Here is a 57,671-nt window from a genome sequence, read left to right on the forward strand (position 1 = left end):
AGAATTGGCACAAGCGGAAGGTTATAAAAATGGCCGTATTAATATCATTTTACACGAGAATACACAGCAGCCCGGCAGAGAGGTCCGTGTAAAAAAGCAAAAACATTCGCCACTTGAAATAATAGATAAAGAATTTGCATCTTTTGTCGGCTTAGATGATTTAAAAACGTCTATTAAAGAAATCTACGCAAATATTCTTATAAATGAAAAGAGGAAGGAGCAAGGTTTAAAAAGTTCAAAACAGGTTCTTCATATGCTGTTTAAAGGGAATCCTGGAACAGGAAAGACAACGGTTGCCCGAAAATTAGCAAAGCTCTATCATAATATAAATATTCTCTCCAAGGGCCATTTTATCGAGGCAGAACGTGCGGATTTAGTAGGGGAATACATTGGGCAGACAGCACAAAAAACAAGAGCCGTCATACAGAAGGCGATGGGCGGTGTTTTATTTATTGATGAAGCATATTCCTTATCACGAGGCGGGGAAAAGGATTTTGGCAAAGAGGCAATTGACCTGCTGGTAAAACATATGGAAGACTCAAGAGAGGATATAGTATTGATTCTTGCAGGTTATCCTCGGGAAATGGATCGTTTCCTTACAATGAATCCTGGTCTTGAATCCAGATTTCCATTTATTTTAGATTTCGATGATTACTCTGTTGATGAATTATTAAATATTGGTAGCCGAATGCTTACGGAAAGACAATATCAACTATCTAAGCCGGCAGAATGGAAGCTTCGCAATCATTTAACAAGAAAACTCCGGGAGGATACAATTAATTTTTCTAACGCAAGATATGTAAGAAACGTAATTGAAAAAGCAATACGTATGCAGGCAGTTCGATTACTGACCTCAGAACAGATTGTATCCAGGGATTTAATTATTTTAACAGAGCAGGATTTGTTGCTAGAATAGAAATAGTGGGTATGATATATATAGGGCATTTTTTTCGCATCAGGAAAGCAAAAAAATTATGTACCAAAGCTATAAGAAAGAGGTAGGCTATGACATTAGAAAATGTATTAGTAATTTCGGTTAACCAATCCCAAAAACCAGAACGTCAATTTCAATCTTCTTTAGATGAATTGATCTCTTTGTGTAAAACTGCCGGGGGTCGGGTACAGCATGTGATTACGCAAAATCGGGACCGTGTCCATCCAGCCACTTATATCGGTGAGGGGAAGCTTCAAGAGGTTGCCCGGATTGTAGAGACGGAGGAAATTGATTTAGTTGTAGCTAATAATGAGTTATCGGCTGGTCAAGTCCGCAATTTAGCAGATGTACTGGATGTTCGTGTTCTTGACCGGAGTCAATTAATATTGGATATTTTTGCAATGCGTGCACAAACAAAGGAAGGGAAGCTCCAAGTAGAATTGGCTCAATTGGAGTATCTGCTTCCCCGTTTGCATGGACAAGGGGCAAATTTATCAAGACTGGGCGGTGGAATCGGGACAAGAGGTCCGGGAGAAACAAAATTAGAAACAGACCGCCGGCATATTGAAAGAAGAATCTATGATATAAAACGTCGTTTTCAATTAGTAGTGAAGCAGCGCGATCAGTATAGAAAGCGGAGGAGAGCAAACGATGTCTTTCAAATTGCCATTGTGGGTTATACAAATGCCGGAAAATCGACTATTTTTAATCGTTTGACAAATAGCCAGTCGTTAGAAGAAGATCAATTATTTGCGACTTTGGATCCGCTTACCCGTCGCATTCAATTGCCCAGCGGATTGAAAAGTTTAATCACGGACACGGTAGGCTTTATTCAAGATCTCCCTACTGCACTTATTGCAGCGTTTAAATCAACTCTGGAGGAAGTGAGGGAAGCAGACTTTCTATTGCATATAGTGGATATTTCTGATCCTGATTTATCACAGCAGCAGGAAACAGTCCGTAAACTTTTAACTGAATTAGATGCTGGCCATATCCCTGTATTGACTGTTTATAATAAAAAGGACCAGCTGAAAGCAGATTTCTTTTTAGCTAATCAATTCCCTAATATTCAAATCAGTGCATTGAAAGAAGAAGATTTACAAACATTATTAGCAAAAATAGAAGAGGTATTAAAGGAAGAATGGGATTTATTTGACATTGTATTAGATTCGAGTGAAGGAGATTTAATATATCAGCTGCAATCTGCTGCGTTAGTAGTTAAAAAAGAGCTGCTGGAAGAAACAAATCAATTTCATGTTCAGGGTTATGTCAGAAAAGATCATCCATTTCACCGTTTTGTAGAGGAGAAGTAAATAAATGCATGCAGAATCACTAGTTATAGAAGCAGAAAAAGATTGTTTGGAAGGTCATCAGTATATTCAAGAAATTGTAGAGAAAAATCAAAGACGTGTCCTGGAGGCCTTCAGGAATCATCGGATCAGCGATACACACCTGCAGGGAACAACAGGCTATGGATACGATGATTTGGGCAGAGAAGGATTAGAAGCAGTATATGCCGAAGTATTTGGCGGAGAAGATGCCGTTGTACGTCCGCAAATAGTTTCCGGGACACATGCTATTACAACCGCTTTATTCGGTGTACTGCGCCCGCAGGACGAGCTGGTTTACATTACAGGACATCCATACGATACATTGGAGGAAGTAATCGGAAAGCCGGGAAAAGAAGAAGGATCACTCGCCGATTTTCAAATTGGCTATCGCGAGGTTGCTTTAAAAAACACAGGAGAAGTTGATTTTGAAGAGATAAAAAGAAGCTGGACAAAAGAGACAAAAGTAATTGCTATTCAGCGCTCAAAAGGTTATGGTACAAGACCTTCCTTTACAATTGATGAAATAAAAGAAATGATTGCTTTCGTAAAAGAAATAGACTCCTCTGTTATTGTATTTGTGGACAACTGTTACGGGGAGTTTACAGAAATAAAGGAGCCCTTGCATGTCGGCGCCGATTTAATTGCGGGATCTCTTATTAAAAATCCTGGGGGAGGACTGGTACGGGCTGGGGGCTATATTGCGGGTCGCAAAGACCTCATCCATTTATGTGCTAACAGACTGACAGCCCCTGGTCTCGGCAAAGAAACAGGAGCTTCTCTTTGTATGCTTCAGGAAATGTATCAGGGCTTCTTCATGGCTCCGCATACAGTAGGAGAGGCTTTAAAAGGGGCTTTATTTACAGCGCGATTTTTAGAGCTTTCAGGCTTTAAAACATCCCCTTCATATCAGGAAAAAAGAACAGATCTGATACAAACAGTTACATTTAACAGAGACGAGGAAATGATTGCTTTCTGTCAGGCAATTCAAGAGAATTCACCAATAAATTCATATGTAAAACCCTATCCCAGTGAAATGCCGGGTTATGAGGATCAGGTTATTATGGCTGCAGGTACATTTATTCAAGGAGCAAGTATCGAATTATCGGCAGACGGACCAATTCGTCCTCCTTATACAGCCTATGTTCAAGGAGGATTAACCTATACACATGTGAAAATTGCTATTGTCGAAGCTGTGAAAACATTGGAAAATAAAGGTTTAATTTCTTAGCCAACGGGAAAAAGAAAGTAAAGCACGATTTGTATGTTAAAGAACCTAACACTTAATTGACATTAAATCTGACATATTATATACTGAACACATTAACAAAGAAGGGGGTCATCTTTTGAATGATATGGATCGTCGTTCAATGCCCTTATTCTCTATAGGAATAGTAATGAAATTAACCGAACTGACTGCAAGACAAATTCGTTATTATGAAGCAAATGATTTAATCGCTCCAGAGCGGACAAAAGGAAATCAGCGTCTATTTTCATTTAATGATGTAGACAGGCTGCTTCAAATCAAAGATCTCTTAGACAAAGGATTAAATATGGCTGGAATTAAGCTTCTGCTGGATGAAGAGAAAAAAGAAATTCTGGAGGCAGTCCCGGAGAAAAAGAAAAAAACTCCAGCTAATCTGACCGATGAAGAGCTTAGAGGAATTTTAAAGAACGAATTAAATGAAGCAGGCAGATACGGAAAAGCAAGTATGAGACAAGGGGAATTAGCACGTTTTTTTGTGAAACGCTAGTATCAGGTTAAAAAGATTTCTGACTGCACATCCAATGTAGTGAAGACTTTCTTTTCATATTATCAAAGATTTTTAGGAGGAGAACAAATGGCTAAGAAATTGACCAAAGAAGAAATTATAAGTCAGATTAAGAAGGAGAATGTACGTTTTATCCGTCTGCAGTTTACAGATATGCTCGGGACGATTAAAAATGTTGAAATTCCTTTAAGCCAATTAAACAAAGCCTTAGATAATAAAATGGCTTTTGATGGATCCAGTATTGAAGGGTTTGTACGTATTGAGGAGTCAGATATGCTCCTGCACCCTGATTTGGATACATTCATCGTATTTCCTTGGACTTCCGAAAAAGGAAAAGTGGCGCGCTTTATCTGTGACATCTATAATCCGGATGGTACTCCATTCGCAGGCTGCCCGCGTTATAACCTGAAGCGCAACCTGGAAAAAATGGAGGAATTAGGGTTTGATGCGTTTAATATTGGTGCAGAACCGGAGTTCTTCTTATTTAAACTGGATGAGAATAGAGAACCTACATTGGAATTAAATGACCATGGCGGCTATTTTGATTTAGCCCCAACCGACTTAGGCGAAAATTGCCGTCGTGATATTGTTTTAGAGCTTGAAGAAATGGGCTTCGAGATTGAAGCATCCCATCATGAGGTTGCACCTGGACAGCATGAAATTGATTTTAAATATTCTGATGCAATAAAGCATGCGGATGATATTCAAACCTTTAAATTAGTAGTAAAAACAATTGCCAGAAAGCATAATCTGCATGCAACATTTATGCCGAAGCCTTTATTTGGAGTGAATGGCTCTGGAATGCATGTGAACATGTCTCTTTTCAATGGCAAAGAAAATAAATTCTACGATACAAAAGGTGAATTAGAGTTAAGTAAAACGGCTTATCAGTTTATCGCCGGAATTATTGAACACGCAACAAACTTCACTGCAGTAACAAACCCGACAGTGAACTCATATAAACGATTAGTACCGGGCTATGAAGCGCCTTGTTATGTAGCATGGTCAGCTTCAAACCGCAGTCCGCTTGTGCGTATTCCAAGCTCCCGCGGATTAAGTACACGAGTAGAAGTCCGCAGTGTAGATCCGACAGCAAACCCATATATGGCATTGTCTGTTCTATTGGCTTCGGGCTTGGATGGTATTAAGAGAGAGTTAGAAGTTCCAGAGTCTGTTGACCGCAATATCTATGTAATGAATAAAAAAGAACGTGAAGAAAATGGTGTAAAAGATTTACCGTCTACGTTGAAGGAAGCAATGAACCTGCTTGAACAGGATGAAGTGCTTGTAGATTCTTTAGGTGAGCATTTATTTGAACACTTTATTGAGGCGAAGGATATAGAGTGGGATATGTTTAGAACTACTGTGCATCCATGGGAGCGCGAGCAGTATTTGACCAACTATTAACTCGTGTTGCTTAGAACGTTGATTTAAGCAAAGTTAATCTGTCTCGTTCTATAAAAATGACTGTAAATTTAATATTTATTATAAGATACTGTGCAAGTACTATTCGTACTTGCACAGTATCTTTTTTTGCACAATATAGAAGTATAAGAAAAAGGATGACTCTAAAGCGTGTTCCGAGACAGAGTTTGCGCACATCGTTCACCTGTCGGACAATGCTGGTGAAGGCGTACAAATAAACGTTATTTCATCTCGCTAACGAAGAACTAACGCTTACTCCTTCGATATAGAATAAAATAGATTCCGGCTAAAATAGGTGTAGCTATAGAGATGGAGATGATAAAACGATTTTTTATTTGATCAAAAAAGTGATAGGTAATATAAATGAATTCTAAACCACCGCCTCGGTATTATATGCGGTTAAATATAGTGTTTTCATTACCGTCGTTAGTAAAGAGATACGTTACTCCCAATTTTTGATGGTTGTTTTCGTATTTTTTAGATTCTATAGGGAGTTCTTCATTTTCTTTTGGGTAACACAGTACACTTCACTAATATTTTCCGAGGGAGGATATACCCAAATTTCAGCAGTTTTGCTACAATGATGGGCTGGTAAGGACGATTCGTTTACTTCTATTTCATTTTTTGCTAATTATCCAGGAAAAGCTGCTTTTGATAAATGATTCATATAGTCAGCGGTCCAACAATGATAAAAAGCATGCAAGATATTGCAAATAAAGAGGTGCCTTATAAGCATTTTTCAAGTATTCAACAACCTTCCTGTCAGTAGATAAGTATTATATGTTTGAAGCGATATTTTTTGTTTCATAAATCAGGGGGAATCAGCAAGGTTGTTCAGAGATAGAAAAAACACCGCTTTAAACAGACAATCTGCTCAAAACGGTGTTTAAAAGTTATTAATGACCTTTTGCTGACACAGAAGGAAACTTTAAATTAGATTCATCCTCAGTAAAAAATTCTTTATACAATGATTGAATTGCTCTCTCCAAATCAACAGCATGAACACCGAACATCATAGATACTTCAGAAGATCCTTGGTTAATCATATCGATATTAATACCTGCCTTGGCAAAGGAGGCAGTTGCTTTGGCTGCAACACCAACTGTATTTACTAATCCTTCTCCAACAACCATAATCACAGCTAAATCACGATGAATACTTACGGTATCTACATGTAATTCATTACGGATCCTGTCGATAACCACCTGTTCTTTATCCGGTGTAAACCGGTGGTCTCTAAAAATAACAGACATATCATCAATTCCTGAAGGAGCATGCTCAAAGGAGATTCCTTCGTCCTCAAAAATGTTCAGAAGCTTTCTGCCAAAACCGACTTCACGGTTCATTAAAAATTTACTTACATATAAACTGCAGAAGCCGACATCACTTGCAATTCCGACAACACATTGGTCTGTAGCATCTCTTTCAGCAACGACCATAGTGCCGGGCGCATCTGGATTATTTGTGTTTTTAATACAAACTGGGATTTGCTCTTTAAACGCAGGTATAAGTGCTTCATCATGAAAAACAGAAAAACCTGCATAAGAAAGCTCACGCATTTCCTTATAGGTTAATACGGTAATATCCTTTGGATTTTCCACGAAATTCGGGTTTACCGCAAAAACAGAATCTACATCTGTGAAATTTTCATATAAACTTGCTTTGGTACCGGCAGCAAGAATAGCTCCTGTAATATCTGACCCGCCACGCGAGAAGGTAACTAAATCATTTTCTTTAGAATAACCAAAGAATCCTGGAACTACTGAAACGCCATCACGTTCACGGAGCTGATAAATAATAGAAAAGCTTTCGGGTAACAGCTGAGCCTGCCCGGGCTCATTACTTACAAAAATTCCTGCTTCTTTCGGATTAACATAACTTGCATTTAAGCCTAACCGTTGTAAATAAGCACTTACTATTTTAGCGGAGCTGTCTTCTCCAATAGATTTTAAAGCATCCAGCTGTCCTAATGGCGATGTATCGAATTGCAGATATTTTTCAATCGTTTGCTGGATATCTTCTAAAATATCATTACCCAGCTCTAAATCATTTATAATTTCTTGAAATCTTTCCAAGATTCTTTGTAAATGCTGCTCATAATCTTGATTATTTTGTTTTGCATAGCAAAGGTCTATTAGCAAATCCGTCACTTTTACATCATCGGAGAAACGTTTTCCTGGCGCAGATACAACAATAACCTTTCGGGAGGGATCTGACTTAATGATGTTCGCTACCTTTTTAATTTGTGTTGCATTTGCTACAGAACTTCCTCCAAATTTTGCTACTTTCATTTGATGATCCCCCATTTCAAAATTTCCTCCATAAACTACTAAAATAATATGAAGATTTAATACTTGGTATTTTTTATTTTTATTAATATAACATATTTTCTGTTAAATTAAAGTGGAAAACGAAAAAAAGAAAGAAAAACGACGAAAATAACGCTTTCATTCCGCTAAATTAATTTTAAAATTACAATTTCAGTTAATCTGGAATAAAAAACAAGTTTTAATAATGGATTATTAAAGATGATCTGAGATGTTTTCAGAGTATGAATTCAAAGTTGCATTACATATAAATGAAACTTGAGTCAGCAGTGCTTTTACTGATGATTTGCCGCAATAAAATAAAAAATTCTGTCTCTATATAGAACAGAATTTTTCAGCTTTGCGTTTTCTTTTCCTGGTTACGTTTCTTCCTGTCTCTATAAATGATAAAGCCGCCGAGAAAAACCAATCCGCCTGCAAATAATATCAGACCGACAATAAATTGAATACTTCCGTAAATAAAAATAGGATAGAACTCATTAAAAAGCGTATCACGCATTAATTTAATGCCAAAAGCTGCAATCAGCCCGGGAATAAACAGGATGATTAGAGCGAGGTTTCTTTGCATAAAACTCGAACTCCTTTATAAATACTTCCAATGACTTCTTCTATTGAGCACTTTTAAACTGATATGTACTTCCATTATATTTTTAACATCGACATAAGTATATCAAAATAAGTCGAAAAATAGAAATAGAATTCGTTTGCTAAATTATGCATGGTATCGTATGATGAAAGTGTGCAAATAAATTCAAGGTGGATGAAAAGTATGAAGAAAATCCTGATAGTCGGCGCTGGAAAAGGTGGTACAGCATTATTTCGCCTATTTAAAGAAACAAAACGAATGAAAATTTGTGCAATTGTTGACAAGGATCCGAATGCTCCTGCCATGAAGTTAGCTGAAGAGATGAACGTTCATACAAGCACAGAATGGAAAGAGTGGATTCACCATAATATTGATATAGTCGTTAATGTAACAGGCGAGGAAGATTTATTTGAAAAAATGATAGAGCTCTTTCCTAGAAAAACAATCATTATTCCCGGATCTGTAGCAAATATTATTTATGAATTAATTCATGAAAAGACAATATTAACGAATGAAGTAAAGGTACAGGCAAACCGCCTGGAATTAATTTTAAATCATATGAATGACGGTATGATTGTTGTTAATAAAGACGAGCAGGTCCAGCTGCTAAATCGGCGGGCAGAACAGATTCTTGGCAAAAAGGAAAGAGACTACATAGGGAAGCATGTAAAAGAACTGTTGAAAACCAGCCGTTTGTCACATGTTTTAAGAAGTCAGAGAAAAGAATTAAACCAAAAAACAATTTTAGATAACGGCAAGAAAGTAATTGCATCACGTATACCAATTATTAATAAAACTGGTGATTTGGTTGGAGCTTTTGCTGTTTTCAAGGATATTACAGAAGTAGTCCAACTAGCAGAAGAAAATACAGATTTAAATGAAATAAAAACAATGCTGGAGGCAATTATTAAATCTTCTGATGAAGCTATCAGTGTTGTTGATGAAAATGGAAATGGCTTAATTATTAATCCTGCTTATACACGTTTAACCGGGTTAACAGAAAATGAAGTAATTGGTAAACCGGCAACAGTGGATATATCTGAAGGAGACAGTGTTCATCTGAAGGTTTTAAAAACCCGCCGTGCTGTTCGCGGAGTACATATGAAGGTTGGCCCTGCAAGGAAAGAAGTCATTGTAAATGTTGCACCGGTTATTGTTCAAGGGAAAATGAAAGGCAGTGTCGGTGTACTTCATGATGTCAGTGAATTACAATCTGTGACAAAAGAGTTAAAAAGAGCTAGGCAGATTATCCGTAATTTGGAGGCAAGGTATACGTTTGATGATATTATCGGCAATTCACCAGAAATGAAACTTGCTTTAGAACAGGCAAAAGTAGGTGCAAAGACGCCGGCAATTGTTCTTTTAAGAGGAGAAACAGGTACTGGTAAAGAGCTGTTCGCTCATGCTATACATCATGAAAGTGACCGCAAATATAATAAATTCCTCCGCGTTAATTGTTCAACATTGTCTGAATCAATGCTTGAGAAAGAATTGTTTGGTTCAGCAGATGAGAAATTAATAGGCAGAAAAGGCTTGTTTGAGCAGGCTAATAATGGGAGCATCTTTCTTGATGAGATTGGTAATCTCTCCTTAACTATTCAGGAAAAATTACTGCGTGTGCTAAAAGAGAACCAGGTGATTCCTGTTGGAGCAACAAAGCCTATTTCTGTTGATGTCCGTGTTATTGCCGGGACGAATATTAATTTAGAGAAGGCTGTTATGAATAAGAAGTTTCGGGAGGATCTTTATTATCAGATTAATAAACTGCCAATATCCATTCCATCATTAAAGGAGCGGAAAGAGGATATACCTGTACTGGTCGAACATATTATTTATCAGCTTAATGAAGAATATGGGAAAAATGTTCAGGGGATATCTGATGAAGCTCTGGATAAGCTGATGCAATATCATTGGCCGGGTAATATAAGAGAAATGGCTAATGTGATAAGTCATTCCATGATATTTATTGGTAATACAGAGGAACAGATTGAAGTATCTCATTTACCGGAACTTCAAACAAAGCAAAGTACATTTTCAGAAGGCAGTGTGGAAACAGAGAAACCGCTAAAATTACAAGAAGCACTGGACCATTATGAAAAAATGTATTTGCAGGAAGTTTATCAGAAATGTAATAAAAATAAGACTAAAACAGCAAAAGTTCTACAAATATCTGTTCGCAATCTCTATTATAAGCTTGAAAAATATCGGATTGAGTAATATATTCTGCAATATTTTGCAGATTTATATAAATAGAGGATGAAGATAATCATCCGACTTAAAGCATATTTAAAATTTTATAGATAAATATAAGTTAGATAATAATTTATCGTGATTTATTCAGGAGGGGTAAATATGGAAATCTTTAATTACTTGGAGAAATATGATTATGAACAACTGCTTTTTTGTCAGGATAAACAATCAGGACTGAAAGCTATTATTGCAATACATGATACTACGTTAGGGCCGGCACTGGGAGGAACCAGAATGTGGACTTATGCTTCAGAGGAAGAAGCAATTGAGGATGCACTGCGGCTGGCAAAAGGAATGACATATAAAAATGCTGCTGCCGGTTTAGATCTTGGCGGCGGAAAAACAGTCATTATAGGAGATCCTAAAAGGGATAAGAATCCGGAAATGTTCCGTGCATTTGGACGCTATATCCAAAGCTTAAGCGGCAGATATATTACCGCTGAAGATGTAGGCACTAATGAATCGGATATGGATCAAATTGCGCTGGAAACAGAATATGTTACAGGAGTGACTTCTTATAGCGGAGCAGCAGGAAATCCTTCACCGGTTACTGCACTTGGAATTTATCAAGGAATGAAGGCAACAGCTAAAGAAGCTTTTGGAACAGAATCCTTAGAGGGTAAAGTCATTGCTGTTCAAGGAGTCGGAAATGTTGCTTACAGCTTATGTAAATTATTGCATGAAGAAGGTGCCGAGTTAATAGTAACAGATATCAATAAGAATGCAGTTCAGCGCGCGCAGAATGATTTTAACGCAAAAGCAGTAGATCCAGATGATATTTACGATGTGGATTGTGATATCTATGCACCTTGTGCACTTGGTGCGACCATTAATGATAATACAATTCCGAGACTAAAAGCCAAGGTAGTTGCAGGATCTGCTAATAATCAGCTGAAAAGCCATGAGCATGGTGATATCCTGCATCAAAGAGGAATCTTATATGCACCGGATTATGTAATTAATGCTGGTGGAGTAATAAATGTTGCTGATGAATTAATTGGTTACAATCGTGAGCGTGCATTACATAATGTACAGCGCATATACAAAAATCTGGAGCAGGTATTTGCGATTTCGAACCGCGATCAAATACCAACATATATCGCAGCTGACCGTCTTGCGGAAGAAAGAATTCAGGCAAAGAAGAATTCCCGCAGCCAGTTTATTATAAATGAACGAAATATTTTAGATCATAGACAATAAAATTGTGCCTCTTGTTATGAGGTACTGAAATATGAAAAGGGCAATGATGGAGGTTGTATTGTGAGTCAGAGTGGACGTGTTTTAGTTATCTACCCCGACATGTATATCACCAAAATTGGTGTATTTGAAGGAAATCATCATTTATATCAGCAGACGATTATTCACGATGAAGATGAGTTAAATCGTTTTGACCAGCTTATCGATCAGGTTGCTTACAGAAAACAGGCCATTTTTGAACAGCTGGATTTGGATGGAATGAATACATCGCGTTTAATAAGTGTATGCGGCCGGGGCGGGCTATTACGTCCAATCGGTGGGGGAACTTATCAAGTAAATGATGCGATGCTCTATGATTTAAAAACAAACGCGTATGGGGAGCATGTATCTAATTTGGGAGCAATCCTTGCTTATGATATTGCTGAGAATTTAAATATACATGCATATATTGTTGACCCGCCAGTAGTGGATGAAATGCAGAAAATAGCTAAATATACTGGTATTCCTGAAATAGAAAGAGCCAGTATATTTCATTCTCTTAATCATCGGCATGCCGGAAGAATTGCAGCTAAACAAATTGGGGCTGCATATAATTCTTTAAAACTTATCTCCATTCATATTGCGAGAGGAATTACCATTGCTTCGCATCAATCAGGCAAAATTATAGATGTAACGAATGGTGTTGATGGAGAGGGTCCCTTTACAATTGATCGTTCAGGAAGTATTCCATTAAAGGGGTTCCTGGCCTATATATCTGAACAATATTCTAATGTGGAGGATTTTGATTGGAATCATCTACAGCAGGATGGAGGATTAAAGGCTTATTTGCACACAGAAGATCCTTCTATAATCCATTCCAGACTGATGCAGGGAGATCGTCACACAAAAAACGTCATCGAAGCGCAGGCATACCAGATTGCCAAAGAAGTTGGAGCAATGAGTACAGTGTTACACGGAGAAGTGGACGGGATTGTTTTTACTGGAAAGATCAGTGAGAATGATTTTGTTATTGATGCGATTATCCCAAGAATAAACTGGATTGCTGATGTAATGGTGTTTCCAGGTAAAAATGATTTAGAGGCAATGAATGAAGGGGTTTTAGAAGTTTTAAATAATCCCGGGGAAGTAAAGATATACGTAGCAGAGGAGGCTAATTAGATGGCTGCAGAGTATGATTTAGTCATTTTAGGCGGCGGAACAGGCGGTTATGTTGCTGCTATCCGTGCGAGTCAGTTAAAAATGAAAGTAGCAATCGTTGAAAAGGCTGAATTAGGGGGAACGTGTTTACATAGAGGCTGCATTCCTTCTAAAGCATTGCTCCGCAGTGCAGAAATTTATCAGCAAACCAGAAATGCTGATAAATTTGGCGTTGAGGTGAATAAGCCAGTCTTAAACTTTATCAAGGTACAGCAAAGAAAAAAAGCAATTGTTGATCAACTGCACAAAGGCGTCCAGGGGCTGATGAAAAAAGGAAAGGTAGATGTCTATCAGGGATTTGGCCGTATCTTAGGACCAAGTATTTTTTCACCAATGCCTGGTACTATCTCTGTTGAATATGAGAATGGCAATGAAAACGATATGTTAATTCCCAAAAACGTTTTGATTGCAACCGGTTCGGAGCCAAATACCTTGCCTGGACTGGATTTTGATGGTGAACTTGTTATCAGCTCCAATGAAGCGCTGGAAATGGAAAAACTTCCAGAATCTATGCTCATTGTAGGCGGTGGAGTTATCGGCATAGAGTGGGCATCCATGCTGAATGATTTCGGAGTAGATGTAACTGTATTGGAATACCAAAAGCAAATTCTGCCGACTGAGGATAAAGATGTGGCAAAAGAGATGGAGAAGCAATTGAAAAAAAGAGGCGTGAAAATTGTAACGGGTGCTAATGTTCAGGCAGATACATTAGAAAAAAATAATAATATATCAATAAAAGCATTGATTAATGATAAGACAGAACAATTTAACGCTGACAAAATGCTTGTATCTGTTGGAAGAAAAGCAAATATCGAAAATATCGGGATTGAAAATACGGATATCCAAATCTCGAATCATGTCATCGATACAAATGATTTTTACCAGACAAAGGAATCACATATCTATGCTATTGGTGATGTAATCGGTGGTATGCAGCTTGCCCATGTGGCTTCTCATGAAGGCATTATTGCTGTCGAGCATATTGCAGATGAAAACCCACAAAAAATAGATTATAATACAGTATCAAGTTGTATTTATGCAAACCCGGAAGCAGCAAGGGTCGGCCTGACAGAAAAACAGGCAAAAGAAGAAGGTTATGAGCTTGTTATCGGAAAATTTCCTTTTAAAGCTGTTGGTAAAGCGCTGGTTTATGGTGAAACAGACGGCTTTGTAAAAATAATTACAGATAAAAAAACACAGGATTTATTGGGAGTTCATATGATTGGTCCGCATGTAACAGATATGATATCTGAAGCGGGATTGGCAAAAGTATTAGACGCAACTGCATGGGAAATCAGCCAGACAATTCATCCGCATCCATCCTTATCAGAGGTTATCGGTGAAGCAGCTCTGGCAGTTGACGAAAAACAGATTCATGGATAAATGAATACCATTTAATGCTGTGAAATGGCTGAAGGAGGGAAATAATATGAAACAAACATCTTGGGAAAATGTAAGCAACGAGATGGCTGTCGAAATGTTTGAAATGATGCTGTTAGCAAGAAAGATAGATGAAAGAATGTGGCTTTTAAACCGTTCAGGAAAAATACCATTTGTGGTTTCCTGTCAAGGGCAGGAAGCAGCACAGGTCGGAGCAGCTTTTGCATTGGACCGTTCTGTTGATTATACAGCTCCGTATTATAGAGATTTAGGAGTCGTTTTAGCCTTTGGAATGACTGTAAAAGATTTAATGTTATTTGCATTTGCAAAAGCAGAGGATCCAAATTCAGCAGGACGTCAAATGCCGGGTCACTTTGGTCAAAAGAAAAATCGTATTCTGACCGGTTCATCTCCAGTAACAACTCAAGTTCCACATGCCGTTGGTGTAGCATTAGCCAGCAAAATGGATAAAAAAGATATTGCAACGTTTGTTACATTGGGAGAGGGTTCCTCCAACCAAGGAGATTTTCATGAAGGGTTAAACTTTGCAGGTGTGCATAAGCTTCCAGTTATTACAATGGTTGAAAATAATAAGTATGCTATTTCTGTGCCTTATGATCGTCAAGTAGCCAGTGAAACTGTTTCTCAAAGAGCATCATCTTATGGAATGCCGGGAGTTACTGTGGACGGAAATGATCCTATTGCTGTTTATCAAGCAGTCAAAGAAGCAAGAGAAAGAGCAGTTAGCGGGGAAGGTCCGACATTGATTGAAGCAGTAACCTATCGCTTCACCGCACACTCCAGTGATGATGATGATCGTGTTTATCGAGAACAGGATGAGGTGAAGAAAGCGAAAGAGAAGGATTCCATTATTACATTTGCTGAAAAATTAAAAGAAAAGAATATTATAGATGATGCAAAAGAAAAAGAAATTCATGAGCGCCTTAACGAGCTTGTGAATGAAGCGACAGATTATGCAGAAAAAGCTCCATATGCTGCTCCAGAGGATACATTGAAGTATGTTTATGAGGAATTGGACGAAGGAGGGGAATAATCAATGCCTGTTATGTCTTATATACAAGCAATTACAGCTGCTCTAAAAGAAGAGATGCAAAAAGATGAGAATGTATTTATTCTTGGTGAGGATGTAGGTAAAAAGGGCGGCGTGTTTAAAGCAACGCATGGACTTTATGATACTTTTGGGGAAGACCGCGTATTAGATACACCGCTGGCAGAGTCTGCTATTGCGGGTGTTGCCATTGGTGCAGCAATGTACGGAAAACGCCCGGTTGCAGAGATGCAATTTGCTGATTTTATCATGCCGGCAGTAAATCAAATTGTTTCCGAAGCTGCAAAAATCCGTTATCGCTCTAATAATGATTGGAATTGTCCTATCACGATTCGGGCTCCATATGGGGGCGGCGTGCATGGCGCTTTGTACCACTCTCAATCTGTAGAAGCGCTGTTTGCAAATCAACCAGGATTAAAAATTGTTATGCCCTCAAGTCCGTATGATGCTAAAGGTTTGCTGAAAGCAGCTATCCGGGATAATGATCCTGTATTATTTTTTGAGCATAAGCGTGCTTATCGTTTGTTGAAGGAAGAGGTACCTGAGGATGATTATGTCCTTCCGATTGGTAAAGCAGATGTAAAAAGAGAAGGCGAGGATATTACTGTAATTACTTATGGATTATGTGTACATTTTGCATTGCAGGCTGCTGAAAGATTAGCGGCAGATGGAATAGAAGCACATATTCTTGACTTACGTACGGTATATCCGCTGGATCAAAAAGCAATTATAGAAGCAGCGAGCAAAACAGGAAAGGTTCTCCTTGTGACGGAAGATAACAAAGAAGGCAGCGTGATGAGTGAAGTTGCAGCAATTATTTCGGAAAACTGCTTATTTGATTTAGATTCTCCGATTAAGCGTCTGGCTGGCCCCGACGTGCCGGCGATGCCTTATGCACCGACTATGGAAAAATATTTTATGCTAAACCCCGATAAAGTAGAAAAAGCAATGCGTGACCTTGCGGAATATTAATTGGAGGTAGAATTATGAGTGTTGAAAAAATTACTATGCCTCAGCTTGGTGAGAGTGTAACAGAGGGGACAGTCAGTTCTTGGCTTATTTCTGTCGGAGACCAAGTAAATAAATACGATCCTATTGCTGAAGTAATGACTGATAAAGTAAATGCAGAAGTTCCCTCCTCCTATACAGGAACAATAACAGAACTTGTAGTGGAAGAAGGAGAAACAGTAGAGGTTGGTACTCTAATCTGCTATATAGAAACAGAAGAGGCTTCTTTAGAAGGCCCGGGAGTAACAAACGAAAAAGAATCGAATACGGAAGATGACAAAGCTGAGAAAGAAGCAGGCAGTAAAGACAGCTCAATGAAAAAAAGATATTCTCCTGCTGTATTACGTTTATCTCAGGAACATAATATTGACCTAGATAGTATTGAAGGAACAGGTAAGGGAGGAAGAATTACCAGAAAAGATGTCGAGAAGAGTATTGAAAATAGGGGTGTATCTCAAGAACAGGCAAAGCCTTCCCAAGAGAAAAAAATAGGAACAGCTCCTGCGAAAGAAACACCATCCGCATCAAAAGAAAGCATACGAAGCTCGGCAGGAGATATTGAAATCCCTGTGAAGGGCGTCCGGAAAGTGATTGCCGAAAATATGGTTAGGTCAAAGCATGAAATCCCTCATGCCTGGATGCAGGTAGAGGCAGATGTTACTGACTTAGTAAAATACCGTAATCGTGTAAAGGAATCATTTAAAAATCAGGAGGGCTTTTCTTTGACACCTTTTGCATTTTTTGTAAAGGCTGTTGCTCAAGGCTTAAAGGAATATCCTGAATTAAACAGCATGTGGGCGGGAGATAAGATCATTCAGAAAAAAGATATTCATTTATCCATTGCAGTAGCCAAGGATAAAGAATTGTTTGTTCCTGTGATTAAGCATGCAGATGAAAAAACAATAAAAGCAATTGCCCGTGATATTACAACATTGGCAACAAAAGCTCGTCAAGGTAAACTATCTCCCGAGGATATGCAGGGAGGTACATTTACTATAAATAATACAGGCTCCTTTGGATCCGTCTCCTCGATGGGAGTTATTAATTCTCCACAGGCGGCAATTTTACAGGTAGAATCAATTGTAAAACGTCCTGTCATTATTGATGATATGTTTGCAGCCCGGGATATGGTGAATTTATCACTTTCCTTGGATCATCGTATTTTAGACGGGTTAGTATGCGGAAGATTTTTAGCCCGTGTAAAAGAAATTCTTGAAGGTATGAATGAATCTTCCATAACCCTTTATTAATAACCGTGTATGTTCAAAAGTTCACCGTGTCATTTTTATTGAGCTTTTTGAGCATCCTCTAACAGAACAAAAGCCAATAGATTGAATTTTTAATGACTAGCTGATAAGCTATAAATATATTTTAAGCAAAAGGGTGGAGTACAATGGATTTCGATTTATTTATGCAGGATGTAGTTAAAGTTGCCAGAACAGATATAACGGAAGCAGGATATGAAGAAGCACGCACCGCAGAAGAGGTGGATGCAGCACTTTCCCGTGAAGGTACAACACTTGTGATGGTTAATTCAACCTGTGGTTGTGCAGGCGGTGTAGCACGTCCAGCGGCAGGAAATGCGATTCATTATGATAAGCGTCCGGATCATTTAGTGACCGTATTCGCTGGTCAGGATCAGGAAGCGACAGAGCAGGCAAGAACTTATTTTGAAGGATATGCACCATCTTCACCAAGTTTCGCATTACTTAAGGATGGAAAAATTCTTGCAATGGTAGAGCGAAATCAGATTGAAGGACATAGTGCAATGGATGTTTCCGCTAAACTTCAAAATCTGTTTGATCAATATTGTGAAGAAGTGTAAGGAATTAAGAGGGGCTGTCATTTGGCAGCCTTCTTTGCTTTGCTTACAGGAAAATACCGCAGGAGGTTCTTAAAGGGTGAAAATTGGATATCGCACCTTAAAAACTGCTATTGGGACTCCGGTCGCTATATCGCTGGCGCAATGGGTCGGTCTTTCAAATTTTATTTCAGCAGGAATTCTAACAATTCTATGTATACAGCCATCAAGAAAATCTTCATTTTTAAGTGCCTGGCAACGGTTTGTTGCATGTGCTTCAGCCGTTGTTTTTTCGTGTATTATTTTTGAAATAATTGGCTATCATGCAATCTCTATATTTATACTGCTTCTATTATTTATCCCTGCAACTGTTGCGTTGAAGGCGACTCCCGGCATTGCCTCCAGTTCTGTTGTCATGCTGAATCTGTATGGATCTGGACATGTGACGCTTTCTTTGATAGGAGAGCAGTTTGTTCTTATTACAATTGGGCTCGGAACAGGGCTGCTGTTGAACCTTTATATGCCCAGCTTAGAAAATAAATTAAAGAAGCTGCAAATTCGATTAGAAAGTAATTTCAGTCATATTTTATATGAATATTCCCTGTATATTCGGGATGAAAATGAAATGTGGCAAGGAAATGAAATTGCAGTTACAGAGGACATACTTGTTGAAGCAAAACAATTAGTCATTCGGGATAGAGATAATCATCTGCTGCGAAATGAGCATACTTATTATAATTATTTTAAAATGAGGGAAAGACAATTTGAACTTTTGAAGAAAATGCTTCCTCTAGTAACGCATTTACCGAAAACAGATGCCATTGCGATTAAAATTGCAGGTTTTTTTGAACGTTTGTCCAAAGCTGTCCATCCCGGGAATACAGCTATTACCTTTTTAGAGGAATTGAAGGAACTAAAAAGAGAATTCCACGCAGAGGATTTACCCGAAACGCGGGAAGAGTTTGAAACAAGAGCGCATTTATTTCAATTACTGCATGAAATAGAAGAGTACTTAATTATAAAAAATAAATTTAAGAAAAGCGATGTATCACATTGGAAGAAAAGAAAAATTAAAATTAATTAAAGGTTTTCTTTTCTATCGTTACATATGGAGCTGATTATAAAAAATTCTGTACAGAAATTAATGAAATAAATTTCTGTACAGAATTTTTTAGACAAATGCTGCTAATCCAGCTGTAATGGCTGAAATAACCATAAGAGCGACCATGAAATATACGATAATTTTATTGCGGCGTGCGCGTTTAGATTGTTTTGCTGCCATGAAAAATCCTCCTTCATCATCCGATATCATCTATCGTTATTCTAACGCGAATTTGTTGATGAGACAAGTTAATAATATAACTTTTCCAGAAACATTCTTTATCATTCTGCCTATTTTGCATACAAAGACTGCCAATTTAAGGCTTTCTACTGTAAAAAACTTAAAAAATATAGTAGCCTATTGGATAGGAGGTTACAAATATGAGTGTGAATGAACGAAGATTAGTTAATGAATTTTTAGAGCTTATTCAGGTGGACTCTGAAACAGGGTTTGAAAGAGAAATAGCATCAATTTTAACCAAAAAATTTGAGGCTTTAGGTGTCCAGGTGGAAGAAGATAATTCAAAAGAGCAAACCGGCCATGGCGCAGGAAATTTAATTTGTACATTGCCGGCAACCAAAGAGGCAGCTGACGCAATTTATTTTACTTCTCATATGGACACAGTTGTTCCAGGCAAGAGTATACGTCCAATTATTAAAGATGGAGTTATTTCTTCTGAAGGAGATACAATCCTTGGAGCGGATGATAAAGCAGGCTTAGCAGCCATGTTTGAGCTGATTAGAGTGCTTCAGGAAAACAATATCCCTCACGGACAGATTCAATTTATTATTACAGTAGGTGAGGAATCCGGTTTAGTGGGTGCGAAAGCATTAGATTCTTCTAAGCTGGATGCGCGTTACGGGTATGCGTTAGATAGTAATGGCAATGTGGGTGATATTGTCGTTGCCGCACCAACCCAGGCAAAGATTCACGCAACAATTACTGGAAAAACTGCTCATGCCGGATTAGAACCCGAAAAAGGGGTTTCTGCCATTACGATTGCATCCAAAGCAATTTCTAAAATGCCATTAGGCCGAATTGATAAGGATACAACAGCAAACATTGGCCGATTTGAGGGCGGAAAGCAGACGAATATTGTGGTTGACCACGTAGAAATTTTAGCAGAAGCACGTTCGTTAGTGCCTGAGAAGATGGAAAAGCAGGTTGAGAAAATGAAAACAGCTTTTGAAGAGGCTGCTGAAGAGCTTGGTGGATCTGCTGATGTGAATGTTGTTGTCGCATATCCAGGCTATCATTTTGAAGAGGGCTCTCAAGTTGTAGAGGTTGCCCGAGAAGCTGCACGTACTATCGGCAGAGATAGTAAGTTAGAACAAAGCGGCGGCGGCAGTGATGCTAACGTGATTGCAGGGTACGGTATTCCAACCGTAAACTTAGCTGTCGGCTATGAAGAAATTCATACTACAAATGAGCGGATTAAAACGGAAGATCTTGTAAAAGTAACAGAATTTATTGTGGAAATTGTTAAAATCGCAGCAAAATAAGATAAAAGCTTCAATTCCTGGAGCGGCTTTCTGCGGAAACAAAGAGGAGAACGCATTCCATGATGGAGTGTGTTCTCTTTTTATTGCAATGTAAGAATAGGAGTGATAACATGGTTCATTCTGCAAATTCAAAAGGACGCGTAATCTTTCATATTGATATGAACTGTTTCTATGCATCTGTAGAAATGGCGCATAACCCGGAATTAAAAGGAAAGCCGATTGCCATAGCTGGAAATCCGGAAGAACGCAAAGGTATTATTGTAACAAGCAGCTATGAAGCGAGAGCAAAAGGAGTTAAAACAACCATGCCGGTTTGGCAGGCAAAAAAACTATGCCCTGATTTACTATTGATGCGTCCTAATTTTGACAGATACCGGGAAGCATCCCGGGCTATTTTTAAGATGCTTTCTGAGATCACACCGTTAGTCCAGCCAGTTTCGATTGATGAAGGATATTTGGATATTACAGATACCAAAGAACTGGGTACTCCTGTGGAAATTGCCGACTATCTTCAACAGAGGATTTTAAGAGAGCTGGATATTCCGTGCAGTCTTGGCATTGCACCGAATAAATTTTTGGCAAAAATGGCCTCAGATATGAGAAAGCCTTTAGGAATAACAATTTTGCGCAAGCGTGAATTGGCTTCGACGCTATGGCCGCTCCAGATTGAAGAGATGCACGGGATCGGTGCAAAAACGGCTGAAAAATTAAAAAAAGTATCTATTCATACGATTGGTGATCTGGCTGCACATGATGTTTATTCTTTAAAGCAGTTATTAGGTGTTAATGGAGAAAGATTAAAGAATCTTGCCAATGGGATAGACTATCGTCCGGTTGATCCAGAAGCAGTGCATGACTTTAAAAGTATCGGCAGCTCACAAACCTTAGCGCATGATTCAACAGATTGGGAGGAGCTGCATCAGCTGCTGGAACACCTCGTTGAAAATGTAGCGAAAAGGGTAAAAAGAAAGAGTGCAGCAGGAAAAAGCGTTCAGCTGATGATTCGTTTTCACAACCATCAAACCATTACACGCAGCAAAACATTACAAAAATATATTGATGAAAAAAAGGATATACTTTTTGTGGCGAAAGAATTATTAAAAAAACATTGGAACGAAGAACCTGTCCGACTATTAGGTGTTTCTTTACAAAATTTAGAAGAAAAGCGGCAAGTAGGGGAGCAGCTTGACTTGTTTACCTACCACGATAATGTAAAGAAAGAAAAGCTGTATGAAACAATGGAAGAACTGACAGATAAATATGGTAAGAATGTATTTCTTTCCTTGAATAGCGAGAAGGATAAAGAGCAGCAGCCCCGAACAAGCTTTCAAAAAGATTTTCTAGATGATTATAAAAAGCCTTGATTTTACTTCTGATTTAATAGATGTAAAATCAAGGCTTTTTATTCTTAGGACAGGAATTTCTTTAAAATATTTGATGAAACCGTGCCGCCTGTATAACGGAACGGAAAATCAAATTTCGTAGTTTGCTTTAAAACACTTTTCTGATGCGAAAAAGTATTAAAGCTGGCTTTTCCATGATAACTTCCCATACCGCTTTTCCCAACACCGCCAAAAGGAAGATATGGGTTTGCTAAATGGAAGAATGTATCATTGATAGCACCGCCGCCAAATGAAACGTATTCCATTACCTGGGATTGCATTCTTGGATTTTCACCAAAATAATATAAAGCTAGTGGTTTTTCCTTTGATTTAATAAGTGAAAGAGCATCTTCAATATTTTCAAATTGCAGTACAGGCAGAATTGGTCCAAATATCTCTTCCTGCATAATTGGATCATCCCAATCAATCTTATCAAGAATGGTAGGCTCAATGATAAGATCTTCCTGATTATATTCTCCGCCGTGTACAATATGATCCTCGTTCAGGAATGAAACTAAACGTTTAAAATGATCTTCATTAATGATTTTTGAATAATTCTCACCCTGAATCAAATTCTTACCGAAAATGGATTTAATCTGTTTTTTCATTGCTTTCAGCAGTTTGAATTTAACGGATTCCTGTACTAATAAATAATCAGGAGCAACACAGGTTTGTCCGGCATTTGTATATTTTCCCCAAACAATCCGTTTTGCAGCAATTTGAATATTTGCATCTTCATCAACAATGGCAGGGCTTTTCCCTCCGAGCTCCAATGTGACAGGTGTCAAATGCTCGCTTGCAGCACGCATAACGATTTTTCCAACAGCACTTCCACCAGTATAGAAAATATGATCAAACCGCTGCTTTAACAGCTCTGTTGTTTCTTCGACAGCCCCCTGAATAACGGAGAAATAGGATGGATCAAAATTCTCTTCTATCATTCTGGCAAGAAGATCAGAGGTATGTGCAGCATGCTCAGAAGGCTTCAATACTACTGAGTTGCCGGCTGCGAGTGCTCCAATAATCGGTACCAGGGATAATTGTAAAGGATAGTTCCATGGCGATATAACCAGTACAACACCAAGCGGCTCCTTCATAATGTAGCTCTTAGAGCCTTTATGAGTTAATGGAGAAGCAACTTTTTCAGGCTGCATCCAGTAACGGAGATTTTTAATTGTAAAATCTAATTCTGTATGAATAATCCCAATCTCGGTAGTGATAATTTCATGATCTGGTTTATTCAAATCTTTTTTTAGTACATCATATATTTCAGTTTCATAGTCTTTAAGTATTTTTTTTATTTTCTCTAATTGATGTTTACGAAATGTATAATCAACCGTATTTCCTTGCTCAACATACTTCCGGTGATCATCAACGATTTGTTGATAGTTTTCTTGTAAGGTCATCAAATCTGTCTCTCCCTTTCTTCCTTCAAGAGGATGTTCAAAAAGTCTAATAAAAATGACACTTCGTGAAAGGACTTTTTATGAAGTGTACTTACGTACTTAAGTGCATACGATGTGCTGCCAGGAGCTTGCGCTGCCTCGAACTTGCCGGTCCTTTTTATCAGTCTTTTTCAACACGCACTTCAAACTATAATTGAAACACACTAAAGTCGCTCGCAACAGAGGTATTCGAAAACACTTCTCTTGCTTCTTCAAGAAACGCATCCATCTCAGAAAATTGATATCTTGAAGATACATGTGTCAAAATTAATTGTTTACAACTAGCGTCAACTGCTAATTTTGCAGCTTGTATATTTGTTGAATGAAAATAGTTTCTTGCAAGTATTTCTTTATTTCCAGCAAAGGTTGCTTCATGAATTAACAGATCGCTGTTTTTAACAAATTCTTCATGTGCCGTCTGATAGGTTGTATCACCAAGAATAGAAATAATCCTGCCTTTTTTAGGTTGACCGATAAAATCTTTTTGATGAATAACTCTGCCATCTTCAAGAGTGACAGAAGGTTTTTCTTTTATTTCCCCATAAATCGGACCAGGACGGACACCTTTTTCTTTTAATTTTTCAACAAGCAGCTCACCTGGTTTATCTTTTTCAACAATACGAAAACCAAAGCTTGGTATGCCGTGTGAAAGTTTTTTTGCATATACTTCGATTGCTTCTGTTTCAAATAATAATCCTTCATTTATTTCAATGATTGTAAGAGGATAAGTTAAATGGGTATGACTCAAGTTTAAAGCATATTCAATAAAGTCCTTTATTCCCTCAGGACCATAGACAGTCATCGGTTTATCCGTACCAGCCTGAAAGGATCGGCTGCTTAAGAATCCCGGCAATCCATAAATATGGTCTCCATGCATATGGGTAAGAAAGATTTTATTTATTTTTCCTGGTTTAATTTTTGTATGAAGAAGCTGATGCTGTGTTGCTTCTCCACAATCAAACAGCCAAACTTCGTTTAGTTCCTGCAGCATACTCAGCGCAATTGCTGTTACATTCCTTTCCTTAGAAGGAAGTCCGGCTCCAGTGCCTAAGAAAGTAATTTCCATGTTTCCATCTCACCCTATATATAATATTATAATTAAAGATTTTACCCAAATACGCATCAATCATCAATGTATAAGGCTAAAAATTCATGATTGTCCCTTATTAAATCAAAAAACTGCGATATAATTTTTTCCGTGCAGCAAATGCTTTGTCAGGAACATCTGTAAATACGCTGTCTACTTTGTATGAAAAACAGCGGTTCAAAAGACGGGATGAATTAACTGTATAAACCCGTACAGGAATCTCGCTTTTTAAGGCCTCATTTACAAGACGCTGCCGCAAAAGTGTGTGCTTTATATGAATAGCTGTTGCTCCAATTGATAGAGCATATGCTAATAAATCCCGTCTGATTCGTTTTGTTAACCAGCCGATATTCGAAATTTTTTTAAAGCTGGCCAGGCGCGTTATGCTTTTATTAGAGAATGTAGAGAAGTATGTTCTATCTGTCATCTGATACTGCTCGATAAGCTGATATGTAATTTCCTCCAGGTTCTTATATTCAATTTTGTTATTTTTCAATTCTAAATGAAGCATTAATGGTTTATCTTTTATCCAAGCAAGAAATTCCTCCAATGATAAAATGCTTGTTCCTGTAAATTTGGGATGAAAAGATTTTCCCATATCCAGTTGTTTTAATTGTTCCAGCGTATATTGATTAACCCAGCCTTTTTCTCCAAAAATCCGTTTCAAGCTTTCGTCATGGAAAAGGACAGGGATATTGTCTTTGGTTAATTGTACATCTGTTTCAATTCCATCTGCCTTCATTTCATATGCAAGCTTAAATGCAGGGAAACTGTTTTCAGGGGCATATCGGCTTGCTCCCCGGTGTGCGATAATGGATGTCATGGTCTCACCCCCAACTTCATTGTGTTAGATTTTTGTTTATAAGTCAATGTTTAAACAGGTGTACGGGATAATTGATTCGTTGTACAATAGGTATAGTATGTCCACTTAATAGGATGTTCAAAAAGTCCAATAATAATGACGCGGTGAATTTCTTCATACTTTTTGAACACGTACTTAAATAATTATATGAAGTAAGGGTCGATAATTATGAAAATAGGAATAAATCATTCTGTTAATGAGAAAAAAATTATTATTACCGGTGCATCTAAGGGGATAGGAAGAGAACTTGCCAAGGAAATTGCTGCCCAGGGCGGTATACCAATTCTAATAGCGAGGTCAAGAGAATTACTGGAAGAATTAGCCGATGAAATAGACGGAAATAATGGTCTTTGTAAGATTTATCCGATTGAAAAGTTTTCAAGGGAACTTATTGATGAACAGATTAATGAAATCATGGAAACAGAGAAGCGTATTCACGGATTAATTAACAATGCAGGGTTTGGCGTATTTGAGAAGATAGAAGAACTAGATATGGAAGAGTTAGAGGAAATGTTTCAGGTAAATGTTTTAGCAGGAATTCAATATGCAAAAGCATTTCTGCCGCATTTTCTGCAGTTTAAAGCAAAATCACATATTATAAACATTGTCTCCCAGGCTGCAAAATTACCGACTCCCAAAGCTGCAGGATATGTTGCTTCCAAACATGCAATGCTTGGCTTTACGAATGTACTCAGACAGGAGACCAGAGAAAGCAGTTTGACGGTTACTTCTGTAAATCTGGGTCCTGTAAAGACGAACTTTTTTGAGATGGCGGATAAGGATGGCACATATCAACAGAATGTAGAAAAATATATGCTCAAGCCTGAAAAGGTCGCAGCTAAGATAGTTCGTTCTTTATTTACTAAAAAAAGAGAAATTAATATGCCGTGGTGGATGGAAGCCGGAAGTATTTTGTACCGTCTATTCCCTGGATTAATGGAAAGCGTCTTAAAAGCTCAATTTGATAAAAAATAATGGTATGCTGATTTTTAAAATGAGGGCAGCTTCAGAGAGGAACGATACCTTGCTCTCTGAAGCTGGCCGGTTATTTTGAACACGAAAATTCCCAGATCTCAGGGTAACTAGAATATTATTAATTCTAGCGGTGCTGCTCATATTGAGCAGCTTTTGTCAGCTGTTGCAGAATAGGATATGCAGCGTCCGTGATTTCATTGATAGATTGGTGGACAGCAATATTCTGTTCTAATTGTTGTAATGAGCTTGCTCCAAACACTGTTGATGTAACAGCAGGATGATTGGCAACATAGTACATTGCTAATTGTTGGAGAGAGCTGTCAGGTAAAGCCTGTTCGAGCTCATAGTAAAGAGATTTTAATTCATTATAAGAATAATCGAGATATCCATCTTTTCCTTTTTTATCCAATACTTCATCAGCTTTATTGCTCAGCAGTCCTTTAGCAAGCGGTCCGCGGGCAACGACACTGATTTGATTTTCTTCTGCAATTGGTAAAATTGCTTCCTCAGGCCGCCTATCTAAGAGGCTGAATTGTGTCATTAAAACATCGATAGAAGACCGGATTGCATATTCACGGACGACATTCGGACGTATAGAGGAAATTCCATAGGTGCGGATTAATCCATCTTTCTTTAATTCTTCAAAAGCCTCAATTGTCTCGCCAACAGGATCATCTAAGGTGCCGCCATGAAGCATATACACATCAATATAGTCTGTATTTAATCTTTGTAAACTATTACGGACAGCTTCATGGATATATTTTTTTGATGGGTCCCAGAACCAGTTATCTTTTCCTTCCTGGAAATGATTTCCGACTTTTGTTGTAACAACCACATCAGATCTGCGGTGTTTAATTGCTTCTCCAACGATTTTTTCATTTTCACCAAAATTATAAAGGTCTGCCGTATCGAGGTGATTAATTCCTTTATCTAAAGCATAATCAATCATTTTTTTACCTTGCTCAGCATTTGTTCCCAGGGACATACAGCCAAGCGTTAAATCAGAAATTTCAATATTGCTTGTACCAAGCTGCCGTTTCTTCATGTTATTCCTCCTCTATGAATTACGTATGCATATATTGTAGAGGCAGATGGAAAAGAATACAATTAATATACATATTGAAGAAATACCTATATTTGTCTGTAATAACACAAATAGTTTTTAGAAGGAAATTCATTTAAAAAAAACGTACCTGAAAATAAGCTTCTATACCATACTATTCCAAGATGAACATGTTCTTCATTATCCCGTTTGCATTTTGTTAAATCATCCTTCAATTGAAATGGAGGTTGTGTATAGCTCCTGCAACCAACCACTCCGCTTTCCGTTGTACAAATGTTTCTGATGGGACGAGTAATCGCAGTCCCAGGACGCGCAAGTGCAGGCGTTGTGACAACGCTTTTCGATAGGGTGAGTAATCGCAACCCCAGGAGTCACGGGTTTAGCCTGCGAACCACGTAGGGGTCTGCGTGGTTGGTCTGCGCTCAGTTAGGCTTCTAAAGCGAATGAAAGAAATCATAGCCTGATGGAGTTAGCTGAAGAGCATGCCCCTAGGAAAGCAAAACAGTCCGCCGCAGTGGTGGCTTTACACGTTACCTTCTTTCTAGATAGAGTTTATAATTCACCAAGAGATAGATGGAAGGAACGATCAACTCTAGTCTCTATGATAAGCAAGTTATTTTTTAAGGTGCAAAAGTTGAGTGAAAAATAAAACGTATCAGAAGAAAAATTAGTATGGACTTGCTACAATAGAGCATAGCGAATTAGAATGAATAGGAAGATAGACAAAAATGAAACTTCCTTCCACGGAAGCTTTTTGAATGGATATCTATAATAATTTATAAAAGGTGGAGATGGAGACATGCATCGTTTTGAAGAAAAAACAATTACAACCAAGAAAATATTTGAAGGAAATATTATAGATGTTCAATTGGATGAAGTGAAGCTGCCGAATGGAGAAACAGCTAAGAGAGAGCTTGTATATCATCCTGGAGCAGTAGCAGTAATTCCGATTACAGCAGATAATAAAATAGTGCTTGTAGAACAATATCGCAAACCGTTAGAAAGAGCTTTAATAGAAATTCCGGCAGGGAAGCTGGAAGAGAACGAGAATCCGTTAACTGCAGCTGTCCGTGAACTGGAAGAAGAAACAGGCTATACAACAACAAATCTATCACAGGTTACATCTTTTTATACATCGCCGGGATTTGCTAATGAGCTGGTATACGTCTATATTACTAATGATTTAATTAAAATGGAAAATCCGCCTGCCGGGGATGATGATGAATTTGTAGAAATCATGGAAGTGACTCTTGAAGAAGCAAAAAAACTTGTAGAAGAAGGGCGTATTCAAGATGCAAAAACAAATTACGCTGTGCTTTATTTACATGCTTTAAATAAATAATAAAGGCAACGTTGCAAAAATCATAGTATGACCAATATGTATATGCTCTATCAAAAGATAAAATTAATAGGTATGTTTAAAGTGGGGTTCTCATAGATTGTAGTATAAGAACTATAGTCAGGAGGATCCACATGTATAATCCCTCTCGTAATTTATTTATGGAGCATATAAAACGCCATACAACAATTTATGTATTTACAATCATTCTTTTTCTGACAGGTATCGTATTCGGAGCTATCTTAGTAAATAGTATGGATTTTGTACAAAAACAGAATTTATTCTTCTATTTAGAACGTTTTTTTACGCAGCAGACAAATGACGGTGAAGTTATCAGCCGGCAGGATATCTTTATCAGAAGTCTTCTTTACCATATAAAGTATCTCTCCTTTATGATTTTATTGGCACTGAGTATGATTGGGCTTCCGATTATCTGGATTATGGTATTTATGAAAGGATTTGTTGTCGGTTTTTCAGTCGGATTTATGGTAAGCCAGTTAGGGGGCCAAGGGCTGCTTTTGTCAGCTATATCCATCGCTCCTCAAAATCTATTAATTATTCCTATCTATATTATTGCTGGAAGTGTATCGATGATATTTTCTATAGGCTTATGGCAGAAATTATTTTTAAAGCATCATCACCAGGAGATTCTGCCGCCTTTTATCCGATTGCTTATTATATTCGCTATTTTAATGGTATTTACTGCTTTAGCAGCATTAATGGAAGCTTACCTGTCCAATACCTTAATGTTAGAATGGATTGAAAGATATAATGGATGATTATTAAAAGACCTTCTTACTTTATGTTATTCGCTTAAATCTTGCTAAGAGACTCCATTTATAATATAATAACCAATATTAGTTTGTAATAATTATTATTAATAATTGAGAATACTCTTTGACACATGGAAGATAGATGCATATAATGAAGATGTAAAGTGAGGGAGGCGACTATCCATGGAACACCGGATTGAAAAGATAAAAAAACAGCTACATTCGCATAGCTACAAATTAACTCCCCAGAGGGAAGCTACGGTTCGAGTGCTTCTGGAAAGAGAAGACGATCACTTAAGCGCGGAGGATGTTTATCTTCTTGTAAAGGAGAAATCACCGGAAATTGGTCTGGCAACCGTTTATCGTACATTAGAATTATTATCTGAATTAAAAATAGTAGACAAAATTAATTTTGGCGATGGTGTATCAAGATATGATTTGCGTAAAGAAGGCGCAAAACACTTTCATCATCATTTGGTTTGTATTGAATGTGGCTCTGTTGAAGAGATTGAGAATGATTTATTAGGTGAAGTGGAGCAAATTGTTGAAAATGATTGGGGCTTTGAGGTAAAGGATCATCGGTTAACCTTTCATGGGATTTGTCGCCAATGCCAGGCAGCAGCCGTAAAAGAAGATGTTCAAAAAGCGACCCCCTAATCAGAGTAAAACCTTTTTCGAATAGAGAAAGGTTTTTTTATTGGGAAAAATACATACATGAACAAGAATAGGAGCTGGCATATTTGCACTATCTTAAGGGTGTAGCGATTTCGCTGATATGGCAACCAGATTAAAATATGTGGCAGTATCTGTTTGTTGTACTGTCACATATTTTAATCTGAAAAAGGTGAATAATTTACCTGATATATTTTTTTAGAATCCGATCCACAACAGCCCCATAAGCTTCTCCAAACATATTTAAATGAACAAGCAAGTAGAATAGCTGGTATATCGGCTTCACTTCCTCATAATAATCCTCTAATGAAAGAATTTCCTTATACTTACTATAAAAAACTTCTGAAAAACCACCAAAGAGCTCTGTAAATGCAAGCTCAAATAAATGGTCCCCATACAGCACGGAAGGATCAATTAAATAAGGTTTTCCTGCCTGACCCGTTATCCAATTTCCTCCCCATAAATCGCCGTGCAATAAAGAAACCCGTGGCTGGTTTGGCAGATATTTATCTAAATCACGTATCAATGTTTCCAGTTTTAAGCGTCTTTTTTGGTTCATCCGATTAAACTGTACAGATAAATCTAATTGTAGCTGTAGACGATGATCGCGAAAATACTCGACCCAATCGCTATACCAACCATTTGTCTGAGGCAGTTTTCCAATATAAGTCGGCTTACCTAACCCATACTGAGCGGAGCGGTCAGTTAAATGCATAGAAGCCAGCTGTTCTCCTAATTGCTGCTCTGTCGTTGCTGTTTTTTCACCCTGAATCCATTCCATTATCAGCACCATTTCTTTATTGCTAGAGGATTTGTCATAGTAATAAACTTCCGGGACAGCAATTGCTTGTGTTGAACGTATTCTTTCAAGACCATCAGCTTCCACCTGAAAGAAATCATCGGCAGTATTCCGATTCGCTTTTACAAAGTATTCTTGTTTTTCGGTTTTTATATAATATGCCTGGTTAATATCGCCTCCGGAAATAGGAGTCATTGTTTGAATAGACGTATTGTCGCCAATTTGTTTTAATTTTTCTTCCATCATCTGTATGAACTCCTTTTTGATTTTATTATGTCATAGAGCTAAACAGCCCAAAAGTGTTTGTAGTTTAACTCTGGTTCCAACCATTGTATAATATTAACAGAAGAAGATGTTTCGTTTTTTTTATTTCCTCCATCTTTTTCTAGTATTTTTAAAATTGTTATTTGCATATTCTAACTGTATAAGTGTTTGTTTACAATACAACATAATAATAAACATTCAGATACAGGGAGGTCAGAATATGGAAAAACATTTTAAAGAGGCTGTTAAAATATTTATTTGGTTTATGATAGGAGCCTGCTTTTTTACGGTATGTTTACATTATATATATAATGAATTTCAAGAAATGCATCGTTATGATTCACCTGAAGGGCCAGCGGTTAAGGTGATATACGAGGAAGCTGGCTGGTTTCCATTTGATATTTTGAAAGGAGAATAGATATGTTGAAATATGCATTAGAAGATTTCTATCATTTTCTACGGGTAGAAAGAGGGCTGTCTGATAATACTATTACCTCTTATCAAAGAGATCTTACTGCTTATGAAAAACAATTGACAAAAATAGGATATAACGAATGGAATGACATAAGCCGTAATGATATTATGTGTTTTTTATATGAATTAAAAGACAGCGGTAAGTCAACTGCAACAATATCCAGGCATATTTCTTCAATCAGATCCTTTCATCAGTTTTTAATACGGGAGAGCATTGCTGATACGGACCCCAGCCTTCATATTGAGACTCCGAAAAAAGAGCGGAAGCTGCCGGACACCCTTTCTCAGGAGGAAGTAGAGAAATTATTAAGCATTGAAACAACAACACCTCTGTCGTTGCGTAATAAAGCCATGTTAGAATTGTTATATGCTACGGGATTACGTGTATCTGAAATGATAGGTTTAAAAATGGAAGATTTACATTTATCCATGGGTTTTGTTCAATGTATGGGGAAAGGTTCAAAAGAAAGGATTGTTCCTTTGGGAGATACAGCCAAAAAAGTTTTAGAGGAGTATATGCAAACGGCAAGAAAAGAGCTTTTGAAGAAAAACAAGCAAGAGAATGCTCTATTTGTAAATCAGCACGGCCGGCCATTAAGCAGACAAGGGTTCTGGAAGATTTTAAAGGGACTTGCGATGGAAGCAGAGGTACATAAAACCATCACCCCGCATACGTTAAGACATTCTTTTGCAACGCATTTATTGGAAAATGGTGCCGATTTAAGAATCGTGCAGGAAATGCTGGGACATGCAGATATATCTACTACACAAATTTATACACATGTGACGAAAGCAAGGTTAAAAGATATTTATCAAACTTACCATCCCAGAGCATAATCTTCAGTCAATGATTAAGCTGTTAAATATCGAAAAGCTTTTCAAATAAAAGAAATTCCTTTATTCTTGTGTTGTCAGACATCTAACATCTGTAATAGTGATCATACTGAGCACTTGTTTCGGGAATATAGTACATAGGAGGTAGATACAAATGAAACAATTTAAGCGTGTTTTTTTAATTGTCATGGATTCAGTTGGAATCGGGGAAGCTCCCGATGCAGAAAAGTTTAATGATTTAGGGTCAGATACATTAGGGCATATTGCAAAAGAAATGAAAGGGCTTGATATGCCGACTATGGGCAGCTTAGGTCTGAGCAATATCCGCGAAATTGAAGGAGTTGATCCGGCAGATAAGCCGAAAGCGCATTATACAAAAATGCAGGAGGCCTCTAATGGCAAAGATACAATGACCGGTCATTGGGAAATTATGGGTCTTCGTATCGATCAGCCATTCCGGACATTCCCGGATGGTTTCCCAGATGAGCTTATTCAAGAGCTGGAAGAAAAAGCAGGCAGAAAAGTAATTGGCAACAAGCCGGCCTCCGGTACAGAAATATTAGTGGAGCTTGGGAAGGAGCATATGGAAACTGGCAGCCTGATTGTCTATACATCGGCAGATTCTGTATTGCAAATTGCAGCACATGAAGATATTGTTCCAATTGATGAATTATATCGGATTTGTGAAATTGCGAGAGAGCTTACATTGGATGAACGTTATATGGTAGGCCGTATTATTGCCCGCCCGTTTGTTGGAGAGCCCGGTGCTTTTGAACGTACTTCCAACCGCCATGATTATGCATTGAAACCTTTTGGACGTACTGTAATGAATGAATTAAAAGACGCTGGAATTGATGTCATTGCGCTTGGTAAAATATCTGATATTTATGATGGAGAAGGCATTACAGAGGCTGTTCGTACAAAGGATAATGACGATGGCATGGTAAAATTAAGTGAATCTATGAAAAAAGATTTCACTGGCCTAAGCTTCCTTAATCTTGTTGATTTTGACGCGAAATACGGGCACCGCAGAGATCCGATTGGCTATGGGCAGGCACTGGAGACTTATGACAAGCAGCTTCCGAAAATACTCGAACAGTTACAGGAGGATGATTTGTTAATTATTACAGCCGATCATGGAAATGATCCGACCCACCATGGAACGGATCACACACGGGAGTATGTACCGCTTATTGTTTACCATACAAACATTAAAGAAGGAAAAGAATTCCCTTTACGTACAACTTTTGCTGATATTGGTGCAACAATTGCAGATAATTTTAATATTCCTTTACCTGAGCATGGCACAAGCTTCCTGAATGAGATAAAGAACTAAAAGAGAATTGTTCATCATAATATAGAAAGGATGGTTAACATGAATACCATAGAAATTATTAATAAGAAAAAATATGGTAAAGAATTATCCTACGAAGAAATTGAGCATATTGTAAATGGATATGTTAATAATTCCATACCAGATTATCAAATCTCAAGCTGGCTTATGGCTGTTTATTTTCAGGGGTTAAATAGTGATGAAACCTCCGCTCTCACAGACTTAATGGTCAAGTCGGGAGAGACAATTGATTTATCCTTTTTAAATACAACAGTTGTAGATAAACATTCTACTGGCGGTGTAGGGGATAAGGTAAGTTTAATTGTTGCTCCCATAATTACTTCTTTAGGAATTCCTTTTGCGAAAATGAGCGGACGCGGGCTGGGACATACGGGTGGTACAGTAGACAAGCTGGAATCGATTAAAGGGTTCCATACAGAGCTCCCGTTACAAAGATTTAAAGACCAGGTGAAAGAGCTTGGAATTGCATTAGTCGGCCAATCAGGAAATTTAGTACCGGCAGATAAGAAGATTTATGCATTAAGAGATGTGACAGGAACAGTAGATTCAATTCCTTTAATAGCCAGCTCTATAATGAGTAAGAAAATTGCTTCCGGTGCAGATGCAATTGTCTTGGATATTAAAGTCGGCAACGGTGCTTTTATGAAAACAGAAGAAGAGGCAAAGAAGCTGGCTGAAACAATGGTCGCTATCGGTAAAAAATTAAATCGGGAAACAGTGGCTGTGTTAACCAATATGGATCAGCCTCTCGGAACAGAGATTGGTAATGGAAATGAAGTGTTGGAAGCAGTAAAATTATTGCGCGATCAGGAGTATAGTCAGGATTTATACGATGTATCCGTAGAAATAGCAGCACAAATGGTTTTCTTAGCAGGAAAAGCAACTACCGAAGAACAAGCCAGAAAGCTTGTAAAAGAAGTGATTCAAAGTGGAGAGGCTTATGAAAAGTTTGTAACCTTTATCGAAGCACAGGATGGTAAGGTAGACAGTATCCATGAAATTGAGGCTAAACAATCTATTGATGTAAATGCTGAACAGGCAGGATATATTGCTTCTATAGAAACCCAGCAATTAGGAGAAGCTGCTATGCTTCTCGGCGCCGGCAGAAAAACAAAGGATGATCAAATTGATCATCAGGTAGGAATCACTTTCCATGTAAAAACAGGTGATAGGCTGCAGGCAGGCGCTAAACTTGCAACAATTCACACGAACATGGAAGATAACGATACTGTCATTAAGAAAATAAAGGATGCTATTACGATATCGGAAAATCCTGTTCAAGTAAAACCAAGTGTTATTGGTATTGTTAACTGAAAATAGTTTCATTAAAAAAAGATTTAGAAGGTATTTGTCTTCTAAATCTTTTTTTAATGAATAAGAAAGTATATAAAAACGTTGAAAACAACCGCTCCAGAAATACACTACGCCTTCCGTGAATCCCGAGCTCATCTCCTCGAAAAAAAGAGGTACATTTTTTCCTGTGGGGTCTTTTTTCGAGGAGGCTGAGCATTGCCCATGGAAAGCGGCTTCCTTTGACTGCGATTACTCGTCCCATCGAAAACCGTTGGAGCGGACATCTCTTTGGCAAGAACACCATCGTTTTAAAGACCAAGTGATTTTCTTGGTTTATTTTATTAAAATGGATTGGTCGCCCATTGGGCGGATTGCTTAATAAAAATACGCTGATTTAATTTTAGCTGAGCTACCATATATTCCGCAATATCCTCAGGCTGCATAAACTTGTCTTCGTTTTTCTCTTCCAGTTTATCACCAAATGCTAACTTGGTTGCAACTAAGCTTGGATTCATAGTAAATACGCGGATATTTTCTTTGCGAACTTCCTGCATCAGAGCCTCTGACATACCCTGAATGGCAAATTTGGAAGCACTGTAAGCAGTTGATCCTGCAGTTGCTTTTAATCCATTGCTGGAGGAAACATTAATAATATCTCCTTTTTGTTTGCTTACAAGATGTGGAAGAACTTCTTTTAAAACATGGTATGTTCCAAAAACATTCACTTCAAAAATATGCTTCCAGACTTCCTCATCCATATCCTGAAAGTTGCCGTAATCACTTATTGCAGCATTATTTATTAATATATCAGCTTTCCCTAATTTCTGTTCAAACTGCTGAACAGCTGTTTTCACTTGATCAGGCTTAGAAATATCTGCTCTGCAGATAGCAATATTCACACCATATGTTTCCAGCTCTTGCTGTGTTTCTTCAAGATTTTCTTTTCTTCTGGCAATTAAACCGAGATGAACACCTTCTTTTGCAAAATGATGTGCAGCTGCTTTTCCAATTCCGCTGCTTCCTCCTGTAATATATGCAATTTTACCGCTTATTTCCTGCCCCATTTATAAATCTCCCTTCTTTATCTAATCTAGTTCCAGTATAGGGCAGAGTTTATCGAACAACAAAAAAGATGTTCCTATTTATAAATTTCAAATTAAAAATAGTATGAAATAAAGCCAAAATGGAAATCCTAAAAGTATTATTGTGATTTGGAGGGAAGCAGTATGAAGCGACTAATCGTATTGATGATTGGATTACTTATCGGAACGACATTTTTCAACTATTCAACTGTTTTAGCGAATGAAGAAAATAAAGAAAAAACAAGTTTAGCCGAGGATGCATTATCAGGGGTTTTAATTGAACAGAATACCGGTACAGTACTGTTTGACAAAGATGCGCACGAACAATTACCGCCAGCCAGTATGACAAAAATAATGACTCTGCTTTTAATTATGGAAGCTTTGGAAAAAGATAAAATTTCAAAAGAGGATATCGTTGTCGTAAGTGAATATGCCGCTTCAATGGGGGGATCTCAAGTATTCCTGGAGGCTGGAGAAGAAATGTCTGTAGATGATTTAATAAAAGGGATAGCAATTGCTTCCGGAAATGATGCCAGCGTCGCAATGGCAGAGACTATTGCAGGAACAGAAGAGGAATTTGTCAGTAAAATGAATAAAAAAGCAGAAGAACTGGGTCTTAAGGATACCCATTTTGAAAATACCACCGGGCTTCCGGCAGACAATCATTACAGCAGTGCTTATGATATGGCTGTCATGACAAGAGCATTATTACAATATGAAGATATTACGAACTATACGTCTATCTATGAGGATTATTTACGCCAGGGGGAAGAAAATGAGTTCTGGCTTGTGAATACAAATAAACTGATTCGTTCTTATCCAGGTGCAGACGGCATGAAAACAGGATATACAAATGAAGCAAAGTATTGTCTAACTGCTACAGCAAAGCGGGATGATATGCGGGTGATTGCAGTGGTTATGGGTGCTGAAACACCTAAAGAGCGGAATAAAATGGTATCCGGATTACTGGACTATGGCTTCCAAAGCTATCATACAAAGCAGCTTTTTGCCAAAGAAGAAACTGTGATGGAACTAAACCAAATAAAAGCAAAGCCTCAAAGCTTTGACATTGTTACCAAACAGGATGTTCATAGCCTTCATAAAAAAGGAGAAGAAGAACCGGCTGTAACAACAGAAATTTCTATTCAAGATGATTGGAAATTTCCAATTAAAAAAGGAACTGTTGTCGGGGAGCTTATTGTCAAAGAAAATGACAAGCCTTTATATACTACACCATTGATTATTAATGAAGATATTACACAGGCATCTATTCCTGAATTAACAAAACGAACATTGCAAAAAATGGTGAAAGCAGCCGATTAATACGTATTTCCACTTCTTTTGTCGAGTAGCAGGAAATAGTCATTTGTTTAGAGAATTCCTTATACTAAGGATGTTCAAAAAGCCGTTAAAATCAATATAGTGAAAAGAATTCGCCGGATTTTTTTGAACAGTTATTTCAAGCAAAGTGTAACTATTTCACAACAAAGAGGAGGAGCATTGCACATGGGATTACAGACTGAATTTGAAGTAAAAGGCGATGTGCTGATTGTACGTATGCAAGGTGAATTGGATCATCATGAAGCAGAAGGGTTAAGAGATACGTGGAAAGATTGGATATATATGCATTCCATTAAACATATCATCTTAAACCTAAAGGGAGTAAGCTTTATGGACAGCTCTGGATTAGGTGTTGTTTTAGGGCGTTACAAAGAGATTGTTCAATTAGGGGGAGAGATGGTTCTGTGCTCTGTAGCTCCTTCCCTGCACCGTCTTTTTGATATGTCAGGCTTTTTCAAAATTATTCGTTTAGAGGAAGATGAAGAACGTGCACTTCAAGGCTTGGGGGTGACATCATGAAAAATGAAATGAATATTTCTTTTTCAAGTGTAAGTGAAAATGAAGCTTTTGCCAGAGTTGCTGTTGCATCCTTTGTCACACAATTGGATCCAACAATGGAGGAATTAACAGAAATTAAAACGGTGGTATCTGAAGCAGTGACCAATGCTATTATTCATGGCTATGGAAGCGAACCGCATCATAAGGTTTATATTGACTGTGTGCTGTATGATGGGGAAATAGAGCTGACCATACGTGATGAAGGACAAGGCATTTTGAATATTGATGAAGCAAGGGAACCTTTATTTACATCAAAGCCAGAAATGGAACGATCCGGCATGGGTTTTACAATTATTGAAAATTTCATGGATACCGTGGAAGTCATTTCTGCTCCTGAAAAAGGGACTTCCGTTTATATGAAGAAGCAATTATCAAAATCAAAAACGGTATACAACTAAAAAATCAATGGTGAATATTCATAAAACGGAGGAAAGAGAGCAGCTTTCCAATGAACAGGTAAAGAAAATGATTCAATTAAGCCAGTCTGGTGACAATGAAGCAAGGGAAGAGCTTATCCGTCGAAATGTCCGGCTTGTGTGGTCAGTTGTTCAACGATTTGTAAATCGCGGATATGATCCAGATGACTTATTTCAAATTGGAAGTATTGGATTGATCAAAGCAGTGGATAAATTTGATCTCTCCTACAATGTGAAATTTTCTACCTATGCCGTTCCCATGATTATTGGCGAGATACAGCGTTTTATCCGAGATGATGGCAGTGTAAAGGTCAGCAGGTCCTTAAAGGAGATGGGGAATAAAATTCGCCGTAAACGGGAAGAAATGGCAAAAGATTTAGGGCGATCTCCATCTATTAATGAACTTGCTCAAGCTTTAGAGCTGGAACCAGAGGAAATTGTGCATGCGCAGGAGGCTGCAAAATCACCTCAGTCCATACATGAAACGGTCTATGAAAGTGATGGTGACTCTATTACTTTATTAGATCAAATAGCTGATCAGGATTCCAAATGGTTTGAAAAATTATCCATTCAAGAGGCTGTTCGTTCGCTTACTGAACGGGAAAGACTTATTATTTACTTACGTTATTACAAAGACCAGACACAAACAGAAGTAGCGGAAAGACTCGGAATTTCTCAAGTTCAGGTCTCCAGACTGGAGAAAAAGATTTTAGAAGATATGAAAAAAAATATGGATGCCGGATGACAGATATATGAAGCTTATTTGTGTAAATAACACAGATAAGCTTTTTTGTTGTTAAAGGATTTGGGTTTAAGGCTTATAATTTGCTTTCTTTTAACAAATACTAGTTGTTAAGGAAAACAGATTAAGGGGGGATTTTGATTATGGCAGAGCTTGTCTATATAAGAATGCGGAAGAGAGTGGTTTTGGAACAATGGCAAGAACTTAAGTTAAAAGAAATTGCTTATATATCCACGCATTCGGATAAGAAAGAATTACTGGAAAACACGCCTATTTACCGGCTGTCTAAAAAAGATAAAAGTATTTTAGTGATTGACAGCTTTTTAATCATTGACCACCTCACAAAAAAATATTCAAATTTTGAATTTCAACTGCTTGGGCCAGAACAGACCCTCATACAAATTGAACCGCATAAAAAGCCGACACATCCATTGATTATTACATTTGTCTGGTTACTTCTGTTTGTAGGCTCAGCAATGACCATCATGAATTTTCATTATGATGTTAGTATGCAGCCCGTTCAGCAAAAACTGCATTTTATCCTGACCGGTGTAGAAAATGAGTATCCTTTATGGATTCAAATTCCCTATTCTATAGGTCTTGGATTAGGAACGGTTCTTTTTTTTAACCATTGGTTTAAAAAACGTTTTAACGAAGAACCAAGCCCGTTAGAAGTAGAGATTTTTAATTACCAGCAGGATTTACAGCAGTATATTAATACGATGGAAAATGAGCTAAATGATCCAAGAAATTCTTCTTAGTATCCTGCAAATTTTTATCGGATTCAGTGGCGGCATTGCTGTTGGTGCGGGATTTGTTGCTTTTATTACGGTGTTAGGGATCATCCCGAGGCTTATTCAATTGAGTAAGACAGAAAAGTATATAAAAGCCTATGGAGCTGCAGTGATAATAGGGATGTTAATCGGAGCTTATTTCTCATTTGCCCCTATATCAACATCACAGTCTGTTGTTGTATTAATACTGTGGGGGTTATTTCATGGTATTTTTAACGGAATGTTAGCTGCAGCATTAACAGAAGTATTAAATGTTTTCCCTATTCTCACGCGGAGAATAGGGATGGGAAGCTATGTGATCTTATTCATGATGGCATTGTTGCTTGGTAAGGTGTTCGGTTCATTATTTCAATGGATCTATTTTGTCCGGTAAAGGCAGAATCAATCATAACTTCCTGATTAAATATAACTGTTTAATTCCAGGCTTTAGAACAATGAAGTTATAAGTGTGAGATTAATTCGATATAACATTCAGAAGGTGATAATATGCAGACAGACAAAGGAAAAAAGAAGTCTATTTCTCCTCATATTGAAGATACGTATGCATATATGAAAAAGAGGGTAGGTTTAGAAGAATCGTATGATTTGGGATATAGAGAAACAGTGGTCTTGAATCAGCGTATACAGATGTATTATGTGAATGGTTTAACGGATACATCCGTTGTACAAGAGATATTAAAGGTAATGGTTGAAGTCAATGATAATGAATCGGAAAGTGGCAAGATTGGAGAAATCATTGAGAATAGATTAGTCCATCAGCAAGTAGAGCATGTTACTACAATGGATGAAGCTGTTGACGAGGTGTTAAGTGGACTCATTGCCGTATTTATTGACGGGAAGGATTATGCACAAATTATTGATGTGCGTAATTATCCGGGAAGAACGCCGGAAGAACCAGATACAGAGAAGGTCATTCGCGGATCAAGAGATGGGTACACAGAAAATATTGTAGAAAACACAGCGCTTACCAGAAGACGTCTGCGTGATGAAAAGCTGCGGAATGTCATGCTGAAAGTTGGCGAACGCTCAAAGACAGACGTTTGTCTCACTTATATTGAAGATGTAGCTAACCCAAACTTAGTAAGGTACTTAAAAGATCTAGTTGAAAAAATTGAAGTAGATGGCTTGTCTATGTCCGATAAATCATTGGAAGAATTTTTATTAGTTAAAAAATGGAATATTTACCCTTTGGTTCGGTATACAGAAAGACCGGATGTAGCGACAAGCCATTTATTAGAAGGCCATGTCATTATTTTTGTGGACACTTCTCCAAGTGCTATTATTGTTCCGACAACTTTTTTTCATCATATGCAGCATGCAGAAGAATACCGGCAAGTACCCGCAATCGGTACATGTATTCGATTTATCCGCTTTCTGGCAGTATTAGCAGCTTTATTTCTATTGCCAACTTGGCTATTATTTGCAGTTGAACCATCCTTATTGCCGGAGAAATTAAGCTTTATCGGCCCTAATGATGAAGGAAATGTACCGATAACCGTTCAAATTATCATTGCAGCAATCGGGATTGAGTTTTTAAGAATGGCGGCGATACATACGCCAACGCCATTATCAACAGCGATGGGGTTAATCGCAGCTGTTTTAATTGGAGAAATAGCAATTGAAGTTGGATTGTTTTCACCAGAGGTTATTCTGTATATTTCAACAAGCGCGATCGGGAACTATGTAACACCAAGCTACGAATTAAGTGTGGCCAATAAGGTAATTACTATAATTCTTGTGCTGGCTGTAGGCTTATTCGGATTACCGGGTTATATGATTGGAATCACACTTTATATTTTATTTATTGTTCAGATCAGATCTCTAAGAACACCATATATGTGGCCATTACTGCCTTTTAATTTAAAAGCAATGACGCACATTATACTTCGTATGCCGGTTCCATACACAAAGCATCGTCCCAGTATTGTACATCCACGTAATAATTACCGGCGCCCTTAAAAAAACAGAGGAATGGTTTTCCTTTTATAGATTGGTTACGGTATATTCAGGTGCTGCAGGTTTATCGCAATTTCCTTCATTAAAGGATAAAAGAATCCTTACTGAAGGAAGCTTCAGTTTATTTAGGCTTTCATTATTTACTGTATTGTGATAAAGTATTTTATTATTTGAAATAATGGGGGAAAAAGAATGATACTTGATGCGCACCCCTTTAACGTAAATACAAAGGGACATTTAGAAATTGGTGGTGTTGATACTGTCCAATTAGCGGAAAAATACGGAACACCTTTATACGTCTATGATGTGGAAATAATCCGGAGGCATGCGAGAGCTTTTGTTCAAGCCTTTCGTGATGCGGGAGTTCATGGAAGAGTTGCTTACGCCAGCAAGGCTTTTTCTACAATTGCAATGCTTCAGGTGGCAAAGCAGGAAGGATTATGCTTAGATGTTATTTCTGAAGGTGAATTATATACAGCACTTCAAGCAGACTTTCCAACTGAAAAAATTCATATGCATGGCAATAATAAGAATGAAAAAGAAATTGCTATGGCGGTAGAACATGAAATAGGGTGTATCGTTATTGATAATTTTCATGATATTGAATTGTTAGATATGGAGCTTATGAAGCAGGAGAAAACAATGAACGTGTTAATTCGGGTAACCCCAGGGGTCGAATCGAAAACACATAAGTATATAATGACTGGAAATGAAGATTCAAAATTCGGTTTTGATCTTCAAAATGGGCAGGCAGAGGGTGCTTTAAAAAAGCTTTTGGGACATCCCAGAATTTATTTAAAAGGACTGCATTGCCATATCGGTTCACAAATATTTGAAACCGATGGATTCCGTGTAGCAGCAGATATCCTTTTTGCTAAATTAGCAGTATGGAAAGAAAAATACCAATTTGAATCAGAGGTCCTTAATTTAGGCGGCGGCTTTGGAATTCGTTATACAGTAGATGACACACCGCTTCCATTGGCAGAATATGTAAAAGATATGATTCAAAGCGTCGGGCAAAATTGTAATAAATATAATATGAAATCTCCAGAGATATGGATTGAGCCGGGAAGGTCTATTGTAGGCGATGCAGGAATTACGCTGTATACAATTGGTGCAAATAAGAATATCCCTGGTGTAAGAGAATATTATTCCGTTGATGGCGGGATGACAGATAATATCCGGCCCGCATTGTATCAGTCAAAATATGACGCAGTTATTGCTAACCGTTCGGCAGCAAGTCCTGAGAAGGAAGTTTCTATCGCGGGAAAATGCTGTGAATCGGGTGATATGCTGATTTGGGATTTACCCGTACCACAAATCAAAGATAAAGATATACTGGCAGTTTTTTCAACCGGCGCTTATAATTATTCCATGGCCAGCCACTATAACCGTTTAACAAAACCGGCAGTTGTATTTATTGAAGACGGACAGGATCATCTTGTGGTCCGCAGAGAAACGTGTCAGGATATTGTCAAAAATGACTTGTCTTATGAGGGGATAAAGAGCTTTACTTAACCCAAATAAGTGGTAAAATAAAGTATAATTGTTTTAAAGAAGTTCAAAAAGTCCAATCAAAATGACACTATGGGAAAAAGAACTTCTACTAAGTGCGTCCACGTCCTGTGGACAGCGTAGAAGTCATCACATCCTGTGAAAGCTCGTTAGCTTGCATTTCCGCTGGGGTTGTGAACTTAGCCGATGGGTCATTTTAACCGTGTTTTTTGAACATATATTTTTAGAAGGAGATTTGCCCAAATGAAAAAAGGTTATATTGAAATGGAAAATGGTAATAAAATTGAATTTGAATTATATCCAGAGGAAGCACCTGGTACTGTAGCTAACTTTGAAAAATTAGCAAATGAAAAATTTTATGACGGGTTAACTTTTCACCGTGTAATTCCTGGATTTGTCAGCCAAGGCGGTTGTCCTGTAGGTAATGGAACAGGTTCTGCTGGATATACAATTAAATGTGAAACAGAGGGAAACCCGCACAAGCATGAGGAAGGCTCTCTATCTATGGCACATGCCGGAAAAGATACGGGAAGCTCTCAATTTTTCATTGTGCATGAACCACAGCCTCATTTAAATGGGGTTCACACTGTATTTGGAAAAGTAACATCTGGTATTGAGCTTGCAAAAGCAATGTCAAATGGCGATGTAATGAAAGAAATTCGCGTAGAAGGATAATAAAGATTTGCAAAGGGATGATGGCCTTAAGAGAAAAAATAGCAAGAAAACGTACTAATGTTGTCTTTTTTATAAAAGGGAATGAATTAGTCCGGTAATCTATTTTTCAAGGCTGCATCCCTTTTTAAATATTCTCTGCTATTTTATGCAAAATAAAAATGGTGCTTTTCATTATACTGGAAATGCGTTATACTTTCAGAGTAAATATTGATTGGAATTTAAGAGGATTACCATACAAGAAATTTAATGAGGGGTAATTATGTTAATTCGCTTTAAAAGAAACTTAGAAAAGATTGCTATGGGTTTATTATCATTTATGCCTGAGGAAAAAGACGTGAAAAAACTGCAAGAAACCATTCGGGAGTATGAAGAAAATGATGGATGGCATTTGCATTTATGGAAAGAAGACGATGATGTTTTGGGAGCAGTAGGTGTACAAATTATGAATGACAATCAGTTGGTTATTAAGCATCTTACAGTGAACCCTTCACACAGGGATCAAGGGATAGGATCACGAATGATTGCAGAAATTCATCGTATTTATTCGGATAAATACAATATTGTGCCTGCTGAAAGTGTGAAAGCTTTTTACGAGAAATCATTAGACGCATTGTAAAATGGAGTTTCACCTGATTAAATTTAATGTAGAAAAGCCAACCCTTATAAGGGTTGGCTTTTCATTCGTTGCTACTTTTATTTATTTCATTTTATTTTAGAACCAAGCAGCTCCAACAATTACTAATAAAATAAATAGAACAACGATTAAGGCAAATCCGCCTGCGTAACCACCTGAATATCCACTCATTTTATTTCCTCCTTTTTAGTTCAATCCATAAATGTTTTGTGCTAACATTTATATTACGTTATAACTTATGTAAGCTAAGCAAAGAGTGTATGGGCTTTTGCAAATATTTTAGTTACTTTTTTAGGTTAAGTAACTGAAAGGATGTTTAATAAGCTCGATAAAGCTGACTTTTTAATCAGCTTCTAACACATTGTTTTACTACGCTTGAGAGGAATTACAGCGATGATTCAAGGATATGAAGTTAAATTAGAAACATTTGAAGGCCCTTTGGATTTATTACTTCATTTGATAAATCAATATGAGATCGATATTTATGATATTCCCGTTGCCCAAATTACACAGCAGTATATGGATTATATTCATACCATGCAGTATCTGGAACTAAACGTTGCCAGTGAATATCTGGTGATGGCATCTACATTGCTTGCAATAAAAAGTCAGATGCTTCTTCCAAAACAGGAGTTTGAAGAGGACGATATGGACGAAGCATATATGGATGATCCACGTGAAGAGCTGATGCAGCGTTTAATTGAATACCGGAAATACAAAGAAGCCGCAGAAGCGTTAAAAGAGAAAGAAGCTGCCGAACAGCAGGTTTATACACGCTCACCGGTTGTTTTTGAATTTAAAGATGTACCGATCGAAAATACAAATACCGGGAATGTATCTGTGTTTGATATGATTAATGCACTGAAAAAAATGATGCAGAGAAATCAATGGAAAGAGCCGCAGGATACAGTTATTCAACGAGCGGATATTCCGATAGAAAAACGGATGGAAGAAGTGTTACAGCAAGTTATAAATAGTAAAGATGGGGTATTATTTCATGCCTTGTTTCCTGTTCCGACCAAATCATATATCGTAACAACCTTTGTAGCTATTTTAGAATTAATGAAAAACAGACAAGTCTATGCTATGCAAGAACAGCATTTTGAAGAATTATATGTTTATAAGATGGAGGAATAATCGTGGAACAAGAGCGTTTAAAAGGAGTTGCAGAAGGTCTGCTGTTTGCCGGCGGAGATGAAGGGATAACTGTAAGTGAACTTAGCAGCATCCTTGATATTTCCTTAGATGAAGTTCGCCAAATTATTGATGAACTTCAAACAGATTACAAAAAGCAGAGTCGGGGCCTGATGATTCTGAATGCTAATGGAATGCTCAGCTTAACAACAAAACCTGATCATAATGAGTATTTTAAGAAATGGGTTATTCAGCCGAAGCCGAATAGAATGTCCCAGGCAGCTCTAGAAACATTGGCAATCATTGCTTATCAGCAGCCGATAACGAGGGCTGAAATTGATGAAATACGTGGTGTCCGCAGTGAAAGACCACTGCAAACATTAGTCTCACGGATGTTAATAGAAGAGTGCGGAAGAAAAGAAACCGTAGGCAGGCCAATACTTTTTCGGACAACCAAGGAATTTCTTACTTTCTTTGGTCTATCCACCTTAGAAGAACTGCCTGAATTGGAAAGTACGCTTGATTCTGAAACTGATACATCAGATGTCGATTTATTTTTTGACCGTTTTCAGGATGAATAATATAGATTAGAAAACCTTATTGATGAGTAATGAATACTTATCTATAAGGTTTTTTAATGCATAAATAAATATTGGTCAGGAAGTAGCTGCCAGCTTCCAGCAGTGGTTCTTTCTCTATTTCTTTTAATTTCCATATCTCGCCTGATCTCATTTTAATCATAACAGCTTGTTTCATGCATATAAATGAATTAGAAATATTTATCAAGTTCACTGTCAGGGACAGAATTTGATGAAGTTCTGGACATAAAGCTGTGTTTTATGAGGGGGAACCAACCTGATGCGTTTTTTTATATGGATGGTCATTTGTATTATTAGCTTCATATCTTTTCCAATTCATGGACATGCTGCACCGGATGTTTCGGCACAGCAGGCTGTTTTAATCGAACAATCATCAGGAAGGGTATTATTTGCAAAAGACGCTGATGAGCAGGCCTCTATTGCGAGTATTACGAAGGTAATGACAGCAATTATTGCTATTGAATCTGGAGAAATGAATGAAAAGGCCACTGTTTCCAGAAATGCTATTTATACAGAAGGGTCTTCTATTTATTTAGAGCAGGGGGAAGAAATGTCTTTAACGGATTTAGTATATGGCCTTATGCTTCGTTCAGGAAATGATGCTGCTGTTGCTATTGCTGAACATGTTGGCGGAAGTGAAGAGGGCTTTGTTTATTTAATGAACGAAAAGGCTAAGTGGCTTGGAATGAAGAATACGCATTTTGATAATCCGCATGGACTGGACTCAGAGACGCATTATTCGAGTGCTCATGACATGGCAATTTTAATGCAGTATGCAATGGAAAACCCTGTTTTTCAAGAGATAAGCGGCTCGAAAAGATATTTGTCCGAAAACAGATCTTACTATTGGCAAAATAAAAACAAACTCCTGACTATTTTTTATGAATATTGCACAGGAGGAAAGACAGGTTATACAAAGCAAACAGGGCGCACGCTGCTTACTACAGCTGAGAAGAACGGAATGGAATTAATTGCTGTAACATTGGATGCTCCTGATGATTGGCAAGATCATATGGCCATGTTTGAATGGGGCTTTGAACAGTTTGAAATGAAAGAGGTTGACCAGAATGGAGAAGTTGTAACAGATAAAAAGGATTTATCAAAAAACACTGTTACTTTACCACTTTACAAGCATGAAAATGACTCTTGGGCTAAAGAAGTATACTTAAATGAAGAAGCAACGTCACTGACTGACAATACCGTATTAAATCAACTGGATGATAATGAAAAAGATTATTTTATGGATGATGTCGCTCATGTGTTTCATTCCATTCTGAGGTGGGATACAAATGATTAATTGGATTTGGATATGTATGGCTGCTATCGGAATTATTTATGCAATGTTTTCCGGGAATATGGAGGCAGTCAATGAAGCTATATTCGATAGTGCTGCGCAGGCAGTTACCTTAGCTATTGGTCTGATAAGTATTTTGGTATTTTGGCTTGGCATGATGCGCATTGCAGAAGAAGCTGGTATTTTACGGGGACTGGCAAGGATTTTTCGTCCTATTATATCGAAAATATTTCCGGAAATACCGAAGGATCATCCAGCGTTAGGTTATATTTTATCTAATTTAACAGCAAATATGTTTGGGCTGGGTAACGCAGCAACACCATTAGGAATTAAAGCAATGGAGGAAATGAAGAAACTTAACAATAATTCTGATACGGCATCACGTTCCATGATTACTTTTCTTATTCTGAACACAACTGGATTAACGCTGATTCCTACAACGGTTATCGGAATCAGAATGCAATATGAATCTGCTTCTCCTACTCAAATTGTCGGTGTTACCTTGCTGGTTACATGTATAGGTACAATTGCCGGACTGATTATTGACCGGATCTTTTATTATAAAAGTACTTGGAGGAAATCATGATGGGGTTTATCAGCTTAATTAGTATTTGGATGATACCTTGCTTTATTTTAATAATTATGATTGCAGCAAGTATTCGAAAATTACCTGCATACGATTTATTTGTAGAGGGAGGAAAGGAAGGCATAAAGACAGCTGTTTCTTTGCTTCCTTTTTTGGTGGGGATGATTACTGCTATTTCAATACTGCGAAGTTCGGGTGCTTTAGATGCGTTTGTAGGATTAATTGCCCCAGCACTGGACTTTATTGGATTTCCTGCAGAAGTTTTGCCCCTTGCTCTAATCCGTCCAATATCTGGTACAGCAGCATTAGGTATGACTACGGAATTAATCGCAACCTATGGTCCAGATTCCTTTATCGGTACACTTGCATCTGTTATGCAGGGTAGTACGGATACTACCCTATATGTGCTTACCATTTATTTTGGTGCCATTGGTATTAAGAAAATCCGTTATGCATTACAGGCTGGGTTATTAGCTGATTTAATTGCTATACTTGCAGCTGTATTTCTTGTTACAATGATGTTTGGATAATTAATAGTCAGTAGCAAATATTAAAAAACTGCATGGAATGGCACCTTAGCGAATGCATATTTTTTTCTTAGGGTCTGGTATATTAAAATATTGCTGTACCAAATTACTGTTATAATGATATAATCACTTGTCCCATCAAAAATCGTCGCTGGAATTTTATGCTTTCCTAACTTGTAAAATAGGGCTATGATGAAGATATGTGAAAAATATATTTCATCATAGGCTTTCTTGTTATACAAGAGTCAACCGGCTATTTTAGTGTGACAGGTGCTGGCTGTATGAAAAGGAAGAAATAACAGCCTCTTCTTCTGTTCAATCGTTACAGGAATACAGAATAAATAGGCGCCAATGAAAGTTCAAAATGAAGTGTTTTTTACGAATGGGCTTCTCGTACGTGAAAGTGTTTTCCGTACTGCTTGTATGATGTGGGTAATTTTATTAGAAGGTCATTGTTAAGCGGATTATTATTTGAGGGTTTTTGAACATCATCTTCAAGTATAAACAATTAAAAAAGATTGGGGATCTATATGTCAAAGCATGAAGAAAGATTACAGAAGGTTATTGCTCAAAGCGGTCTGACATCCAGAAGAAAGGCTGAGCAATTAATTCTTGACGGAAAAGTAAAAGTAAATAATAAAACAGTAACAGAGATGGGGATTAAGGTTACCTCTGACGATAAAGTAGAAGTTGATGGTGTGCCTCTTGAAAAAGAAGAGCCTGTATATTATCTGCTATACAAACCCAGAGGTGTTATCTCCAGCGTTAAAGATGATAAAGGAAGAAAAGTTGTTACAGATTTTCTGCCGGGTGTAAGTGAAAGAGTATTTCCCGTCGGAAGACTGGATTATGATACTTCAGGAATATTGCTTTTAACAAATGATGGTGAATTTGCAAATCATCTGATGCATCCAAGTAAAGAAGTTAATAAAGTATATGTAGCAAAAGTCAAAGGTATACCCCATAAAAAAGAATTATTAAAATTACGGAAGGGTGTTATATCTGACAATGAAAAACTGAAAGCAGTCTACGTTAATATGCTGTCAAGCGATAAGGAAAAGAAAACGTCTATTATTGAATTAACATTGCATGAAGGGAAAAATAGACAAGTACGCAGAATGCTTGAGGCAATTGGGTTTCCGGTGATGAAACTGAAGCGGGAACAATACAGCTTTTTAACACTGCAGGGATTAAATGCCGGCGAGTATAGATCACTAACACCGAAAGAAGTCAACCAATTACGGAACACGTCCACAAAATTGTAAGATAATATTCAAATTTACAAGCTGCCCACAATGGTATAATCAGTGAGAAAGGGGAGGAGTGCTGTTGAATAAGGGAGAGAGAAATATTAATAAACAGAAAAAGAAACGCAACCGTCTCATTTTTCGCTCTTCTATTTTAGCTGTTTTAGTTGCTGCAGTAATATTTGTACTATTTTCAAATTCAAAAGATGAAAATACAATATACCGTGCAGGTGATGCTGCTCCAGATTTTAAATTAAGTCAAATTAATGGAGATTTTGATGCTGATGTAATGCAGCTCAGCGATTTAGAAGGAAAAGGGGTTATGCTGAATTTTTGGGCAACCTGGTGCGGGCCTTGTAAACAAGAGATGCCCTATATGCAGGAATTATACCCGAAGTATAAAGAAAAAGGGGTCGAAATCGTTGCTGTCAGTCTGGACAGTACAGAATTAGTAGTTGATAATTTTATCGATGAGTATGGCTTAACGTTTGCTATTCCGCATGATGTCAACGCTGAGGTAAGAGATTTATATCGAATCAGACCAATGCCTACAACGTTCTTTATTAATCCTGATGGAACGATAGACGAAATTGTCCAGGGGGCGCTGACATTAGATAAATTAGAAGGACACTTAGATGCAATCACACCAGATGCATCATGATATTCCATGAGAATGGAGGTAGACAATGAATAAAATAAAATGTGAGTGCGGCCATATTAATCCCGAGGGTACCGTGTTATGTGAAGCATGCGGAAAGCCTGTAGAAGGAAATCAGCATATTGACGGGAATGACGGCAAAAAGCTTTTAAATATGCGCTATGACGGCAGTGCCCGACGCTCACAAACATATCAAAAATCAATTATAGATAAAATTTGGAGTTTTTTCTCCTCTGTAAAAGTAGGCGTCTGGCTTATTGTAGCAGCATTAGTTGCGTCTATATTTGGTACGATTTTTCCGCAGGAGCAATTTATACCGCAGGATGCTGTATCAAGAGATCCGGCAATTTTTTATGAAGACCGTTATGGTATTTGGGGTCTAATGTACTACCAGCTCGGATTTCATCATATGTATAGCTCTTACTGGTTTATTACTTTAATTGCTTTAATTGGTATTTCGTTGGTTATTTGCAGTTTAGACCGTTTTGTCCCGCTTTTTAGAGCTTTAAGAAACCAGAAACCGAAAAAACATAAGAAGTTTTTATCCAGACAGCGCCTGTACAGCGAGTCAATAAATGCGGATGACTCAGATATAGACAAACTGGTTAAAGGATTGAAGAATTCCAGGTATAAAATCACGGAAGAAGATGGCCAAATATTGGCAGAGAAAGGCCGATTTTCCAGGTGGGGACCTTATGTAAACCATATTGGACTTATTATTATATTGATTGCAGCTATCTTACGTACAACACCAATCATGTTTACTGAAGAATATATGTGGGTTCGTGAAGGGGAGCAGAGAGTTATTCCCGGCACAAACAATCAGTATTACATAGAGAATAAAGACTTTATATTGGAAACACATGATCAAGATGATGAGCGCTTTCAGGAGGCTTTTCTGAAAGAGGAAGAAATTGCAAGTAATTTCCAGACAGATATTGTCGTTTACGAAGCAAAGAATGCTGATGTGGTAGGTGCTGAGCCGGAATTGGAACCCATTCTGGAGCATTCTATTCAAATGAATAACCCGGCAAAATTTGATAAATACACACTATATCAGCAGGGATATCAGTTAAATGAATTTGAAAATATGAGCTTTCATATTCACGAAGCAGATGATTCAGAAGAAGAATCGCTTGGAGATTTTACCATTGATTTAACAAATCCGGATTCAGTATATGAATTAGACAGCGGTTTCCGGGTAGAATTAACAAATTATTATCCAGATTATATTATGACAGAAAACGGAAATCCTGCTTCAGAAACAGATTTTCCTAGAAATCCAGCCTTTGTTGTGACAGTTTATCCTCCCGGTTCAGAAGAAGGAGAAGTGAGCTTTCTGGGGGTTGGCCGGAATATCGATGCTACTGGAGAAAATCAATACAAGGTAGCTATTGATGATGTTGAATTCCGGGATGTCAGCGGTATTGCAGTAAGCTCAGACCGGACGCTTCCCTACTTTTTTGTAGGTGCCATGATCTTTATGATTGGTGTTATTCAGGGAATGTACTGGCAGCATCGCCGAGTCTGGATTAATAAACAAAATGACAATACGCTTCTTTTAGCAGCTCATACAAATAAAAACTGGCACGGAATTAAACGTGATATTGAAAAAGCTGTAGAGGATACAAACATTAAGATGGTCAAGGATCAGCAGGAAATAGATGAGTAAACATTAAAACGGAATGGTTAAGATAGGATTGGAGGTAAGCGAATGGATTTATACAGTCTTAGTAGTGGAGCTTTGCTTATTGCTTTTATTTTATATTTAGTTGCAACCTTTTTCTTTGGAGGAGCAATTCGTCAAAATAAAAGTGAACGACATCAGAAAACAAAAGCAGGGACCATCGGTTTAGTTATAACAATTATTGGTTTTGCATCTCAATTAGTTTATTTTATTGCAAGGTGGATGTTGACTGGCCATGCGCCTGTAAGTAATCTTTTTGAGTTTACAACCTTTTTAGGGATGTCAATGATTTTTGCATTTATTATTATTTACATCTACTATAAAACAGCCTTTTTAGGAGTATTTGCTCTTCCTTTGGCAACAATTATTATCGCTTATGCAAGCATGTTTTCCACAGGAGCAGCACCACTGGTACCATCTTTACAAAGTAATTGGCTGCACATCCATGTGACAACAGTTGCATTAGGGCAGGGGATTTTATTTATAAGTTTTGTTGCCGGATTAATGTATTTAATCCGACAAATTGATCAAACCAAGCTGACTTTTCGCAATGCGATGCTTGAAGTTGTTATTTATTGTATCTTTTTATTTATTGGATTTATTGCTATTACATCAATCTTTAACGCGGTTTCTTATCAAGCAACCTTTGAAGTGGAAAGAGATGGACAGGCTGTTATGGCTGAATACCAGCTTCCGCCGATTGCAGCACCTAAAGACAGCACATTACTATCAGAAAATGTAATGAATTCCTGGTTCGAGGCGCCAGCCTGGATGCATGGCGACGAAGCAGGAAGAAAACTAAATACAGTGATTTGGTCATTCTTTGCAGGAACGATTATTTATGGTATTACGTTTTTAATTTCCCGCAAACGAATTGGTAAAAGACTCCATCCGCTTCTCAAGGGTGTAAAACCGGATATGCTGGATGAAATCATGTACCGTTCTGTTGCTATCGGTTTCCCTGTCTTCACCTTAGGCGGGCTGATTTTCGCAGCTATTTGGGCTCAGCTGGCATGGGGAAGATTCTGGGGCTGGGATCCAAAAGAAGTCTGGGCATTAATTACTTGGTTCTTCTATGCAGCATTCCTTCATTTACGGCTCTCCAGAGGCTGGCATGGGGAAAAATCAGGCTGGCTTGCAGTAGTTGGCTTTGCAATTATTATGTTCAACCTGATTGTAGTAAATCTTATACTGGCAAGCTTACATTCATACGCATAACACTGCCTGTATGGTGATTACAAATAGAAAAAGGGGATTGTTATCAACCATTTGGTAGCAATTCCCTTTTTGGATGAAGATTAATTAAGCGACTGTCAAACCTGTTAAGAATACAAGGATTCTCTTAATTCCTTAACTTTTCAAACAGGTTCGTTTATAATGCTAATTAGAGTTGAAATGAGGAGTGAATTGTAAATGAGTGAAGCACAAAAGTTATTAGTGGTAGACGATGAAGAAAGAATTCGACGTTTAATAAAAATGTACTTAGAAAAAGAAGATTTTGAAATAGATGAAGCAGCAGATGGAAAAACTGCGTTAGAGATGGCTTTACAAAATAATTACAATGCAATTATTTTAGATATTATGATGCCGGAAATGGATGGAATTCAGGTTTGCGAAGAGCTGAAAAAAGAAAAGGATACACCCGTCATTATGTTAACGGCAAGAGGGGAAGAATCCAATCGTGTGCAAGGCTTTGAGGTAGGGGCAGACGATTACATTGTTAAACCATTCAGTCCAAGAGAAGCTGTACTGCGGGTGAAGGCTATTCTGCGCAGAGTCTCTAATGTAAATTATCAGCAGTCAGATGCGACCGCAAAAAATTTATTAGTATTTCCACACTTGACCATTGATCATGATGGGCACCGGGTTACTGCAGATAATCAGGAAGTGAGCTTGACACCTAAAGAATATGAGCTGCTTTGCTTTTTAGCAAATTCACCGGATAAAGTATTTAATCGTGAGCAATTATTAAAAGAAGTTTGGCAGTATGAATTTTTTGGTGATCTTCGTACAGTAGATACACATGTAAAGCGTTTACGTGAAAAATTAAATTCTGTTTCCCCGCAGGCTGCGAAAATGATTGTAACAGTTTGGGGTATCGGCTATAAATTTGAGGTTGAACAAGACTGATGTTTTGGAAGAGCGTTGTAGGTAAACTATCATTAACGATATTATTATTAGTGTCCTTTGTATTAAGTGTATTAACGTTCTTTTTAATGCAGTTTTTTGAAACCTATCATATTCAGGAAGCTGAAAATGACATGACACAAATGGCTGCGAAAATTTCTTCATTGGTTGATTCAGACTATAATCTGGATTTTATCGAGGATGCTACAGAGATGCTGAGAGATCCCTCCAGCCGAATTGTCATTTACTATGCAGACGGTGAGCCATGGATTTCTGATTCCGAGGACACAGATTTAAGTTTTATTGATGAATCATGGATGTTAAATGATCCAGAAGCCCAGGAATTGCTTGTTCAAGTCACTGCACAGAGCTCTCAAGGACTGATTGAGGATGAGAATGAAATTATTTCAGTAGGCTCGCCCTTGGAAAACGGGGGAGCTGTGTTTGTTTTTAAATCCTTGGATATGATTAATGAAACCAAAGATCAGACAACCAAACTGATTTTGCTGAGTGCAGGTATTGCAATACTGCTGACAACCTTTTTTGCTGTATTTTTATCATCCCGTGTTACAGCGCCATTAATTAAAATGCGGGAAGCGGCCTATAATCTGACTCGTGGTGAATTCAATACCAAAGTGCCTGTATTAACCCGGGATGAGATTGGTGATTTAGCCATTGAATTTAATCGTATGGGTAATCAGCTCAATTATCATATTCAGGCTTTAAGGCAGGAAAAAGAACAATTATCCAGCATTGTGAGTTCGATGGCTGATGGTGTCTTCACACTTAATAGAGATGGAGAAATTATCGTTATGAACCCCCCGGCAGAGGCATATTTAGATAACTGGAATTATGAGCATAATCAGAAAGAGGATAAAGAAAAGCAGCTTCCAACGGAACTTAAGGATGCTCTCAATAAAGTAATTGCTGAAGAGAGAGCGGTGTTAAAAGAGTCTGTTGTCCAAGGGCGGAACTATGTAATGCTAGTAACGCCATTGTATGATGAATCCCATGTACGGGGCTGTGTTGCCGTTATCCGTGATATGACCGAAGAACGGCGTCTTGATAAACTTCGCAAGGATTTTATCGCAAATGTTTCGCATGAATTGCGTACACCTATTTCTATGCTTCAAGGATATAGTGAAGCAATTGTCGATGATATTGCTGAAACAAAAGAAGATAAGAATGAACTGGCTAAGATTATATATGAAGAATCGCTCAGAATGGGCAGGCTTGTAAATGAATTACTTGACTTAGCAAGAATGGAAGCCGGTCAAATTCAACTACATGTTGAGTCTGTTGCTGTTCAGGCGTTTGTTGAGCGTATTGTGCATAAATTTCAAGGGCTTGCTCAAGAGAGTGAAGTAGAACTTTCGTTAAGCTTAGATATGCATGAGCAGATTGGTGAAATGGATGCAGATCGAATCGAACAAGTGTTAACCAATTTAATTGATAATGCACTCCGTCACTCTGTCAAGGGTGGAAAAGTAGAGGTGCACGCGCTTAGCAACTCAGATTTCCTTCACGTAGAAGTAGAGGATAATGGCAGCGGCATCCCGGAAGAAGATCTGCCATTTGTTTTTGAGCGCTTCTATAAAGCGGATAAATCACGGGTGAAGAAAGAGAAGCAGGGAACAGGCTTAGGATTAGCCATTGCCAGAAATATCATTGAAGCGCATCATGGGAAAATTCAGGTAAGGAGTAAGCTGGATATTGGTACAACATTTAGTTTTGAAATACCTATGAAACATTCCTAAAAATTAATAGATATGATAAGATAGTGGTATATACAAAATAAAAATTGGGGGATGAGAGGTAATCAGTGAAAGCTGTTACTGTACTCGCAGCTCTATTTATACTCCTTTATAATTAGTTGTTAAATAGAGCTTGGCAAAAGCAGTACCTTTCTTTCCACCACTCCAATGCCAAAGTAAAGCAGCTGGATTGAACGGAGTAAGTATATATTGTTCCATCTTCAGCCTGTTAACTAAACAGGCTTTCTTTATGAGGATGTTCAAAAAGTTAGTCGCCTTGAACTTCTTGGTCCTATTTATCGGACTTTTTGAACACACACTTTATGGATAAATTTGAAGTTGATAACGAAAGGGGACATGAAGATGAATAGGTGGTTGAAGTTTTTAGGTATTATGTTAATATCCTTTGTTCTGCTTGCAGCGTGCGGTAATAATGGGGATGAAAATGAAAACTCTAATACTTCAGTCAGTACGAATGAATCAAGTGGTGAAGAGCAGGAGCTGGCCGAAGATGAGGTACGAATAACGATAACAATTGATGACGGGAATCAGTATGTATCAGAAGAAATTGTTCAAGTGGAAGAGGGGGATATCCTTTTAAATGTACTGGAGGATGCCTTCTATGTAGAAGAAGATAACGGTTTTATCACTTCGATTGAACGAGTGTCAGATGATGAAGACGAAGGAAAGTACTGGATGTATTATGTAGACGGAGAGTCTTCTCCGGTTGGGGCAGGAGAATATGAGCTGAATGGCGGCGAAGAAATCATATTTGATCTGCAATCAATAGAGTAAAAATGAATACATACAAGCTGACATTACTTGCACTACTTGCGGCACTGGCTGTAGTA

56 protein-coding genes (1 of these 56 cut by a window edge) are annotated in these 57,671 nt (G+C 37.7%); 47 read left to right on the forward strand and 9 right to left on the reverse strand.

The features are described 5' to 3' along the window. Positions 1–4: 4 nt before the first annotated feature. The 5 genes from spoVK to glnA all read left to right on the forward strand — a co-directional run bounded on the left by spoVK (position 5) and on the right by glnA (position 5,441). Positions 5–916 carry a stage V sporulation protein K gene (spoVK, locus tag MKY30_RS17845; protein WP_147207863.1) on the forward strand — a complete coding sequence of 304 codons (912 nt, stop codon included), beginning with the start codon at positions 5–7 and terminating at the stop codon, positions 914–916. 89 nt (positions 917–1,005) lie between these two features. Beyond that, a complete protein-coding gene (gene hflX / locus MKY30_RS17850) occupies positions 1,006–2,247 on the forward strand; it encodes a GTPase HflX (protein WP_156985375.1) in 1,242 nt (413 codons plus the stop codon). A 4-nt stretch (positions 2,248–2,251) separates the two neighbouring features. Next, entirely contained in the window at positions 2,252–3,493 is a 1,242-nt protein-coding gene (locus MKY30_RS17855) for a methionine gamma-lyase family protein (protein WP_147207861.1), read from the forward strand. A gap of 115 nt (positions 3,494–3,608) precedes the next feature. After that, complete coding sequence (locus MKY30_RS17860) at positions 3,609–4,016, forward strand: MerR family transcriptional regulator (RefSeq protein WP_281289808.1); 408 nt, start codon at positions 3,609–3,611, stop codon at positions 4,014–4,016. 87 nt (positions 4,017–4,103) lie between these two features. Beyond that, positions 4,104–5,441, forward strand: a complete 1,338-nt coding sequence (gene glnA / locus MKY30_RS17865) for a type I glutamate--ammonia ligase (RefSeq protein WP_147207860.1) — start codon at positions 4,104–4,106, stop codon at positions 5,439–5,441. 914 nt (positions 5,442–6,355) lie between these two features. Here the strand turns inward: glnA and MKY30_RS17870 are convergent. Further along, entirely contained in the window at positions 6,356–7,750 is a 1,395-nt protein-coding gene (locus tag MKY30_RS17870; RefSeq protein ID WP_147207859.1) for an aspartate kinase, read from the reverse strand. Between the two features lie 370 nt (positions 7,751–8,120). Next, a complete protein-coding gene (locus tag MKY30_RS17875) occupies positions 8,121–8,354 on the reverse strand; it encodes a DUF2627 domain-containing protein (RefSeq protein WP_147207858.1) in 234 nt (77 codons plus the stop codon). A 201-nt stretch (positions 8,355–8,555) separates the two neighbouring features. Here MKY30_RS17875 and MKY30_RS17880 point away from each other — a divergent pair, with 201 nt between their 5' ends. The 11 genes from MKY30_RS17880 (at position 8,556) to MKY30_RS17930 (ending at position 22,242) form a co-directional block, all read left to right on the forward strand. After that, positions 8,556–10,589, forward strand: coding sequence for a sigma 54-interacting transcriptional regulator (locus tag MKY30_RS17880; protein ID WP_147207857.1), 2,034 nt, complete (start codon positions 8,556–8,558; stop codon positions 10,587–10,589). A gap of 135 nt (positions 10,590–10,724) precedes the next feature. Next, the gene (locus MKY30_RS17885; RefSeq protein WP_147207856.1) at positions 10,725–11,822 is read left to right on the forward strand and encodes a Leu/Phe/Val dehydrogenase; all 1,098 of its coding nucleotides are present in this window, start codon (positions 10,725–10,727) and stop codon (positions 11,820–11,822) included. Between the two features lie 60 nt (positions 11,823–11,882). Next, entirely contained in the window at positions 11,883–12,977 is a 1,095-nt protein-coding gene (gene buk / locus MKY30_RS17890; RefSeq protein WP_156985374.1) for a butyrate kinase, read from the forward strand. Beyond that, complete coding sequence (gene lpdA / locus MKY30_RS17895; protein WP_147207854.1) at positions 12,978–14,399, forward strand: dihydrolipoyl dehydrogenase; 1,422 nt, start codon at positions 12,978–12,980, stop codon at positions 14,397–14,399. A 46-nt stretch (positions 14,400–14,445) separates the two neighbouring features. Continuing rightward, positions 14,446–15,450 (forward strand): thiamine pyrophosphate-dependent dehydrogenase E1 component subunit alpha, encoded by a 1,005-nt coding sequence (locus MKY30_RS17900; RefSeq protein WP_147207853.1) that lies wholly within the window; start codon positions 14,446–14,448, stop codon positions 15,448–15,450. A 3-nt stretch (positions 15,451–15,453) separates the two neighbouring features. Continuing rightward, entirely contained in the window at positions 15,454–16,437 is a 984-nt protein-coding gene (locus tag MKY30_RS17905) for an alpha-ketoacid dehydrogenase subunit beta (RefSeq protein WP_147207852.1), read from the forward strand. Between the two features lie 14 nt (positions 16,438–16,451). Further along, positions 16,452–17,723: a dihydrolipoamide acetyltransferase family protein gene (locus MKY30_RS17910; RefSeq protein WP_341084983.1), complete on the forward strand. Its 1,272-nt coding sequence runs from the start codon at positions 16,452–16,454 to the stop codon at positions 17,721–17,723. Between the two features lie 143 nt (positions 17,724–17,866). Further along, positions 17,867–18,298 carry a BrxA/BrxB family bacilliredoxin gene (locus MKY30_RS17915; protein ID WP_147207850.1) on the forward strand — a complete coding sequence of 144 codons (432 nt, stop codon included), beginning with the start codon at positions 17,867–17,869 and terminating at the stop codon, positions 18,296–18,298. A gap of 76 nt (positions 18,299–18,374) precedes the next feature. Continuing rightward, entirely contained in the window at positions 18,375–19,358 is a 984-nt protein-coding gene (locus MKY30_RS17920; protein ID WP_147207849.1) for an aromatic acid exporter family protein, read from the forward strand. 398 nt (positions 19,359–19,756) lie between these two features. Next, positions 19,757–20,878: a M20/M25/M40 family metallo-hydrolase gene (locus MKY30_RS17925; protein WP_341084985.1), complete on the forward strand. Its 1,122-nt coding sequence runs from the start codon at positions 19,757–19,759 to the stop codon at positions 20,876–20,878. 110 nt (positions 20,879–20,988) lie between these two features. Next, entirely contained in the window at positions 20,989–22,242 is a 1,254-nt protein-coding gene (locus MKY30_RS17930; RefSeq protein WP_341084987.1) for a DNA polymerase IV, read from the forward strand. A 44-nt stretch (positions 22,243–22,286) separates the two neighbouring features. On the opposite strand, the gene MKY30_RS17935 is transcribed toward MKY30_RS17930, so the two are convergent. The 3 genes from MKY30_RS17935 to MKY30_RS17945 form a co-directional block, all read right to left on the reverse strand. After that, positions 22,287–23,666, reverse strand: coding sequence for an aldehyde dehydrogenase (locus tag MKY30_RS17935; RefSeq protein ID WP_147207846.1), 1,380 nt, complete (start codon positions 23,664–23,666; stop codon positions 22,287–22,289). A 187-nt stretch (positions 23,667–23,853) separates the two neighbouring features. After that, positions 23,854–24,771: a ribonuclease Z gene (rnz, locus tag MKY30_RS17940; RefSeq protein ID WP_147207845.1), complete on the reverse strand. Its 918-nt coding sequence runs from the start codon at positions 24,769–24,771 to the stop codon at positions 23,854–23,856. 100 nt (positions 24,772–24,871) lie between these two features. After that, the gene (locus tag MKY30_RS17945) at positions 24,872–25,615 is read right to left on the reverse strand and encodes a glycerophosphodiester phosphodiesterase (RefSeq protein ID WP_147207844.1); all 744 of its coding nucleotides are present in this window, start codon (positions 25,613–25,615) and stop codon (positions 24,872–24,874) included. Between the two features lie 207 nt (positions 25,616–25,822). Here MKY30_RS17945 and MKY30_RS17950 point away from each other — a divergent pair, with 207 nt between their 5' ends. Continuing rightward, on the forward strand, positions 25,823–26,629 hold the full coding sequence (locus tag MKY30_RS17950; RefSeq protein WP_147207843.1) for an SDR family NAD(P)-dependent oxidoreductase: 807 nt from the start codon (positions 25,823–25,825) through the stop codon (positions 26,627–26,629). Positions 26,630–26,753: 124 nt separating this feature from the next. Here the strand turns inward: MKY30_RS17950 and MKY30_RS17955 are convergent, their stop codons facing one another. Further along, positions 26,754–27,674 carry an aldo/keto reductase gene (locus MKY30_RS17955; protein ID WP_147207842.1) on the reverse strand — a complete coding sequence of 307 codons (921 nt, stop codon included), beginning with the start codon at positions 27,672–27,674 and terminating at the stop codon, positions 26,754–26,756. Between the two features lie 817 nt (positions 27,675–28,491). Here MKY30_RS17955 and MKY30_RS17960 point away from each other — a divergent pair. The 3 genes from MKY30_RS17960 (at position 28,492) to fur (ending at position 30,461) form a co-directional block, all read left to right on the forward strand. Continuing rightward, positions 28,492–29,034, forward strand: coding sequence for an NUDIX hydrolase (locus MKY30_RS17960; RefSeq protein ID WP_147207841.1), 543 nt, complete (start codon positions 28,492–28,494; stop codon positions 29,032–29,034). A 131-nt stretch (positions 29,035–29,165) separates the two neighbouring features. Then, complete coding sequence (gene spoIIM, locus MKY30_RS17965; protein WP_147207840.1) at positions 29,166–29,810, forward strand: stage II sporulation protein M; 645 nt, start codon at positions 29,166–29,168, stop codon at positions 29,808–29,810. 177 nt (positions 29,811–29,987) lie between these two features. Next, positions 29,988–30,461 (forward strand): ferric iron uptake transcriptional regulator, encoded by a 474-nt coding sequence (gene fur, locus MKY30_RS17970; RefSeq protein WP_077603089.1) that lies wholly within the window; start codon positions 29,988–29,990, stop codon positions 30,459–30,461. Positions 30,462–30,657: 196 nt separating this feature from the next. On the opposite strand, the gene MKY30_RS17975 is transcribed toward fur, so the two are convergent. Next, positions 30,658–31,521, reverse strand: a complete 864-nt coding sequence (locus tag MKY30_RS17975; protein ID WP_341084990.1) for a fructosamine kinase family protein — start codon at positions 31,519–31,521, stop codon at positions 30,658–30,660. 238 nt (positions 31,522–31,759) lie between these two features. Here MKY30_RS17975 and MKY30_RS17980 point away from each other — a divergent pair, with 238 nt between their 5' ends. The 4 genes from MKY30_RS17980 (at position 31,760) to MKY30_RS17995 (ending at position 35,515) form a co-directional block, all read left to right on the forward strand. Then, positions 31,760–31,957 carry a DUF4227 family protein gene (locus MKY30_RS17980; RefSeq protein ID WP_147207838.1) on the forward strand — a complete coding sequence of 66 codons (198 nt, stop codon included), beginning with the start codon at positions 31,760–31,762 and terminating at the stop codon, positions 31,955–31,957. Between the two features lie 2 nt (positions 31,958–31,959). Further along, positions 31,960–32,850, forward strand: a complete 891-nt coding sequence (gene xerD, locus MKY30_RS17985) for a site-specific tyrosine recombinase XerD (protein WP_341084991.1) — start codon at positions 31,960–31,962, stop codon at positions 32,848–32,850. A 151-nt stretch (positions 32,851–33,001) separates the two neighbouring features. Continuing rightward, positions 33,002–34,183 (forward strand): phosphopentomutase, encoded by a 1,182-nt coding sequence (deoB, locus tag MKY30_RS17990; RefSeq protein WP_156985370.1) that lies wholly within the window; start codon positions 33,002–33,004, stop codon positions 34,181–34,183. 39 nt (positions 34,184–34,222) lie between these two features. After that, complete coding sequence (locus MKY30_RS17995) at positions 34,223–35,515, forward strand: pyrimidine-nucleoside phosphorylase (RefSeq protein WP_156985369.1); 1,293 nt, start codon at positions 34,223–34,225, stop codon at positions 35,513–35,515. Between the two features lie 320 nt (positions 35,516–35,835). On the opposite strand, the gene MKY30_RS18000 is transcribed toward MKY30_RS17995, so the two are convergent. Then, positions 35,836–36,558 carry a 3-ketoacyl-ACP reductase gene (locus MKY30_RS18000; protein WP_147207834.1) on the reverse strand — a complete coding sequence of 241 codons (723 nt, stop codon included), beginning with the start codon at positions 36,556–36,558 and terminating at the stop codon, positions 35,836–35,838. 162 nt (positions 36,559–36,720) lie between these two features. Between MKY30_RS18000 and MKY30_RS18005 the strand changes: the two genes are divergently transcribed. The 10 genes from MKY30_RS18005 to MKY30_RS18050 all read left to right on the forward strand — a co-directional run bounded on the left by MKY30_RS18005 (position 36,721) and on the right by MKY30_RS18050 (position 45,189). Further along, entirely contained in the window at positions 36,721–37,899 is a 1,179-nt protein-coding gene (locus MKY30_RS18005) for a D-alanyl-D-alanine carboxypeptidase family protein (protein ID WP_147207833.1), read from the forward strand. Between the two features lie 183 nt (positions 37,900–38,082). Further along, the gene (gene spoIIAA / locus MKY30_RS18010) at positions 38,083–38,436 is read left to right on the forward strand and encodes an anti-sigma F factor antagonist (RefSeq protein WP_147207832.1); all 354 of its coding nucleotides are present in this window, start codon (positions 38,083–38,085) and stop codon (positions 38,434–38,436) included. Next, positions 38,433–38,873, forward strand: coding sequence for an anti-sigma F factor (gene spoIIAB / locus MKY30_RS18015; protein ID WP_147207831.1), 441 nt, complete (start codon positions 38,433–38,435; stop codon positions 38,871–38,873). Before spoIIAA ends, spoIIAB begins: the two co-directional genes overlap by 4 nt. A gap of 7 nt (positions 38,874–38,880) precedes the next feature. Continuing rightward, the gene (gene sigF / locus MKY30_RS18020) at positions 38,881–39,636 is read left to right on the forward strand and encodes an RNA polymerase sporulation sigma factor SigF (RefSeq protein ID WP_147207830.1); all 756 of its coding nucleotides are present in this window, start codon (positions 38,881–38,883) and stop codon (positions 39,634–39,636) included. 140 nt (positions 39,637–39,776) lie between these two features. Further along, positions 39,777–40,394, forward strand: a complete 618-nt coding sequence (locus tag MKY30_RS18025) for a stage V sporulation protein AA (RefSeq protein WP_147207829.1) — start codon at positions 39,777–39,779, stop codon at positions 40,392–40,394. Then, positions 40,372–40,800, forward strand: coding sequence for a stage V sporulation protein AB (locus MKY30_RS18030; protein WP_147207828.1), 429 nt, complete (start codon positions 40,372–40,374; stop codon positions 40,798–40,800). The genes MKY30_RS18025 and MKY30_RS18030 overlap by 23 nt, the downstream gene beginning before the upstream one ends. A 113-nt stretch (positions 40,801–40,913) precedes the next feature. Then, entirely contained in the window at positions 40,914–42,386 is a 1,473-nt protein-coding gene (locus MKY30_RS18035) for a spore germination protein (RefSeq protein ID WP_147207827.1), read from the forward strand. 189 nt (positions 42,387–42,575) lie between these two features. Next, positions 42,576–43,901 carry a diaminopimelate decarboxylase gene (gene lysA, locus MKY30_RS18040; RefSeq protein ID WP_147207826.1) on the forward strand — a complete coding sequence of 442 codons (1,326 nt, stop codon included), beginning with the start codon at positions 42,576–42,578 and terminating at the stop codon, positions 43,899–43,901. Positions 43,902–44,141: 240 nt separating this feature from the next. Continuing rightward, positions 44,142–44,573: a peptidylprolyl isomerase gene (locus MKY30_RS18045; RefSeq protein WP_077603075.1), complete on the forward strand. Its 432-nt coding sequence runs from the start codon at positions 44,142–44,144 to the stop codon at positions 44,571–44,573. A gap of 259 nt (positions 44,574–44,832) precedes the next feature. Continuing rightward, complete coding sequence (locus MKY30_RS18050) at positions 44,833–45,189, forward strand: GNAT family N-acetyltransferase (protein WP_147207825.1); 357 nt, start codon at positions 44,833–44,835, stop codon at positions 45,187–45,189. Between the two features lie 96 nt (positions 45,190–45,285). Here the strand turns inward: MKY30_RS18050 and MKY30_RS18055 are convergent, their stop codons facing one another. Further along, positions 45,286–45,378 (reverse strand): YjcZ family sporulation protein, encoded by a 93-nt coding sequence (locus MKY30_RS18055; RefSeq protein ID WP_077603073.1) that lies wholly within the window; start codon positions 45,376–45,378, stop codon positions 45,286–45,288. A 222-nt stretch (positions 45,379–45,600) separates the two neighbouring features. On the opposite strand from MKY30_RS18055, the gene MKY30_RS18060 reads away from it, so the two are divergent. The 13 genes from MKY30_RS18060 to MKY30_RS18120 all read left to right on the forward strand — a co-directional run. Then, entirely contained in the window at positions 45,601–46,344 is a 744-nt protein-coding gene (locus MKY30_RS18060) for a segregation/condensation protein A (protein WP_147208063.1), read from the forward strand. A 2-nt stretch (positions 46,345–46,346) separates the two neighbouring features. Beyond that, a complete protein-coding gene (gene scpB, locus MKY30_RS18065) occupies positions 46,347–46,922 on the forward strand; it encodes an SMC-Scp complex subunit ScpB (protein ID WP_147207824.1) in 576 nt (191 codons plus the stop codon). 277 nt (positions 46,923–47,199) lie between these two features. Next, positions 47,200–48,237, forward strand: coding sequence for a D-alanyl-D-alanine carboxypeptidase family protein (locus MKY30_RS18070; protein WP_147207823.1), 1,038 nt, complete (start codon positions 47,200–47,202; stop codon positions 48,235–48,237). After that, positions 48,230–48,820: a nucleoside recognition domain-containing protein gene (locus MKY30_RS18075; protein WP_147207822.1), complete on the forward strand. Its 591-nt coding sequence runs from the start codon at positions 48,230–48,232 to the stop codon at positions 48,818–48,820. Before MKY30_RS18070 ends, MKY30_RS18075 begins: the two co-directional genes overlap by 8 nt. Then, the gene (locus MKY30_RS18080; RefSeq protein WP_147208062.1) at positions 48,820–49,350 is read left to right on the forward strand and encodes a spore maturation protein; all 531 of its coding nucleotides are present in this window, start codon (positions 48,820–48,822) and stop codon (positions 49,348–49,350) included. The genes MKY30_RS18075 and MKY30_RS18080 overlap by 1 nt, the downstream gene beginning before the upstream one ends. Positions 49,351–49,877: 527 nt before the next feature. Continuing rightward, positions 49,878–50,612: a pseudouridine synthase gene (locus MKY30_RS18085; RefSeq protein WP_147207821.1), complete on the forward strand. Its 735-nt coding sequence runs from the start codon at positions 49,878–49,880 to the stop codon at positions 50,610–50,612. A 64-nt stretch (positions 50,613–50,676) separates the two neighbouring features. After that, on the forward strand, positions 50,677–51,255 hold the full coding sequence (gene resA / locus MKY30_RS18090; protein ID WP_147207820.1) for a thiol-disulfide oxidoreductase ResA: 579 nt from the start codon (positions 50,677–50,679) through the stop codon (positions 51,253–51,255). Positions 51,256–51,280: 25 nt separating this feature from the next. Next, positions 51,281–52,924, forward strand: coding sequence for a cytochrome c biogenesis protein ResB (gene resB, locus MKY30_RS18095; RefSeq protein ID WP_147207819.1), 1,644 nt, complete (start codon positions 51,281–51,283; stop codon positions 52,922–52,924). Between the two features lie 42 nt (positions 52,925–52,966). Then, a complete protein-coding gene (gene ccsB, locus MKY30_RS18100; protein ID WP_147207818.1) occupies positions 52,967–54,157 on the forward strand; it encodes a c-type cytochrome biogenesis protein CcsB in 1,191 nt (396 codons plus the stop codon). Between the two features lie 195 nt (positions 54,158–54,352). Further along, positions 54,353–55,069, forward strand: a complete 717-nt coding sequence (locus tag MKY30_RS18105) for a response regulator transcription factor (RefSeq protein ID WP_147207817.1) — start codon at positions 54,353–54,355, stop codon at positions 55,067–55,069. Continuing rightward, complete coding sequence (locus tag MKY30_RS18110; protein ID WP_147207816.1) at positions 55,069–56,823, forward strand: ATP-binding protein; 1,755 nt, start codon at positions 55,069–55,071, stop codon at positions 56,821–56,823. Before MKY30_RS18105 ends, MKY30_RS18110 begins: the two co-directional genes overlap by 1 nt. Before the next feature lie 360 nt (positions 56,824–57,183). After that, complete coding sequence (locus tag MKY30_RS18115) at positions 57,184–57,615, forward strand: DUF4430 domain-containing protein (protein WP_147207815.1); 432 nt, start codon at positions 57,184–57,186, stop codon at positions 57,613–57,615. Between the two features lie 2 nt (positions 57,616–57,617). After that, positions 57,618–57,671, forward strand: partial view of an ECF transporter S component gene (locus tag MKY30_RS18120; RefSeq protein WP_156985368.1) — the beginning only. Its footprint extends 456 nt past the window's final position; 54 of the gene's 510 nt are visible here — the first part of the coding sequence; its start codon is at positions 57,618–57,620; its stop codon lies off the right edge, out of view.

Origin of the sequence: Oceanobacillus sp. FSL W8-0428 (genome assembly GCF_038004405.1) — a bacterium.
In the GTDB taxonomy this organism is placed as follows: Bacteria; Bacillota; Bacilli; order Bacillales; family Amphibacillaceae; genus Oceanobacillus; species Oceanobacillus sojae.

Bases quoted from the DNA above. Each gene is read 5' to 3' on its own strand.
- sigF (WP_147207830.1), top strand. From the start codon at position 38,881: ATGGTGAATATTCATAAAACGGAGGAAAGAGAGCAGCTTTCCAATGAA.
- lpdA (WP_147207854.1), top strand. From the start codon at position 12,978: ATGGCTGCAGAGTATGATTTAGTCATTTTAGGCGGCGGAACAGGCGGT.
- MKY30_RS17905 (WP_147207852.1), top strand. From the start codon at position 15,454: ATGCCTGTTATGTCTTATATACAAGCAATTACAGCTGCTCTAAAAGAA.
- MKY30_RS17980 (WP_147207838.1), top strand. From the start codon at position 31,760: ATGGAAAAACATTTTAAAGAGGCTGTTAAAATATTTATTTGGTTTATG.
- lysA (WP_147207826.1), top strand. From the start codon at position 42,576: ATGATACTTGATGCGCACCCCTTTAACGTAAATACAAAGGGACATTTA.
- MKY30_RS17915 (WP_147207850.1), top strand. From the start codon at position 17,867: ATGGATTTCGATTTATTTATGCAGGATGTAGTTAAAGTTGCCAGAACA.
- MKY30_RS18115 (WP_147207815.1), top strand. From the start codon at position 57,184: ATGAATAGGTGGTTGAAGTTTTTAGGTATTATGTTAATATCCTTTGTT.
- MKY30_RS17930 (WP_341084987.1), top strand. From the start codon at position 20,989: ATGGTTCATTCTGCAAATTCAAAAGGACGCGTAATCTTTCATATTGAT.
- glnA (WP_147207860.1), top strand. From the start codon at position 4,104: ATGGCTAAGAAATTGACCAAAGAAGAAATTATAAGTCAGATTAAGAAG.
- MKY30_RS18105 (WP_147207817.1), top strand. From the start codon at position 54,353: ATGAGTGAAGCACAAAAGTTATTAGTGGTAGACGATGAAGAAAGAATT.
- fur (WP_077603089.1), top strand. From the start codon at position 29,988: ATGGAACACCGGATTGAAAAGATAAAAAAACAGCTACATTCGCATAGC.
- MKY30_RS17995 (WP_156985369.1), top strand. From the start codon at position 34,223: ATGAATACCATAGAAATTATTAATAAGAAAAAATATGGTAAAGAATTA.
- xerD (WP_341084991.1), top strand. From the start codon at position 31,960: ATGTTGAAATATGCATTAGAAGATTTCTATCATTTTCTACGGGTAGAA.
- MKY30_RS18030 (WP_147207828.1), top strand. From the start codon at position 40,372: ATGATCCAAGAAATTCTTCTTAGTATCCTGCAAATTTTTATCGGATTC.
- MKY30_RS18005 (WP_147207833.1), top strand. From the start codon at position 36,721: ATGAAGCGACTAATCGTATTGATGATTGGATTACTTATCGGAACGACA.
- MKY30_RS18000 (WP_147207834.1), bottom strand. From the start codon at position 36,558: ATGGGGCAGGAAATAAGCGGTAAAATTGCATATATTACAGGAGGAAGC.
- MKY30_RS17975 (WP_341084990.1), bottom strand. From the start codon at position 31,521: ATGATGGAAGAAAAATTAAAACAAATTGGCGACAATACGTCTATTCAA.
- MKY30_RS17950 (WP_147207843.1), top strand. From the start codon at position 25,823: ATGAAAATAGGAATAAATCATTCTGTTAATGAGAAAAAAATTATTATT.
- MKY30_RS17945 (WP_147207844.1), bottom strand. From the start codon at position 25,615: ATGACATCCATTATCGCACACCGGGGAGCAAGCCGATATGCCCCTGAA.
- MKY30_RS18110 (WP_147207816.1), top strand. From the start codon at position 55,069: ATGTTTTGGAAGAGCGTTGTAGGTAAACTATCATTAACGATATTATTA.
- MKY30_RS18070 (WP_147207823.1), top strand. From the start codon at position 47,200: ATGCGTTTTTTTATATGGATGGTCATTTGTATTATTAGCTTCATATCT.
- MKY30_RS18035 (WP_147207827.1), top strand. From the start codon at position 40,914: ATGCAGACAGACAAAGGAAAAAAGAAGTCTATTTCTCCTCATATTGAA.
- MKY30_RS18085 (WP_147207821.1), top strand. From the start codon at position 49,878: ATGTCAAAGCATGAAGAAAGATTACAGAAGGTTATTGCTCAAAGCGGT.
- spoIIAB (WP_147207831.1), top strand. From the start codon at position 38,433: ATGAAAAATGAAATGAATATTTCTTTTTCAAGTGTAAGTGAAAATGAA.
- resB (WP_147207819.1), top strand. From the start codon at position 51,281: ATGAATAAAATAAAATGTGAGTGCGGCCATATTAATCCCGAGGGTACC.
- MKY30_RS18075 (WP_147207822.1), top strand. From the start codon at position 48,230: ATGATTAATTGGATTTGGATATGTATGGCTGCTATCGGAATTATTTAT.
- MKY30_RS17935 (WP_147207846.1), bottom strand. From the start codon at position 23,666: ATGACCTTACAAGAAAACTATCAACAAATCGTTGATGATCACCGGAAG.
- spoIIAA (WP_147207832.1), top strand. From the start codon at position 38,083: ATGGGATTACAGACTGAATTTGAAGTAAAAGGCGATGTGCTGATTGTA.
- MKY30_RS17875 (WP_147207858.1), bottom strand. From the start codon at position 8,354: ATGCAAAGAAACCTCGCTCTAATCATCCTGTTTATTCCCGGGCTGATT.
- MKY30_RS17910 (WP_341084983.1), top strand. From the start codon at position 16,452: ATGAGTGTTGAAAAAATTACTATGCCTCAGCTTGGTGAGAGTGTAACA.
- MKY30_RS17925 (WP_341084985.1), top strand. From the start codon at position 19,757: ATGAGTGTGAATGAACGAAGATTAGTTAATGAATTTTTAGAGCTTATT.
- MKY30_RS17960 (WP_147207841.1), top strand. From the start codon at position 28,492: ATGCATCGTTTTGAAGAAAAAACAATTACAACCAAGAAAATATTTGAA.
- MKY30_RS17870 (WP_147207859.1), bottom strand. From the start codon at position 7,750: ATGAAAGTAGCAAAATTTGGAGGAAGTTCTGTAGCAAATGCAACACAA.
- MKY30_RS18055 (WP_077603073.1), bottom strand. From the start codon at position 45,378: ATGAGTGGATATTCAGGTGGTTACGCAGGCGGATTTGCCTTAATCGTT.
- MKY30_RS17955 (WP_147207842.1), bottom strand. From the start codon at position 27,674: ATGAAGAAACGGCAGCTTGGTACAAGCAATATTGAAATTTCTGATTTA.
- ccsB (WP_147207818.1), top strand. From the start codon at position 52,967: ATGGATTTATACAGTCTTAGTAGTGGAGCTTTGCTTATTGCTTTTATT.
- MKY30_RS18025 (WP_147207829.1), top strand. From the start codon at position 39,777: ATGGCAGAGCTTGTCTATATAAGAATGCGGAAGAGAGTGGTTTTGGAA.
- deoB (WP_156985370.1), top strand. From the start codon at position 33,002: ATGAAACAATTTAAGCGTGTTTTTTTAATTGTCATGGATTCAGTTGGA.
- spoIIM (WP_147207840.1), top strand. From the start codon at position 29,166: ATGTATAATCCCTCTCGTAATTTATTTATGGAGCATATAAAACGCCAT.
- hflX (WP_156985375.1), top strand. From the start codon at position 1,006: ATGACATTAGAAAATGTATTAGTAATTTCGGTTAACCAATCCCAAAAA.
- MKY30_RS18060 (WP_147208063.1), top strand. From the start codon at position 45,601: ATGATTCAAGGATATGAAGTTAAATTAGAAACATTTGAAGGCCCTTTG.
- MKY30_RS17855 (WP_147207861.1), top strand. From the start codon at position 2,252: ATGCATGCAGAATCACTAGTTATAGAAGCAGAAAAAGATTGTTTGGAA.
- MKY30_RS18050 (WP_147207825.1), top strand. From the start codon at position 44,833: ATGTTAATTCGCTTTAAAAGAAACTTAGAAAAGATTGCTATGGGTTTA.
- MKY30_RS17900 (WP_147207853.1), top strand. From the start codon at position 14,446: ATGAAACAAACATCTTGGGAAAATGTAAGCAACGAGATGGCTGTCGAA.
- rnz (WP_147207845.1), bottom strand. From the start codon at position 24,771: ATGGAAATTACTTTCTTAGGCACTGGAGCCGGACTTCCTTCTAAGGAA.
- MKY30_RS18080 (WP_147208062.1), top strand. From the start codon at position 48,820: ATGGGGTTTATCAGCTTAATTAGTATTTGGATGATACCTTGCTTTATT.
- MKY30_RS17885 (WP_147207856.1), top strand. From the start codon at position 10,725: ATGGAAATCTTTAATTACTTGGAGAAATATGATTATGAACAACTGCTT.
- MKY30_RS17880 (WP_147207857.1), top strand. From the start codon at position 8,556: ATGAAGAAAATCCTGATAGTCGGCGCTGGAAAAGGTGGTACAGCATTA.
- MKY30_RS18045 (WP_077603075.1), top strand. From the start codon at position 44,142: ATGAAAAAAGGTTATATTGAAATGGAAAATGGTAATAAAATTGAATTT.